Origin of the sequence: Terrihalobacillus insolitus, from assembly GCF_028416575.1 — a bacterium.
Lineage (GTDB): Bacteria > Bacillota > Bacilli > Bacillales > Amphibacillaceae > Terrihalobacillus > Terrihalobacillus insolitus.
Window position 1 is genome coordinate 1 of sequence record NZ_JAMQKB010000017.1, and the last position, 57,671, is coordinate 57,671.

The window sequence follows — 57,671 nt, forward strand, 5'->3', positions numbered from 1 at the left end:
CCAAGAAAACAAATCAGCATAATTAACTACAATAATGTTCCATAAATTTTTAAAATGAACAATTTCATTTAAGGGGGGTGCTTTTTTGCGCCAAAATTCAGCATAACCCCCATTTTCGTATAAAAAGCACTTTTAGGGAGGAACAAAAGTTGGAAAAGCTTTCAGATCTATGGTTACTTTTAAAATATACATTTCTTGGTCTATTTCAAGGCTTTACAGAGCCTATCCCGATTTCATCTAGTGGACATTTAGTGATTGTCAAGAATCTGTTTCAGTTAGAAATGGAAGGACTCTCGTTTGAGGTACTCGTTAATTTTGGGTCTTTAATTGCAGTGCTAATTATTTATCGCCGGGATATTTTGCGGCTCATTCAAAATGGAACGGGCTACCTGTTTACCAAAAACAAACAACAGCGATCTGATTTTAATTTTATTCTATATTTATTAATCGGTACAATTCCAGCTGGGGTAATCGGAATTTTGTTTGAGGACTGGATTTCGACTACCTTTAGCTCGATAAAAATGGTCGGTATAACTTTAATTATTACCGGATTTGCATTGTGGATCATTCGTAACTTAAAAGGACAAAAAAATGACGGTGATCTAACATGGAAGGACGCATTGATTGTAGGTCTTGCGCAATCCGTAGCACTTATACCGGGGATTAGTCGATCAGGGGCAACCATCGTAGCCGCAATGCTGTTAGGTATGAAACAGACAACCGCCCTTCGATTTTCGTTTATGCTCTATATACCTGTTAGCCTTGGATCTATGCTATTGTCAGCTGAGGAATTGATCACCAATCCACAGTTCGAGGCACTATTCATTCCTTATATGTTAGCATTCCTTGCTGCAATTATTGCCTCTTATTTTGCATTGAAATGGTTCATGAATATTATGGCTAAAGGAAATTTAAAATATTTTGCTATTTATTGTTTTGTAGTAGGATTTCTTGCAGTTATTTGGTTGTAACGTTAAGCTTGGAGATTTTCTGTGTACTTGGCAAATCAACAAGCTGAAACATCGGGGAATCAGATGGAGCCTCAATATAGAAGCTCCATCCATAGCTATTTTATTTACCCACCGCTTACTGGTGGAATAAAAGCGACAGTGTCTCCGTCGCGAATCACTGTATCACCCTGCGCGTATTCTTCATTAATTGCAGTCATCGCTTGATCAATTGACAATACATTGTATTCTTCTTTCAACATTTGCTTTAAATCGGAAACGGTTATGGAAGTGAACTGCAATTCTAAGCTGTCTTTCCCTACAGCTTCCTGTAACTGTGCAAACAACAGAACATGGATCATGTTAAGTCCTCCTCTGACGGCTTTCCACCTGGGTATGTTTGTTGTTCCTTTTGATCTCCTATCCACATAGTGCCGTCCTCCCAATGCTCTTTTTTCCAAATTGGTACGATTTCTTTAATCCGTTCGATGGCATACCTGCATGCTTCAAAAGCATCTGCGCGATGGGGAGTGGAGACAGCGATCACGACAGCAATGTCCGTAATGTCTAAATGTCCAATGCGATGAACAATGGCCGTTTTTGCGTCTGGCCATTGTTGCTTAATTTCCGTGCCGATTTGTGTAAGCTTTTTTTCTGCCATCGGAACGTATGCTTGATATTCTAAAAACAGAGTTCGTTTACCCTTGGTGAATTCTCTTACGGTACCAATGAAAGTATCGATCGCTCCAGCTTTAGGGCGAACTACCTTTTCTACTACGCTTTCGATCGAAATAGTGTTTTTTGTAATCCAAAAATCCGATTGTCTCATGCTTCTCCCTTTCTTCCTTCATGTAGGATCCACGGGATATAACGAAGATCATCCTCAATAAAAAAAGTGGGTAAATCTAAGCCTTGTATACCCTGATCATCCCAAGTGATAACTGCCCTTATATTCGTTAAATTATGTAAAAGCTGTTGTAGATCATCCCGTCTGCGTATAAGTATAACTTTAGGAAGTCCAACATTTTTATATCCTTCAACGATCAAATAATCCAATGGAAAGTATTGATAATAATCGATCAGCTGATCCAATGAAAGGCCCGTGTTTTGCTGGATCGTAAGTTGAAACGTTCCATCACCTTCAACGCCGCTCATAATCGACCCAGCTTCCACATGCTGTTGGCTATCTGTTCCTTTTATAACCAATGGCTTACCACCATGTCCATGGTGTTTTAATGTTCCAACTTTTTTGTTTTGCTCGGTTAAAGTACGGACTAGCTTGTTGACAAGGGTTGTTTTGCCACTATTCTTATAACCAACTATTTGAATAATCGAAAAAGGATATCTGTTTTTCATGAAATAAAACCCCTTCGTCCTTCACTTTTCCTTAAAGCCGTTTATCATTTGATGACTTTTGGAACAACCTCTTGACAAAGTAACAATGAAACAGCAAGAACCCTTGCCAGTGTCCGCAAGAGTTCTTCCTGATGTGCATTAATCTGGGATACCAAGTGCGATTTTCGCGTAACGAGACATTCTATCCTTAGACCATGGCGGATTCCATACGATGTTTACATTCACTTCCTTTAACTCTGGAATATCTGCAAGAACCCGTTTTACATCTTGTTCGATATGTCCTGCCAAAGGACATCCCATTGCAGTTAGTGTCATGGTAACGGTACCGACACCATCTTCATCCATATCTACACCATACACTAGTCCAAGATTAACAATATCAATTCCCAGCTCAGGATCAATTACATTTTCAAGAGCACCCATCATATTTTCTTCTAAAGCAGCTTCCATTTACCTATACCTCCTTCAATCCTTATACTTTATTATAGTATAAACATAAAACGATTTAAATTTAAATGATCTAGATTACTTTGGTTGACTTTCTTTCATCATAGTTGCATTGTAAACCATTTAACCGTCTCTAAAATAGCATAGCGACTTACCTTATGATCCCGACCAGGCTCACGTAAAAATCGAATACTTTCTGGGTTTTTATATTCTTGAATGGCTCGCTCGTAAAAGTTATACGCATGATCAAATGGAACGACCGAATCCTTCTCGCCATGCCAAAAGAAAATGGGGCGCTCATATAGCTTTTCGATCTGTCTGGACAGATCTACTTTCTCCAGTGATTGATATAAATGCTCTATTTCTTCCTCTGAAATCGGAAAATGTTCTGTAATGCGTTTCGTATGTTCAATTAGTCCCTTTGCATAATCGGTTATTTTCGGAGATCCCATCAAAATAGCCGTTGCTTTTATCCAAGGATATTGTGTTAATGCAGCAGCAGTCGTAATACCGCCCATGCTCGTACCAGCCAAGCCAAAGCGACCATCCTTTAATAAGTTATTATCTTCTAGGTATTTTTTGATCAGAGCAATTTCCTTTATGTTTTGCTCGACAATTGCAAAAAATTCTAGTTCCCTTTTATCATTTGTAATGTCCCCTTGCCGTTCTCCGTGTAAATAACAGTCAGGCAAGACAACACGATAGCCTTTTTCCGCCAATAAATAGGCTAATGGGAGATTGTGCTCTTTCGCACTTGTGAATCCGTGGTAATATGTAAGTACAGGTAGAGCTTGATCTTTTTTGTCGGAGTGAACTACCTCTAATACAGGGATATGTTCCCAGTTTCTATTGTAAATACCTATCATTATTTATATCCCCTTTATTTTTTGTATATTTTAAGTACTTGTTTAATGATATTATTTCCAGTTAGCACAATGCAAAACATAACTACCATAAATGATACAAATTCTTTACAAGTTGGATTTTCCCTACTACACTATACATACATAACGAGGTGATCTTATTGAAAAAAGAAAGACATTTAATTGCATTAGATTTAGATGGTACTTTATTAACGGACACAAAAGTCATCCCTGATCAAACACTACAAACAATTGCAAAAGCAAAAGAACAGGGACACATCGTGGTAATTGCTACGGGCAGACCACACCGTGCTAGCTCGGAATATTACGACATACTTGGATTAGACACGCCAATGGTCAATTTTAACGGTGCACTAATCCATCACCCATCAGATAACAAATGGGATGTACTACATACACCTCTTCCGATTCGAACGGCAAGAAAAATTATTCAAACATGTTACGAATTAGAGGTGCCAAACATTTTAGCTGAAATAGGAAATCAAGTTTATCTAGATCGATATGACGAGGAGTTAATGAAAGTTTTGCATGTCCATAGACAGAACCAACCAATTACGGTCGGCAGTCTAAAAAACGAACTCAAAACAGACCCAACCTCATTACTCATTTATCCTCATGAAAAGCATGTTGAACAACTCAGGACAACTCTTAGCGATGAACATGCTTCAGTGATTGAACATCGCAAATGGGCTGCACCTTGGAATATTATCGAAATTGTTCGCAAAGGCTTAAATAAAGCAGTAGGTTTAAAAAAAATTGCACATTATTATCATATCCCAGTCGAAAGAATTATTGCATTCGGTGATGAGGATAACGATTTTGAAATGATTGAATATGCAGGTGTTGGCGTTGCGATGGCAAATGCTATTGACGAATTAAAACAAATTGCAAACCACATTACAGTAACCAATGAAGAAAACGGAGTAGCTGTATTTCTTGAAGATTACTTACATTTAAACGTCAAAGTGTAACCAACGAGCATGTAATCGGATGTTAAAATGTAACCAAATAACTGGCAATAATTACGAATCATTAAAAACACTTTTTCAACCCATACTAAGCTTGAACGCACAAAGCGTTCAGGCTTTTTTGCTGGGGGGAATCATAGTGACCAAACGAAGTAAATCAAAACGGTTTACACAGCAAGGTGCAGATTCTGTAAAAAAACACGATGAGCGCTTTCCGTATCGGGAACGATTCACTGACGTAAAACGAAAACGCGAAGAAGCAGACAATCACACTGTGGGAGGTTTTTAACGATGGCAAACAATATGGCAAATAATTTAATGCAACAAGCTAAAAATGCCGTCAACCGTATCACAAACGGTCAAGGTGCTAGAAATGGAGCAGACAAACAAGCGGCTCGAAATGCAATCCAGTCAGCATACACGAATGCTTCTCCAGAAGAACAGCAACAGCTGCAGCAGTTAGAACAGGAACTTGAGCAAAACAACGAATTAAAATAAGTTGTCTTAGCCCCCTCACCTTTCCTTTATGAGGGGGCTTTTTTTACATATGTTACACACTCGACAAAAACCGTAATTATTCCCCAGGAAATATATTGTTTTGCATTTCTATTTTTTCTGATATGATAAATAATAAAGAAAAATTATGAAGATGAATTACTAGGAGGAATCGTTATGAGTGTAAGAACTGAACCTACCCCAAATCCGAACGCTATGAAGTTTACTGCTGATTCACTGATTTTCCAAGGCAATAACAGTGTTTCTGTTATGCCAGGTCAAACAAGCGAACATGAAATATTAAATGAATTGATGCAACTAGATGAAGTAGACAACGTATTTGGTTTTCAAAATTTTATTACAGTAAACAAAGGTTTTGATGCTGAATGGGATATACTTACACCTAAAGTAGAAGCGATTTTAACTGAATTCGGGTTCTAAATGTTTATGTGAGTAAAGTTAAAAAATGAAGAGGTATCCTTAGTATCATAATAATACTATAGGAGACTCTTCATTTCTTTTTTAAGTCGCTACTTTCAGTAGAATAACATTGGACTGTTAAACCGTTCTTCTAAAGCTCCCATTTGGATTATCAATCTGATCTGGGTCAATTACGATGTTGTAGGGGCGTATCACTAAATTACGTTTGCCTTTTATTGTGCCGAAACCGCTGTTTTCTTTTGAATGTGATGACCAGTTATACTGATTATTGTTACCAGTGAAAATACCTGAGTTTTCATCAATCGAATTCACGTTAATGCTGTTAAATCGTATAAATCCTTTAAATCCCATACTTCATACACCTCTGTCTGACCATATCCTAATGGATCCCAGTTATCATCCTACCTGGCCTTGATTTGTAGCATCGAACTCATTATCTGAAATAATCGTATCCGTTGTATCAGGATCCATAACGTAATTCCGTGAATGGATCGTATAATTCCAACCGAACAGCATCCCATTTCCGAAATTATTTTTGGAATGTGCGTTCCAACCAGACTGCACATTCTCGCCTACTGTAATGGTTGCATTTGTATCCTGTGTATTAACATTTACTGAATCAAATAAAATAGAATAGGTCATGCAAATATCCCCTTTCTAAGAGTCACAATGCTTGCCCTTGATTTGTTGGATTATTTTCGTTGTCGTTAATTGCCGTATCTGTAACGTCAGGATCGAAAACATAATTTAATGAGTTCGTTGCCACATTCCAGCCAAACAGCATGCCATATCCAAAATTATTTTTGGAATGTGCGTTCCAACCTGATTGGGTGTTCTGCCCGATAGAAACCGTTGCATTAGTGTCCTGAGCATTTACATTAATGGAACCAAATACAATGGGGACTGCCATAAATCAAGCTCCTTTCTGTTTATATAAACAGCATCCTACTGTTCAGATCGTTAATACTATATAGTAATGTATTCCCCGTATTTATATTTGTGAAGGTCTATTTACGGCTCGGGTTCGTCATCTTGAAAATCCTGCTCAATGTCAACGTCCTGCTCTTCAATTAGTTTGTGAAGCCATTCTGGATATTGACCAGCTTGACTTTGGTGAAAAACTTCTTTAATGTCTTTTTCATCTAATCTAGAAAAGATATCAGAAATATCATTATTGTCTCCAGAAATACTTCCAAAGCCTTGATTTTGTTTTTTATTACTTGTAAAATCCTTCGGGAAATTATTTCCAAAATTCACACACGAGGCCGACTCGATAGTTCCAATTTGAATGGAACCAATAATGAAATTTGGTGACAGGGTTTTCAAAAAGGATCACTTCCTTTTGTTGTTTTGTTGCTTAGACGGCAATAATTTTCCATTAATCTTGACACGTATTGCCTTATTTTTAGAAATGGTTTGATGGGGGGTTTTGTCCCAATTAGACTGAAGTGGAATGATAACTGGTTTTGTTTTTTTATCTTGGGAAGATGTTATTCGGGTATCATCCTCTTTTGATGTGGAAGAACTACTTTGTTGTTTTTGTTTCTTTTGCTTGCTTAAAGACGGAGAAAATGTGTTGCCGACATTCATCATTCCGCTCAATTCTTTAATGTCTATTTTATCTATATGGTAGGTCAAGTCATCTAAATCAAATTGATCTATATTTACATGCTCAATGTCTAGATGATATGTATCCTCTTTTTTTGACTGATTGGATTGACTATTTATAGTCATTTGCTTTTCAATGTTTTTTATAGTCTGGTGGATTTCTTGTAGAATTTTTACTATTTCTTTACTCTCGTTTCCCATGGTCTTTCATCCTTTTTCCAAGTTGGTTGCATTACTTGACAGTAGGAATATATGGTTAGGTTTAAAATGTAATTCATTTTGTCAACCATTAATATAAATTTTTACTTTCTTATCTTGTAAAAAAGGATATGCCGTTTATTCAAGAGTCAAGACCGTTTTCACCCTTATCTTGATGTCGCACAATAGAGGTCTTTCTTTTTACCGTGTTGGAAGTACCGTCGATAGAACCAAACCCTTCGGAAGTCCGGGATGTACTATTCCACTTCGATTGGCGATTGGATCCATAAAACAATCCAGAATTGTTTTGAATCGCTCCTACTTTGATAGAGTTATACCTAATTTTGGACATAGCGATCTATACATCTCCTCATTTTATTGATGAAAATGAACATTTACCTGTTCCTTATATTCTCCACTCTTGTGGACAAACAAAGGAATTTGAATGACTAACAATCCATTATGATAATCAGCCCGTATATGTTCCAGTGCGCAATCTTTTGGCAACGAGATACTTCTACTAAACGAACCACTTGATCGTTCCTTCAGCAAAAATTTGTATTCCGCTGATGCATATTTTTTTAAAATTTTTCCCTCAATGTTAAGCGTATAGCCATGAAGACTTATGGTGAGCTCACTTTGCGATTCAATACCCGGAATTTCGGCAACAACGATAACTTCTTTCTCTCCACGGCAGAGATCAACCCTTGGTCCAATAAATGGTAAAAATTCCGATATCATTTCCCAAAAGTCATCTCCAAGTACTTGCCGAAAATTCTCCATTTCCTCAAAGCTTTTGTCTTGCTTCACACAATCATCCCCTTAGCTCACAGCCTACCTCTATTCATATATATTCTTTCCCATATCTTATATGCAGTTCTACTTGTTTCTTTTACAGTAAGCTGAAAGCATAGGGGAATTAGGTGTAGTCTAAAACCATTTACAAATCAAATTGGACTATCCGTTTTTAATCGTTTTTTCTGAAAAACCCAAAAATCCCTGTTGTTTGCACAATATTTGTGAATGCCTCTGGATCTACGTCTTTAATAATTTTTTCCAAATCATATAGTTCATATCTCGTTATAACTAAAATCATCATGTCTTTATGTTGCTTTGTGTAAGCTCCGCGAGCAGGGATAATTGTAATTCCTCGCACCATTTTATTGTGGATTGCCTGCTGTAATTGATCTGCTTTTGTAGTAATAATCATCGCCGTAACCTTTTCGTGGCGAGTATGAATCGCATCAATCACTCTTGTTGAGACATATAGTGTTAAAAGTGTATATAAGGCATTTTCTGGCTCGTAGAGAACGCCAGCAAAGATTATAATTAAGCTGTTTAAGATGAGAAAGTAATTACCAATCGGTTTGTCTTTCATTCTAGAAAGAACCATTGCCACAATATCTAAACCGCCGGTAGAAGCACCCCACTTTAGCGTGATCCCAACGCCTACACCACCGATCACCCCACCAAACACTGCATTAAGTATAATATCTTTTGACAGCTGTAAAATAGGTAATAGTTCTAGAAAAATAGTCATAAAAATAACGGAAATAAAACTGTAAATGGTAAAGCCTTTTCCAACTTTATACCAACCAAGGATGGCTACTGGAATATTTAAAATAAAGAGAATGATACCAGTACTTATGCCTTGAATATTAAAAAAGTCTTGAAACACGCTAGAAAGCAACTGGGATACCCCAGTAAATCCACTAGCGTATACATTGGCACTTATTAAAAAGAAGTTCAATGATATGGCATTCAAAATAGCACCAAATAGTACGACAATAATACGCTTAGCCTCAAACAAAAACATGGCCTAGAACCTCCTTTACTGTTACGCTAACCTTTTTTTAGTTGAATATGTATCCATCATTACTTAACCATTCCCACACAGACAAAAGGAAAACCTATAATGAGCCCTTCTCAAAAATTGTTTTGACTATATACCATGGTAACGCTAAACTAAAAATAAAATAGTTTTCATACTAATAAAGAAGGTGAATTAAATGTCTGTGAAGATTATAACCGATTCCGCTTCTGACTTATCAGAAAACCACTATACAACATATGATATCGATATGGTTTCCTTAACGGTTCAGTTAGACGGGAGGAATTACGAGGATGCCCGAACCATATTCGCCAAGACAGTCTATGATGCAATGCGAAATGGAAAAGTGCCTAAAACATCTCAAGTATCCCCACAAACATTTACGAACACATTTGAAAAATATGCAAAAGTCAACCAGCCTTGTATCTACATCGCCTTTTCATCCGAGCTTTCAGGTACCTATCAATCCGCAAAAATAGCGGAGCAGGAACTAAAGGAGACTTATCCAAATTGGGAATTGCATATTTTAGATACTCATTGCGCCTCTGTTGGACAAGGACTGGTTGCGCTTCGTGCTGCTGAATTGGCTCAACAAGGCGAATCTTTTCAAACTATTTTAGATGTCGCTACCTACCATGCCAATCACATGGAGCATATCTTCACAGTTGATGATTTAGAGTATTTGTACCGAGGGGGGCGCGTTAGTAAAACAGCTGCTTTTGTCGGATCCTTATTAAAAATAAAACCTTTGCTCCATGTTGAAGAAGGTAAGCTCGTTCCACTCGAAAAAATTCGAGGCTCAAAAAGAGTGTTAAAAAGAATGGTTGAGTTAATGGATGAGCGCGGAATCGATTTAACCAATCAAACAATCGGAATTAGCCATGGTGATGATATTGAAACAGCTAACCAACTAGCTGAAATAGTTAAAGGCAAATATGGAACAAACCGAATTGAGATTGAAATGGTTGGTTCTTCAATCGGTGCACACGCTGGCCCAGGAACGCTCGCATTATTTTTCTTGAACGATATTTATAAATGACCTTGTCGTTATGAATTCCCCAACAAAATAGTAATCATATAGCTCCTAGTGTGTTCATATTTATTAGTAATACACCATTGATATGCGGCTATTATCATTATTAGGGGGAATAAAATGATACTATTAAACGACCTGATCCTTTCGTATGAACAAGACCGAAATCAGCATCCAGATTCACCAGATGCACTACTCGATTACTGTCAGCAAAAGTATATTTACGGAGAAATTGAAGTGGGAAACTACCGGAAAATTTATCAATACTTACACAGCCAAGGCGCCACTTCTTCTCATGAAATAACATAATCATAACTGTCGCATCTCGTAAATAGCGGAGTAAACACCCGTCAAAAAAAGAAAACAAATCGGAAATAGGAGCTTAATAACACACGAAAACATAAAGATCAAATCGTTTTCGTGTGTTATTTGTTCTACTGTTGCAGATTATTTGGTGTTTTCCAACTGTACTGTACTGCCTTTTCTACGCACTAGTTGTTATTCTTTTTAGCTTTCCGTTCCAACGCGATGATGAATAGAACAAAGCCTCCAAACACAACTCCAATAAAGGAAACAACGAGCCAGTTGATTCCAGTATCCTCTTCCACAATGAATATGTCAGCCGTTTCCCTGTCTAAGGCAATTTTATAACTTCCATCCTTTTGTTTTCTAACGATGTTATCCTGAATGAGACCGGTTAGCTGCATCCCGTCTGGCACTTCATCAATCGCAATTGTTTTTGTCGAAACATCATTATTTATAGCAACGTATACAGTTTGATCCTCGTATGTTCGCTTTATCAATGTCATTGCTCCATTGTCATCAACAAACGTTAAATCGCCTTTGGTAAGAGCAGGAAATTTTATTCGAATCGAAGCAAGTTGCTCTATATATGTCTTGAGATCTTCATCACCGCCTCCAACTCGAGAAGTTTGATGATCGGGCACATCTTTCCCATTGTCCATTGGAATTTCTGACCCTTGATAAACGACAGGGATACCAGGTGTTGTGTATAAATAGGTTAATCCAAGCTTCCATCTTGTAATAGGATTTTGTTTATTAAGTATCACTTTTCGAGTAAATCGAGTCGTTTCTTGACTATCTAAGAAAATAACGCGTGATGTTACGTCTTTATATGTTGCTTCTTTGTTAAGAAAGCGTTGATACAGTTGTTTTGGACTTTCACCAAACGTGCTAAATACATCTGTTGATGCTTCAACAAAAGATGGATCAACAAAGCTATCTGTGCCTTGATCTAAATACGTATTTATCGTATCATCAGAAACATCCCCATTCATGTCACCAACAAGAATAAAATCGGATTTCTCTTTGCTTAGATTAGAACTGAGTGAGGACAAAAATGTTGGTGGGACGTCTTCTAGCATTTTAAGTCTATAGCCATCAATATTTGTGTTTTCAAGCCAAAAAAGAGCCGTTTTTAGAATTTCCTGCTGCACATCTTTATTTTTTAAATCTAGTAATGATACCTCATTTAACCATGGTTGATTCGGGAATTGATAATTGTTTGGTTTATACCATTCTTTTTTATTTTGATCTTTTGTCCATGGGTGTGTGGTTGCAGTGAACTGAATTGGGAAATCAATGATTACCTTCATGTTCCGATCATGCGCTTCTTTTACTAATTCCTTCATGTCATCCATCGTTCCAAAGCTCGGTTCCATTTTTCTAAAATCAGTAATCCAATAGCCGTGATACCCCTTTTTTGCATTTTTCATAATGGGACTTAAATTAATTGTAGTAAATCCATAACCCTTTATGTAATCAAGATTATCTATAATTCTTTGGATGTCACCACCACGAAAAGCCTTTGGATCGTCAATATCAACTACCTGATCGTTAGACGAGGTACCGTTTACAAAGCGGTCAACGAGAACGTAATAAACAACTTCTTCTTCCCATGCTCCTTTTTGTGCATCCTCAGCACTAATCTGTACAGCATTTATGAAAAAAAGCGGTAGGATAAGAGTGTATATTAGTACTTTATTCATGCATGTCCCTCCTATATTTGTACTATAATTGCGTCGTTTCAATTCGCATATTATTTGTTCATTTTTTCAACACCTCTTCTAGATTAGCCTTAACAAAAGATAGAGTCAATCTTATCCATTCGTTAGTTGTGACCAAATAGGTACAATCTAATCGTTCGCTTACCACACAAAAAGTCGCATGCGAATTCAACATCTCACATGCGATCCTACTATTAGTAGTGGTATTTGGTGACTTTTTGAACATCCTCTTATAACTATCTTTCTATCTTAACATCATACTTACGTAACCAATGATCTATTTGACCGAGGTGTGCAAGTAATTGAGGACCTGTCATCAACTGACCGTACCAGGGCTCCTTTATGCCTTTCCCTTCACTTTCTACCAATTTTTTTATCTGTTCAGGATCGAACAGTTCAAACAACCGAGCTTTCGGATCGTTTAAAATTTCTTCCATCCAACCTACAACAGCTTTTGTATAGGCAGGATGATGCGTCTTTGGGTATGGACTTTTCTTTCGATAAAGAATTTCATCTGGAAGTAGCCCTTCTAATGCTTTTCTCAGAATTCCCTTTTCCCGATCTTGGTATGTTTTCATATCCCATGGAATGTTCCACACATATTCAACTAGTCGGTGATCACTAAATGGTACACGTGCTTCAAAGCTCGCTCCCATACTCATACGGTCTTTTCTGTCAAGCAAATTCGGCATAAACCACTGCATATTCAAGTAAAACATTTTTCTGCGTTGGGATTCAATCTCATTATCCCCTTCATACAGTGGCGTTTCATCAATTGTTTCTTGGTAGCGCCGGAGCATATAATGTCTTAAATCCAATTTTTGTTTCCATTCCTCATTTAATAAGGAATGTCGAGTTTCGGAAGATCGAATCCAAGGAAATCCTTCTCGGGTCAAATCTTCTTCCCGGTAAAACCATGGATACCCTCCAAATATTTCATCTGCACACTCACCAGATAAGGCTACAGTTACTTCTTGTTTTGTTTGCCGACAAAACCATAGTAAAGAGGAATCAACGTCAGCCATACCAGGCAAATCTCGATACTCGACGGCTTCCGTCAACATTTCTTTTAAGGTGTCATTATCCATGACAAACCTATGGTGTTCTGTCCCATGTGCTTCCACCATACTCCCAATAAAGTCTTCATCACTATTTGGCTGAAACGTGCTCTTTTCAAAAAATACATCGTTTTCTTCGTAATTAATGGAGAAGGTTTGAAGCTTTCGATTTGGGTCATTTTCTTTTAGGTAGTTGGACGCAATGGCAGTGATTGCACTCGAATCTACCCCACCCGATAAAAAAGTTCCAAGCGGTACATCAGATACGAGCTGTCTCTCTACAGCATCCGTAAACAAATATCGAATTTTTTGTGCTGTTTCTTCTATGTCTTCTGTGTGTAGGGTGCTATCTACGTTCCAATACCTTTTTGTCCGTAGTCCATTTTTATCAAAAATCCCTACATGTGCTGCACGTAATTCGTTGATTCCCTTAAAAACACCATGACCTGGAGTTCGAGATGGTCCTAACGCAAGGATTTCACTTAATCCTTCATGGTCAATGATTGGTTCTATTTCATCATGTGAGAGTAATGCTTTTATTTCTGAACCGAACATGAGACTGGATCCTTGTTCGGTGTAAAAAAGTGGCTTGACACCTAGTCGGTCTCTTGCGATAAAAAGTTGTTCCTTCTCAGAATCCCAAATGGCGAACGCAAAAATGCCATTTAATAGATCAACACATTCCTCTTTCCATTCTATATAACTTTTTAACAGTACTTCTGTGTCTGAATGTGATCGAAATGTCCAACCTCTGTGAACTAATTCTTTACGTATGTCTTCGGTATTGTATAACTCGCCATTATAACAAAGAACATATTCATATCCATTTTGTGTATATTTCATTGGTTGCTTACCGCCTTCTGGATCAACGACAATTAACCGCTGATGCCCAAAGGCGGCATGTGTTGAAACCCACTCGTTGTATTCATCAGGTCCTCGGTGTTTAATGGCCTGTGCCATTTTTCTTATAGGTGTTATGTCTTTGGATAAATCACGCTGAAAGTCAACCCAACCTGTAATACCACACATTCGTCATAACCCCTTTCTTTTGCATTATTTATCTTTATGCGAGATAAGAGGATAATGTGAACCTATATGTGTGGAAGTTAGGCTACTTCTGTGAAATACTATTTTCTCCGTCAATTAAGGCAGCAGTCCTAATGGTAATCGACCAAAACCTAACAATAAAGTAATAGCAAAAGCAATCCCTAGCTGAATCCATGCACTTTTCGCTGATTTGCCTTTACCAGTCTTAATAGCTACCATTTCTATGGCTGCAATCACCCATAGACCAGCGAGTGCTTTCGTAATAGCTTCTGGCAGCATCGTGGATCCTTGAAAGTACATAGCTATCAGCTGACCACCAGTGTATAAAATAAACAAGTAGTCGAGACGCAATATCATGTGAACAATTTTACCTGGTTTTTCTTTTCCTTGTTTATAAAACGATAGAACAAGGAATAACAAAATAAATGCTAATACCCATGATGTAATATGTAAGTTTGTCATTTGTTTGCCTCCTTTATGATGAATCAAGCTTATCATACCATGTTTTACATCGTATTTCATATGAACGATTTATGAACACTTATGATGAGCATCCTTATTATTGAAAGAAAAATTTGATAAAAACTGTTATACTTTAGGTAAGCTCATAATATATTTTTTTGAAATGGAGGGATAGTATGCCACAAACAAGTCAAGCAATTATTGACCAAACTCAGGAATATGGTGCGAAAAACTACCACCCTCTTCCAATTGTTGTTGCAAAGGCTGAGGGTGTTTGGGTTGAAGATCCAGAAGGCAATCGATACATGGATATGCTTAGTGCTTATTCAGCAGTAAACCAGGGTCATCGCCACCCAAAAATTATTCAGGCATTAAAGGATCAAGCAGATCGAGTTACCTTAACATCAAGAGCATTTCACAATGATCAACTGGGGCCGTGGTACGAAAAAATATGTAAGCTAACGAATAAGGAAATGGCTCTTCCGATGAACACTGGTGCAGAAGCCGTTGAAACTGCTATAAAAGCAGCACGACGCTGGGCATATGATGTGAAAGGTGTAGCAGAAAACAAAGCCGAAATTATCGCATGTGTTGGGAACTTCCACGGAAGGACGATGACTGCAGTTTCTCTTTCATCCGAAGAAGAATACAAACGAGGCTTCGGTCCAATGCTTCCAGGGATCAAAATTATACCATACGGCGATGCACAAGCATTAAAAGAAGCAATCACGGAAAATACTGCTGCATTTTTAGTCGAGCCGATTCAAGGTGAGGCTGGTATTGTTATCCCTCCAGAAGGCTTCCTAACAGAAGCTTATCAGGTGTGTAATGATAACCAAGTATTGTTTATTGCCGATGAAATCCAAGCTGGTCTAGGTCGAAGCGGAAAAATGTTTGCTTGTGACTGGGAGAATGTGACTCCAGACGTCCTCATACTTGGAAAAGCATTAGGTGGCGGGGTTTTCCCTATCTCCTGTGTCGTAGCAAACAAAGACATTTTAGGGGTGTTTAACCCAGGCTCCCACGGGTCAACGTTCGGCGGGAATCCGCTAGCATGTGCAGTATCTGTCGCATCACTTGAAGTATTAGAAGAGGAAAATTTAACAGATCGATCACTTCGGTTAGGCACTCAGATGATGAATGAGCTACGCAAAATTGAAAACCCTGTGATCAAAGAGGTAAGGGGAAAAGGCTTATTCGTAGGAGTCGAATTGCATGAAAAAGCACGCCCTTATTGTGAAAAGTTGAAAGAGAAAGGATTATTATGTAAGGAAACACACGAAAATGTAATCCGTTTTGCTCCACCGCTCGTCATTGACGAAGACGATCTAGAATGGGCTATTGGAAAAATCAGGAAAGTACTTGAAGCATAATGCAGAAAATGAGTCAGGCACCCTTTGTTGGTAAAACCTGACTCATTTTTTCATGTTGAGGCATGAGAATCTTCCTGTTGTTTTATGACCTTTTGCCACGGTTGCTTACGATCGTACGTAAGGCTTCTCCACACCCATTCCAGTGGCCCAAACTGGTGCCCCTTCAACCACCAACGACTCCAAATTACTTGCATGCTATAAAAGAAAAGAACAAAAATGACGCCTTTCATCGGTGGTATCGAACCATATAGCCCAAATCCAATCGAATAAAATAAGCCAAATGAAACGATTGATTGCAATACATAATTAGATAATGACATTCTACCAACATACGTAAGAGGCTTTAACAACCGCTTAAAGCGTTCTTTATGGAAAAGTAGCGTAATCGTTACGATATAAAAAAGTGCGGACGCTGATCCTCCAATATTATCCTGCGCATATGCAAACCACCTTGGATTATCAAATACATATGGCCCCATTTTCATCACAACAAACACGAGTAACAGCACAACCCAAGATCCTTTAAGGAACTGCCAATGGTCTTGTACTTGGTGCAACCATCTCTTGCGTGCTACGTACATACCAAATAGAAAAAGCGGTAATAAGCTTGCTGTCAAAAACACATATCCAGACCCACCATTTACATAGATCCAATCCGAATAATTTTGACTCCAAATATCGAGTAATGAGCCCGATCCATAGTTGTTGAATGCCTCCTCTATCCGATTTCTATCTTGGAAATTACCTAATCGTTCACGAATCGAATATAAATTCCACGTGATCAATCCAGTCGATATAAAAAGTAAGTTGATTCCCCACAGCACCAAAGTCTTGTCCTTCCGTCTAAGAAACAGCAATAATAGTAAACCGATCAACCCATAAGACAACAAGATATCGCCGTGCCATAGAATAAAAGCGTGAATCAAACCAAATCCAATTAAGATCACCAATCTCCTAGATAATAAACGAGGTGCATGTAAACCTCTCTCTGTTAATCTTTCAACAAAAATTTGTGTGCCAAAGCCAAACAGAAATGAAAAAAGTGTATAAAAACTCGCCTGAAAAAAGATATCAATTAGACTTTGAATAAGGTGATCTAGTGTGGAAGACCAATACACATCTTCTCCACCGTACAAAAAAAACGGCGCATTAAAAGCAGGTACATTTACCATGAAAATTCCTAAAATTGCAAACCCCCGCGCTGCATCGATCCATTCTAATCTTTGATGTTCGAACACCGGTGTTCCCGTTTCGTTCATTTAACGTCCTACCTTTCTTTTATACGCAATGATCCTCTTTCATTATTATAACAAATGAAATGAACATCCCATTTAAAACTTTCATAAACTACTACAAAAGGAGGATGGATTATGCCTGCAGTAGTTGGAGCTGTAAAAGTGCTCACTTTATCCACTTCCAGTATTTTCAACATTGGAGATGTGTATGCGATGCATCCATATAGTCAAGCAAAGACATTTGCTGGTGGCGGATCCTTTAATACTGGAGATGACATCCAAATACAGCTTGATAAATCATCCATACAAGTAAGTGATAAAGATACTATAGATCAAGTGATTGAATAGAAATATGGAATTTTTTAAAAAATAAATTGTTCGCTTTATCCTCATGGGAGTGTTTCAAATGAATTTAACGGTACATCGGTCCATTTGCATCTCTTTTTTTAAGGTTGGAAGTGTCACCAATTCATCTGTATTACAAATTGGGAGTGCAGGAAATATACAAGCACAATCAGATATATACAATACTGGAGGCTTTTCAGAAGCGGCAGAGCCGGCGGAACCTGAAGTAACCGAAGAGCCCCTCGTTCCTCTCGCCCGACCGTCATAACACAGACAAAGATTTAGGTGCATAAGGTATTGTAAGTGCGTGTTCAAAAAGTCAACAAATCAGAAGCAAGCAGGTCGAGGCGGCGCAGTTTTGAGTAGCGCAGCGTATGCTTTTAATACGTGAGCAACGGAAAAACAAGCAAACGAAGAGATGCGCCGCTTATCATTTGGTGACTTTTTGAACTTCCTCTGTAAGGAAAATGCCTAGGAGAGGAGTCATTCAGTTGAGTTACATGAACCAATGGTCCGATTACCTTGCGCAAATGAATCGTTATCTTCAGCAGCAAGACGAACGAATAAAGGCATTAGAAGAACGCGTTCGTACCATTGAAAAAGATAGAAAAACAGCAAATCAAACAACAATTGAAAAAATAGAATACAATTTTGATCAATTGAAAATCGAACGATTGGACGGTAGCCTTCATATCGGAATTTCGCCCGAGGATTTATCAAAGGTTGAGGACATGTCGTTAGGTCAGCAATCTGCCTTGTCTCCATATCCTATTTCACAATCACCATCTCAGTCACCCTATTCAGAAGTAGACAGTTTTTTATCAAATGAGGCACCAAGTCTGATAGAACAAGAAATGCGCACACAGAAAAAGCCCAATGACCCACAGTTTATCCAGACGATAATAGAGGACATTCGAAAACAGCTGCCTACACGGATTGCTCACTATGAACGACTTGCCAAAGAGAAGGGGATGAGTGAAACAGAGTTGTACCACTATGTTACAGAACAAGTAAAAGGGGAAATACGCGATTCCCTACAAGCATTTTTTAATCAAGAACAGCAAAAAGGAGAGAAGGAACAATGATAAAACATGAAGTCCATAACTGGGATGTGAACGTGGGAGATATACGCATTCTTGGGGTTTCCACTTCTTCCGTTTTTCTAATTGGAGATAGTGAAGAGATAAAATTAACGTCATTTTTTGATACGCCACCTGAATCTTATATTTTTGGATCAGTCGTGCCTCTTTCACGTCATGCAAAGGAGTAAGTTGACGATGCATAAACGGACTGCAAACGTTAATCGTATAAAAGTGATCGCTGCATCGAACAGTGCAATTGTTGGCATTGGTGATGTAACATACAGTTCTCCCGTTTCAAACATTATTGCCGTTCAAAAGGAAGGTAATGTGTTCATAAATGAAGAAAACAAATATGATTTTAACAAGTACCCCGTTTTCAGCCGTTCCCCCGCGGAGCATCATGATCATCCGATCCGCGTGCAGGAGGATACAACGCATCATGTACCAGCTATAGGTGTCAACAAGGTCGATGTATATGGAGTAGCATCCTCTTCTATTTTTCAGGTAGGTTCTTTAGGTCATATCGATGCTGAGGCTAGATTAAAGCACATTCGCATCCTTAAGGATGAACAAAAATAATGCTTGACGATATACTATTTGTATAGTGCATGTTCAAAAAGTGGACAATAAGAGGATGTTCAATAAGGGATCTTCGACATTCAAATATAGAAAGATGCACTTTATTTGATTTTCTCCTAAGACCCTTATCTTTTTGTACCAAATTACAACAAAGAAGGTGTGTAATATGCCATCAGTAGTTGGCCCGATTAAAATAAATAGTGTCGGTGGTGGGGTCGTAAACTTTGGTGATAGCTTTTATTTATCGCCAAAAAGTGCTTCCAAGACTAGTTCTGGCTCTGGTGCCTTTAACACTGGCGATTTCATTTGTACGAATAATGGTTTGAATTCCACAAACGTATCCGATCCCGATGTAGCTGACCAAAATACTACAGCAAACGCATAATGGAAAAGGTGCCCTGAAAAACGTTCAGGGCACCTTTCTTGCACAATTTGTATCGTTACAATTCTATCAATAATCCACCATCAAAAAAATATAAATATTTTCCCACTACTGGTTCTTTCCAAATTTCTTCTACTGCTGTAGCGTAGAGATCAAGCTGTGTCTCGTAACGTTTTTTTAGTGTAACTTCTTTGTCCTCATCGGAGCCTTTCGATGGAACGGTATCTGTTTTATAATCGAGAATAATCCAACCACCTTCATGACGAATCGCACAATCAATGACACCTTGAATCAGTACTCGTTCATCTGTGTCGTCGTCCCACTCGGCATATACTTCATTTGCAGGAAGTGTTAAGCTAAACGGCACTTCTCGATAAATAGTTACAGCTTGAATCAATTGTTCACCAATATTTGTTTGGAAAAATTGTTTAATAGCACCAACATCAACTGTATCTGCTTCTTCTTGTGTGATTATTTCTTTTGTTACAATGCCTTGAACGTGTTCTTCTAGCTCAATTGTCGTTAATTTCTTCGTCAATGGTAAGTGCTGCATGACAGCATGCATGGCACTTCCTTTTTCAGCAGCAGTTAGACGTTTCTCCTTTTGCATGAAACGAGGGCGATTTCCAATTGGTGCTTTATACGTTTCGAGCAATTGATCACCACTATATTCGTCCTTCCACTCTCGCTGTCGTTTTAATTCTGTGACAGATTGTTTCGCTCGATAGGTAGAAGCATTCGGATGTGGATATTGATATGCCAGTTTTTTCTCGACAGCTTCATCAAGAGAAGGATCCAAATCGAGTAACGGCTCCCAATTCCGAATGGCTTTTTCTAGGTTGCTTTTATTTGAACCTAAAGGGGATTCTTGCCTAGTAAGCGCACTACCATGCATCAATCGAACATCCCAAGAAGAAACATCGTTTTGAATCTCCTCTGGCACTCGAACACTTACCTTTATTTCATCACGCAACACTTCATTTTGGTGATGACGGATTAAAGCAGGGCCAATCCAATCTAAATAGCTTTTCGATTCTAATCGGTAATGGGCAGGAAGTACCCACTCTGGATGGTCGATTAACTGCTGCCACTTCTCCTGTTTTTTCTCAAAGGACGCAACATTCCCAACCATCACTAATTTTTCTTTAGCACGGGTTAACGCAACATATAGGACGCGCATTTCTTCGGCTAGTAGTTCTCGCTGTTTTTCTTTTTTTAACGCATGAAAAGCAAGAGTTGGGTACATGATCCGCTTTATTGGATCAATATATTTACTTCCAAAACCAAGATCTTTATGAAGCAAGTATTTTTGTTTTATGTCCTGTTGATTAAACTGCTTATCCATTGCACCTAAAATGACGACTGGGAACTCTAATCCCTTACTTTTATGAATCGTCATCATCCGGACGACATCCTCTTGTTCACCAAGTGCCCGTGCCGCGCCAAGATCATCACCTCGTTCTTCCATCCGCTCAATAAATCGTAAAAAGCGGAACAATCCGCGAAATGACGTCGATTCATAGCTTCGAGCCCGATCATAAAGTGCTCTTAAATTTGCCTGACGCTGACGCCCGCCTGGAATCCCTCCAACGAAATCGTAATAGCCTGTCTCTCGATAGATTTGCCAAATTAATTCAGACAATGCACCCTGCCTCGCCCTTGATCGCCACTCGTTTAGTTGATTCAGAAATGAAACGATTCGTGCTATTTTTGGATGACTAGATTGCGCTACAAATGCTTTCAGTGCATCATGATAAGGGGCACGTCTTTTGGCTAAACGAATTTGCGCAAGATCCTCTTCGTTGAGACCCACTATTGGTGATCGCAGAATCGCTGCAAGTGGGATATCCTGTTTCGGATTGTCAATCACCTTCAGCAAACTCAACATCACTTTGATTTCAATTGCTTCTAAATATCCTGTAGACAGTTCGGCATATACAGGGATGCCTTCTTGTTTTAATTCATCCACAATCGTTGGCGCCCAGGTCATGGAACGCAACAGGATCACGATATCTCGATAACGGACATCTCGCTGTACTCCCGTTGCCTTATCGATTACCTGCATAGGGGAAGCCTTATAACCAATCCACTTTTTGATCATACGCGCATAGGTGCGCGCTTCCAATTGAGCTTTTTCTAAATCCTGAAAATCTTCATCCTCTTTGGCATCATCTTGCTCTTCTTCCTTACTTTCTCTGTCGATAATAACAAGTTCAACGTCCGTATCACTATTTGTCAGTTCATCATACATTTTATTTGCATAAATGAGCTCAGCGTCTTCATCATAGTTCATCTCGCCAACTTCTTCATTTAACAGCTGTCTGAAAATATAGTTGGTAGCAGCTAACACCTGCGTTCTACTGCGAAAATTACGAGCAAGGTCGATCCGTTTTCCTGGATGATCCGCCACAGCAAATTCCTTGTATTTGTTTAAAAATAACGTCGGTTCTGCATGTCGAAAACGATAAATACTTTGCTTCACATCCCCAACCATAAACATGTTTCCTGCCCCGTCTTTATTTGAAATCAAGGACAATAACGTTTCCTGTACAAGGTTTGTGTCCTGATACTCGTCCACCAAAACCTCGGTGAACTTTTTCCTGAATTCGGTAGAAACATAGGAGGGAACAATTTGTGATGAATCAGACGACGGATCTACTAAAACCTGTAAACAAAAATGCTCCAAATCAGAAAAATCAACAATCGCCTTTTCTTTTTTAGCTTGTGCATATTTTTCTTTAAATTCCTTTACTAGCACAATCAATTGTTCTACTGTTGGGTACAGTGTCCGCATATCATCAAGATAAGAAGATAGTCTTCTTGAAAACCAATCTTCCGCCAAATCATTCCAGCGCTTTTTGTAGCTATTTCTAAGGCCTTTCAACTTGTCTTTCTTTTCTTCTGAACAATCCACTTTTTTCCGCGACAGTGCCTGGAACTTACTTTCTAAAAAGAGTTTTTGCAAGTCATCCCAAGACAGTTGGAGGCAGCGTTTTGCTTCTGTGATCAAATGTAAATCTGCGTCGATTGCATCCGCATAATGGTAGGGGCCATCGCTCTCTCTCGTTAGATCGAGGGCACTTATTGCTTCAGCCTCCATCGCGTTTAGCTGACTTTGTACTTCTCTTTTTAGAATGGTTAACCATTCTAAATCCGCTTCTTCCACTTGTTCTGGAATATCATACATTGTTGCCATATTGGTGAGCCACTGTCCAGGCCAAGGTTTTTGCATCGCAAATTCATACAGCTTCATCACTAGTTCTTCGACTTCCAAATCACTTCGATCATTCGAAAAACGATCCACGACTGAGAAGAAAGCCGTTTGTTCTTCCCCAACCTTACCATACCAATGTTCAAATAGCTCCTCCATCACTTCTTGTCGAATCATGTCTGCTTCCATATCATCTGCAATTCGAAAACCAGGATCTAAGTCAAGCATATACGCATGGCGCCGAACGACTTCCATGCAAAAGGCGTGCAAGGTCGAAATGGAAGCACGTTGTAATAAAGATAACTGTTTTTTCAAATGGGTTGAGGTGGGGTTTTTTTCCAATGCAGCCTCGATGGCTTGCCCAATTCGGTGTCGCATTTCTTGGGCTGCAGCATTAGTGAACGTTACGACCAATAAGGAGTCAATATCAACCGGATTATTTTTGTCTAATAGTTTCTGAATAATCCGTTCAACTAACACAGCCGTTTTTCCAGATCCAGCTGCGGCTGCAACTAATATGTCCCTGCCGTTTGTATGAATAGCTTCTTCTTGTTCTTTTGTCCAGCTTACCATTAGGAGTCCCCCCTTCGAACGATTGCTTCAATGACTTCCTCGTCCTTCAAATCCTTTAAGCGACGAAAGTTATTTTCTACTAATGATGCATCGAATTGACAAACCGAGTGAAATGAACAATACGCACAGGCTGTTTGCTGTTTTTGTTGGTATGGATTCAAATGGACATTGCCACTTGTCATATCCATGCCTGCCCCGACCATAAGTTCACGAATATACCCTTGCAGCTGTTGAAAAGTCTCTCTTTGTGCAGTATTGGATCCCTTGCGAAGCTCCCCGTTTTTCTTTAGGCCTGCAGGTATGATTTTACTTGTACCACTGTCTAGGCTTGTATCCATCATGCGAATAACCTGCTCATTTTCAACAAGTAACCCTTGCATCTTAAATTTTTTAAAAAGCTCCTGTTCGATTTCCATATCCGTTAACTTCTTGCTTTTTGATAAGATCGGATTATGAACATGAAAATATAGTACACCAGCAGGGGTTGCCTTTTCGCCTAACCATTTTTCTGATTGAGACAGTACGACATCTAAATAGGCCAACATTTGCAATGCTAATCCGTAATAAACTTCGGACAAATTTAAACCCTTTGAGCTAGACTTATAGTCGATGATTCGTAGAAATAATTGTTCTTGATCAATCGCACGGTCAACCCGATCAATACGTCCCCGTAATTGGAGTTCATAGCCATTTGGCAGACTAAGCTTAATCGGTGCCAATTCCTGATTCGGACCAAAACTTAGCTCCAATCCAACGGTTGAAAATTGACTTTGCCTTGCTTGCTCACTTAGTACATATGCAGCTCTAGCAATTACTTCCTGCAACTTTTGTTGAATGTATTGATACCGGTTTGAACTATGCAAAATTTGATGTTGCAAAATTGGCCCAAGACTTTCTACCGCTCTATTAGCATATTGCTTTGCCTGATCTTGGTTCATTTGGGAATAATCTTTCCCCTCTGCTTGCAACCATTCTGTAATTTTCTTCAATGCCTCATGAAAAAGTTGCCCAATGTCTGGGGCATCGAGTTTATATGTTCGGCGTTCTTCCAGCCCAAGACTATAACGAGCAAAGTGTTGATATGAGCAGCGGTGATACATTTCAAGACGGGATACACTTGCTTTCACTTCTTTTGGATACAATTGCTCCGTTGTCTCTTTCGAAAGATATGTTGGTTCATTTTTATAAAATAAGCTTTGTAGAATCGTGTAGGTTGTACTAGATTTGGCATGGTGTTGGATATACCAATTTAATACATTATTCCAAATTGGATCGACCGGATATCCCCTGGCATTTCTTGCTAGCTGTGATGTCAGCGCTGATCTTGTTTTAATAGGCGTTGAAATAAAGCGATCTGCTTCCTTCATTTCATCTGCGTCCTGCAAGAGTAATAGATCTTGGCACGCAGGAAATAGATCTTGTATTCGTTTGATCAGCTGGGATGGGGATTTTGATTTTCCTTCTTCATCACTTAAAGGATAGCTGACCCAAAGGCGATCCTGCGCTGCTGTGAAGGCTAAATAAACATAAAACCAATCATCTAACAGCTGCCGCTTACTACCGTCTGCAAGTTTGATTCCATGTTCGGCTAGTAGTTCTCTTTCTTCTTCTGTGATCATCCCATCGCCAGCAGGCTTCTTCGGCCACACACCATCATTTACACCCAAGAGAAATGCACATTTAATTCCGCCGATCCTTGATCTGTCAATCGTTCCTGTTACAACGTGATCCATGCTAGGAGGAACATGGGCAAATTTCAGTGATTCAAACCCCGACTCTAATGTTGATCGAAAAATGGGTAACGTCATCTCCTCATCGCCTACCATTTCCACGATCTCGTCCATCAATTGAATCACTGCATTCCATACTTGCTCTTGTTCACGTCCGTGTTCGATCCGACCCTGGGAATCCAAGTCATTTCGAATCTTTTCTAGTTGTTTGGGAACTCCAAGAGATTCAAGCCATTCATAGATAGCTTGACACTTTTCTGCAATCGTCTTTGCTTTACTCATCTGTTGCTCGAAAGGTTGAAATGCACGGACAACCTGATAACGGTAGCGATTCATTTTTCGTTGCATGTCCTTCTCTTCATCTGTTTGAGAAGCTTGATCAAATCCTCGAAATCGTTGAAAAATCCATTGTTTATCTCCACACCAGCGGTCTTTTGAACGTATACCGTATTCAAGCACATAGTTTTCTAGCTCATCGATTGCTTCCACGTCAAGTGGATATTTGTTATCTGTAATGGGGATAAAGCCTGTTTTCAGCATTCTAAAAACCGCATCATAGCGCCAATTCCCCTCGATAACATCAAGCCCTGATCGAATCAGTTCTAATAGAGGATGATTCATCATCGTTCTTTTTTCGTCGATAAAGACTGGTATCCCATAGTCTTGAAATACCGTTTTGATCAAATCATGGTATAGTTCGGTTTGTCGAATCAAAACGGCTATATCTTTAAATCGGTATTGTTCTTCTCTAACAAGTCTTAAAATTTCCTGAGCCGCACCTTCGACCTCTGCACGGGGATGAACCGCCTGTGCTAATTGGATCGGTACAGCACCTTCAAAGGTGGGTGATGGTCGGACGTCAAAGTAGTTTTCTAGATGTGCAAAATATGGTCTTTCATCAAAACGACCTGATTCTTGATCGAGATGGACCATTTCATCGATCGTAATTTGGCATTCTTTTGCACTTGAAGTTAATTGTTGATACGTCTCTTTCGTTTGACAAAACAAATCCAACTCCGATATAGGTGCACCAGTCGGATCATCGACTGTTAAGGTGACCGTTACTTGCCTTACTTTCTTTAATAATGCCTCAACCACTTCAAGCTCTTGTGGGGTAAAGCGATGGAATCCGTCAAGATAGATTTCTGAGTCAGAAAGAAAATCAGCTGTTTCGATTTTATCAGCCAACAATCGAAGCTGATCCTCGCTGTCAATATATGTATCCTTCAAGGCATCCATCAGCTTCTCGTAAATAAAGTTCAAATCCTCTAGTTTATGCTGAAGCGCAACTTCTCCAGGATGTTTATGTGTAAAACGATCCATCTGTGCGATTTCCATTTGGAGCATTTCGGGTGTAATCCGGTAACGCTTAAACTCTGTAATCATACCTTCTAATTGCTCAATAAAGCCTTGTTTTTCCATTGCTTTTTGAAAAACATTCCAATCCTGCTTCTTTTCTTCTGCTATTTTTCTTAGCATCATTTGAATACCTGTTGAGCTAATAAACTTCCTTGTGCTACCACCAGTTTCTTGAAGTACTCGCCATGCTAATCTAGAAAAGCTAAACACCTGTGCACGGATACTTCCGTTGATTTTTTTTCTTTTTAGCAAGGAGTATTCCTGTTGAAATGTCATCTGATCTGGAACGATGTAATAAATAGGCGCTCCATTCGGATTGTTATGCAGTTTGTCTTCAATCTCAGCTAGACATCGATCACTTTTTCCTGCGCCTGCTTGTCCAAACAAAAATCGTAATCCCATTTCCGATCCTCCTCTATTGAGGGACGTGAGATTAGGTTACTCGTCCCAGGGAAGGGACAGCGAACCCTATCCGCTGTCCCACTCTACTTCTATTTTATCATGTTTTTATCCTTCATCCTTCTAAAAAAATTAAAAGTAGCACTACTCTTTTGAATAGTGCTACATGGTTTTATTTCTTTATAAACATTTGTGTCCAGTAATTTCCATCTTTTGCAAAGCCAATGCCTATATGAGTAACATCCTTGTTTAAAATGTTTTTACGGTGACCTGGACTATTCATCCAGCCATTAACAACTTCTTTCGGTGTCTTTTGACCTTGCGCAAGATTTTCTGCTGCTGTAGTGTACTGTATTCCAAAGTCTTGCATCATATTAAATGGTGATCCATAAGTTGGTGACGTATGGGAAAAATAATTGTTTGTCGCCATATCCTCTGCTTTCGTTTGGGCTACATTGGTTAACTCTTTATCGGACTTTAGCGGCTGTAATCCTTTTTGTTCTCGTTCTTGATTGGTAAGTGTTACAACTTTTGATTGAAATTCACTTAATGAATTACTGTTCTGACCATTATCTGTTTGTTGATTAGGTTCTGTTTGTTGTTGATTTGATTCTGTTTGTCGATTAGGTTCTGTTTGGGTTCCTTGATCGCGATCGGCTGTTCCGTTATTTTGCCATTGATTTGTGTTTGGGTTTTGAAAAAAGTTTTGTCCCTGTCTTGGATTCATTTGATTATCATACTGATTCCAGCGGTCGTTACCTTGTTGATTATTTGGTCCAAAGTCGACCTGTTGTGGAGTTTGATTGTCATTATTTGGCTCTGCTTGATCTAAATTGTTACCATTATTGTTGCATCCAATTAATACTAGCAAACAAAAGGTAACAACTGATATTATACGCAATTAAATCTCCTCCATTTAGAAATATAATCGTTTATAATATCTACTTTATGTGAAAAATTATGCACATGGGGTTAGGTTCCCATATCCTATTATTCAAATGTTAAACCAAGTTCAGAAACAGGCCAATATCGAATGCCTACCTTTCCAACTACATTCTCAATCGGAACAAAACCAAAATATCTGCTATCGAGGCTTTCCCTACGATTATCCCCCAAAACAAACAACTTGCCTTTTGGCACTTCGGTTAGTCCTGTAGCATCTTTTAAAGTAAAATCCTTTGTTAACGGTGTTTCAACCTGTTTTTTAAAAGGCTCTAAATAGGCTTCTTTCACTTTATTTCCATTGATAAATAATTGGTCGTTTTTATAAGATAATTGATCTCCAGGTAATCCAATCACTCTTTTTACATAATCTTCCTTTTCATTTGCACGGAACACGATCACGTCAAATCGATTTATGTCTTGTATATCATATAAGAATTTATTAACCATTAATAAATTGCCATCATGAAGTGTAGGCTCCATTGATTTTCCTTCGACTACATAGCTTGCAAACAAATAGGAACGAAAAAGCACGGCCAATATAATTGCAAATAAAACAGTACGGATCACTCTCCAAAAACCTCGTAACATAGCGTTTCCTCCATCAATCCCTTTTTGAAAATTCTCTTATATCCATTTTACCCTTGGAAACCTTTTTTAACCATGTTTTTGTTCGACAATAGCCTGTGCTTTCGCCTTTTTGTGCAGTCTTTTTTCGATAAACTTCCCAACGATCCAAAAAAGCAATATACCCGCCCCTACTACAATCGTTCTCATTGGATTTTTCGCAAATGACATTATGCTCGCACCGACATAGGAGATGGTAAAAATCATCACCGATTTCCCGAGTAAAACAGCTAATATAAATTGATAGATGTTTATTTTCGATAATCCTGCGACAACATTTATGATCCCCGAGGGTGAAAACGGGAAGCACATAAGAAGAAATAAAGGACCAAATCCGTGTTTGTCAAACCAAGTCGTCACTTTTGTTACCTGTTTATTCCGCCTGATAAAGCGAAACAGGCGTTTATTTCCAAGCTTTTTAACCATTAAAAATACGACAATTGCTCCTCCACTCGCACCAATCCATGATAATATAAAACCCTCAAATAAGCCATATGCGGCAGAGTTTGCCATTACAAACACAACAAGCGGCAAAAATGGCAATAACGCTTCAATGAAAGGCAAGGCAACACCTGGTATGGGACCGTAACTTTCATACGTATCCAAAAGCCTCTGTAGAAATTCATCAAATGTATTGTTTTCGACCATCTGCTTTATGTCAGATAGATCAATATTAAATAAGAACATATGTATAAAATCCTCTCACCATCAGCTGATTGTTTTGAACCACACTTTATTAGTTTTCCTATTTTAATTGTAATGTAAACACAAAAATTTGCCTATACATGTTTGTCATTTATCTGACCATTCTTAAATGGATGATGGAGGATTCAGGGCAAAACAAGCTATTACAGTTCATTTTTATGTTTATGCGGATTCACCGATGATATGTGGACTCTTATTCGTTATATGCGGACTGATTATGAATGAATCAACTCATTTGATCACATCCACTTTTAGTCCCCTTTTTCCTCTTCAATTATTTGGTTTAAGTCCTGTTGATTAGCTTCACCAAGCTGATTAAGCAGATCACTGACATTGTAGTTAATACCTAGTGATTCGATTTCAATTACCGTATCTTCCCCAACCTTTTTTATAAAAAAATCTTCCGTTTGGATTGCGTTGAATAATAGTTGTATCACATTACCGTCGATTAACTCTGATCCACTCCCGGCCAAGTTTGCACCTTTATCCATAACTTCCTTCGGTGAAAAACCAAAGAAGAGCACCAACACCAGACCAACCATTACAAGAATCGATGCCAATCGAAATAAGGACTTCACAATTGAAATGACAATCATTATCATAATGATCGTAGCTACTAGTCCTAATATCGGATACGAAGACAAACTACTTAATAGAGATGATTCCATTATATTTCTCCTTTCTAAATGAAAAAGGCTCCATATCCATTATTTTCTTACAAAAACATTCTTTTTAAACATTTATTTGAAATTAAACTCTTCATTAGTGTCATTGAGAGGTAAAAAAAAGACAAATCCGCCTTGGATTCATCTTCTATGTACATAAAGGTCTACCACTTTTCATTTTTAATATTTTTGTTATGAGAGCAATTTGGAAATTGTTTTCTGTCTTTTACTCCACTAGAATCTGCACAACTTAAAAAGGTTCAGCAACTCTATCGGCTTGATTTTTCCATAAGTACTTTATTCGCTTGTCCAGAAGATAACGAAATTGCGCTGTGCGCTGCACTTGATTCAATATTGATCCGTAAGATACGCTGACAATAATACTTTTTCCATTTTTAAAATAAATGTGCGTGGCGTTCTGAGATTCTCGCTCAATGTTATCAATATGTGAGTGCGAGATCCAGGAACAGTTGGGGCTCTGTGGTGAAGATGTGGGAAAGAAATACATCCCACTTGTGGGGTCAATGGAGATCGGAGCTTTATGCGTAATCCCGCAGACGTCCTTTGTTCCTTCCTGCCTACCTTTTAAGCTGCTACCAAAAAACTTACAAGCAAGATCGATTACCTTGCTAGGGGTTTGATGGATGATAAAGCTGTCATTGTCTTCCATCAGTCTAGCGGTTGGATGGCCATTTCTAGTTTCTTCTGCAATAATTGCAATCGTTAATGGTGTAACTTCGTATTTAATTTTCGCTTCATTTAGCATGTTATATGAACGTCCCTTCCATTGTTGTTAAATGAAAAAGTGAAAGACCTATATATAATTTAACAGATTATAGAAGAAATAGGAACAATTATTTTATTTATTTTTCAAAAAATTCGACAAATCACCTCATTTTTAGCAAATTTGTCATTTCGAGTGTAAACTTTTTTCCTTTTCCTTCAATATGCCTTAATGAAGATCACACTTTTTGATTATGTTAAGAACACTATTTTAATTTCCGTTCACAATGTTTCACCTTTTTGCAGACGATCATCTCTTTCTGTTTGGAAAATTGTTTTGGGATCGACACCAAAGTCTGGATTCAGTAAGGTGTATGTCTCAAGTTCTCCAAGAAGCTCATTTTCACGTTTCATTATTGGATTTCCTCCTTTTTAATTCTTAGTATGTACATTTATTCCAAAGTTAACCAAGAAAAAATGACCTCAATGGAACAGGTCATTTTTTTCGTTGATCTAACTCCTGTCTAACTTGTAAAATCCTGTTCTGAATCATTGGATGGCTGTAGCGGATCCACTCTATCCAAATGGATGGACTAATATCACTTTTTGATTGTAATGCCATTTTTTTGTATGCACTAATTCCGGGCTCTAATTCCTTTGTGTTCTCAATTGCATAGGTGTCTGCAGATCGTTCCATTTGTCTTGAAACATACAAAGAGATTGGCTGCGTTAGCATTAAAAGAATAGATAAGATTAGTAATAACGTTGGAATTGCGCGTAGGTCATGTTTACTGCGGAATGTTTTTGTGTGCACTCGTCTACCCCAAATTCTCTCGTAAATAACTGCTGTCAAGAAAAACAAAACGAAGCTAAGAATTATATAACCCGCAACACCAAAGTAGACATGTTTTTTTACGTAATGACCTATTTCATGGGCCAAGATAAACAAAATTTCCTCATCTGTCATTCCTTTAATCGTTGTATCCCAAAGTACGATACGTGCACTTCCCATAATTCCAGCTACATAAGCATTATAGGTCGAGGTTTTCGCACTCATATTCACCTGTAAAAGTGTAGCATCCTCTATGCCCACCTCTTCTGTTAATGTTTCAATTTTGTCCCTTAATGCACTTTCCTCAAGTGGCTCAAAATCTTCATATAAAGGGTCGATCCATATTGGCTGAATATAAGCAACAAAAATAGCAATTGGCAGTGCGATTAACCAGAGTATCAACCACCAGGCTTTGGCAAACTTTTTGATCACGACTCGAGTAATGATTAATCCAACAGTAAATACCAACCACATCAAGAGGAAATCAAGACCTAACTCATACGTCCAATCTCCAATAGGTTGATTACTAATTCCTTCCTGACGTGTAATCCAAAACCACACCAAATCGAATGGCAATTTTACCAATGTATATGTAAGGAGAAGTAGACCAGAGTATATGGAAGTTTGAATCCAAACCCTCTTTACGTTTGACTCTACGAAATTCGCCAAAAAAATGTGGCCGTTTTTTTTAATTACACTATATAAAAACAGGATTTCAAGCGGAAAAGTAGAGAAAAACATTGCATGTCCGAAAACGGCATAGTTCGATTTACTAAACGTTTCAAGTGGGTAAAAGAATAAAAAATAGCTCCAGATGATGGCAAGGTAAATGGTATACAGTCCAAAAATCTTTTTCATTACTTCCTCCTTGATTCGTAATCTGCTTTTTTTGGTATATTTTAATGAACCAGCGCGTGTTCATAAGTCGTCAAATTAGTTTTGTTGAATTATCGCACAACCCCTATGGCAACTGTAGCATGATCTATTCCATATTTCCAAATTTACAAAGAAAAAACCCCTGTCACCATAGTATGACAAGGGAGCTTTCTTATTACTAGAGGTTGTTCAAAAAGTCACCAAATGATAAGCTGCGCATCTCTTCGTTGGCTTGTTTTTCCAGTGCTCATGTAGGTTATGTCTACACTGCGCTCCTCAAAACTACGCCGCCTTGACCTGCTTGCTTCTAATTTGCCGACTTTTTGAACACGCATTACTAGTCTATTTATTAACCTTTTCCCGTAAGTTTCTCCGTAATATTTTGCCTGTTGTATTTTTTGGCAATTCTTCTAGAAATTCTATTTTCTGTGGTACCTTATACTTAGCCAGACGTTCTTGACAAAAAGCTTTCAAGTCTTGTTCGGTTAAGGCATTGTTTTTTGTTACGATATAACCAGCAACTGCTTCCCCGGTATCGGCATCTGGTAAACCAACGACTGCTACCTCTGATATATCAGGGTGACTGTAAAGTACCTCCTCCACCTCACGCGGATAGACGTTATAGCCCCCAACAAGGATCATATCCTTTTTTCGATCGACAATATAAAAATAGCCATCATCATCCATTCGTGCCATGTCTCCTGTATAAAGCCAACCGTTCTTTAACGTAACAGCTGTTTCTTCTGGCATTTTATAATACCCAGTCATGACGTTTGGTCCTTTAACAACGAGCTCTCCAACCTCACCTACTGGAAGCTCTTCACCAAGTTCATCGACCACTTTATTCTCTACATTCATGATACTAGTTCCAATAGAACCTGGTTTTCTCGGCCGATCCAGTGGATTGAAGCATGTTACAGGAGACGCTTCGGATAAGCCATACCCCTCGGAAACGGTTACATTAAATTTTTGTTCAAATTTTTCAAGTAGAGCTACAGGCATTGCTGCTCCACCAGAAATACATAGACGAATTGTTTCTAGGTCTTTCACGTGTTCTCCTGGTGTTTGAAGCAAGTAATTATACATTGTTGGAACACCCGCAAATACAGTAGCTTGCTGTTTGCGAGCAATCTCGAAAACGGCTTGTGGTGAAAATTTGGACACAATTAGGATCGTTCCACCGTTCATTAATGGTGCATTTAATGAAACCGTTAAACAGAAAACATGAAACATCGGGAGGGCTGCAATGACACGATCTCCTTCGTTAATATTTAAATAATCGGCTGTATCCTTTGCATTGGAATACAAATTTTTATTTGTTAGCATAGCACCTTTTGGTTTGCCAGTTGTACCTGAAGTATACAAAATGACGGCTACATCATGATCATTTAATTGTAATCGATCCTTTTCCAACTCCCCGTCTTGAACTAGCTGTGAAAACGATTGCATTTTGTCGGATATTGAACTACCAGTTAAGTCATTAGCGCCAGTTTCTACGATGATGTAGTGCTCAATGGATGGAATTGTGTCCACAAATCCTTCAAAGCTTTTAACAAACAAATCCATCGTAATGACGCCCTTGACATCCCCATCTTTTAGAATGTAGCCAATTTCATCTGGTGTGTAGATAGGGTTGATCGGAATGACAGTCACCCCAATTCTTATTGCCCCATATAGTCCAATGATAAAGTGTGGACTGTTACCAGTAACCAATGCAAGATGGTCCCCCTTTTCATAACCAAGCTTTTTAAGGCTTGAGGCAAATTTGGTTACGGCTCCTTCCAATTCCTGATACGTCGTTTCAGCATTATGAAATACATATGCAACCTTATTCGGCTTTTCTTTCGCAATCACTGACAGCTGATCAGCTAAATTCATTCTCCATCCCCTCCCTTTATGAATGAATAGTCATTCATTTACCGTGCAACTATAATTATAGATTATTAGGAAACGTTAGGCAAGTATAGGAACAGTTCTGCTGCTATCAAAACAAGGGATTACAATGTGTCTGCATTGCGGTATGCTCCATTAGACACCTTCTTTTAAGAGGCTTCAAAAAATCACCAAATGATAAACGCCGCCTCGACCTGCTTGGCGATGCACAGAACGTGCTAGTGTCGACGTTACCACAGGACGTGGCGACATTAGTAGACCTTCTCAATTACCGACTTTTTGAACACGCATTTTAATAAATCAAATCGATAAATTCTTCCTTTGATATATTGCCAAGATAGTGCTTAATATCAATGTCAGCTAATGCTTCTTCCACTACTTTCCGTTCATGCCGAACACCAATTAACTTCTCTTCTATATCACGCACTTCTCCGACACCAAAGAAATCACCAAATATTTTGCAGTTCTCGATGGTGCCATTTTTAACATCCAAACGAACGTCTACTAAGCCTGCATCAAATTTATGCGACTGCTGAATGTTGAATTTCGGGGATTTCCCATAATTCCAGTCCCAATTTTGATAACGCTCTTTGGATAATTGGTGGATATTTTTCCAGTCCTGATCGGTGAGCTTATAGGTCGGCACGTCTTTTACATCCTCTACATCAAAAATGTAGCGCAAAAGCAGGTTTTTAAATTGATCCATTAAGATTTTTTCTTCCAGAAATTCCGAAATATTTGCGACACGACTTCGGATCGATTTGATGCCTTTAGACTTAATTTTTTCAGCCTTTACATTTAAAGCTGATACGACATTTTCTATTTCAGAATCAAGCATAAGTGTACCGTGACTGAACATTACACCACGAGTAGAAAACTGGGCATTCCCTGAAATTTTCCGGCCATCAACCACAATATCATTTCTGCCCTTGAGCTCAGCATTTACGCCTAATTTATGCAATGCATCTGTCACTGGCTTTGTGAACTTCGCGAAGTTATGGAAGCTATCCCCATCATCCTTCGTAATAAAACTAAAGTTCAAATTACCAAGATCGTGGTAGACTGCACCACCCCCAGACAAACGTCGAACAACATTAATTCCATTCTCATCGACATAGTTTGTATTAATTTCTTCAATGGTATTTTGGTTTCTTCCAATTATAATGGACGGTTCGTTCACATAGAATAACAAATACGTATCATCTTTTCCAAAGTTTTTTAGCACATATTCTTCAATTGCTAAATTTATACTAGCGTTTGTAATTCCTTCATTATCGATAAATTTCATAAATGTCACTCTCCTCCTTTATCTTATTTTTATTGTAGTTAAATTAAATGGAATAAACAACAAAAGGGCTTGTTATGTACTCCAAACAAACCCTTCGTATGCAAGCTGGACGGACCCGCTGTAAAACGCTTTTGCTTCGTTAATTAATTGTTTATGTTCACCAAAGTGTGGTAAGTGACTAAGCAATAGCTGTTGTACATTTGCTTTTGCAGCAATGGTTGCACCCTCTCTACTGTTCATGTGACCTGCCTTTGTTCCATCTTGGCTTTCATAAAAATTGCAGTCTGTAATCAGTAAGTCCGTATCTTGGCTAAATGGAATCCATTCCTCCTGATAACTTGTGTCAGCAGTGTAAACAATGGTTTGATCTCCATCTGTAATACGCATACCATAGCAAGGAACAGGATGAATCGTTTTTAAAAAGCTAAATTGAAATGGCCCTAGTTCTAACGGATTGCTAGGATCATATGAAATCCCTTTTGTAAATTGGTGTGACAAACTTTGGAATTGTTGTTCATCATCACGATGGCCATATATTGGTAAAATTCTCTCTGTTTGATGTAATGTATTTTGTACGAGCAATAAATACTGAAGCACCCCAACATCGGCTACATGATCATTGTGGTAATGGGACAAAATAACAGCATCAAGATCCATCACATTCTTATATAATTGTAAACGTGACAGAGCCCCGCTTCCACAATCGATTAAACAACTAAACCCATCTTTCTCCAATAAATAGCTTGATGTAGCAGCTTCCGCCTCGGGGTATGCACCCCAGTAACCGATTACTGTTAATTTCATTTCCAACCACCTCTTCCAGTATTTTTTAATTGTTATAAAACAGTATATTGATTTTTTATTATTGTTATACTACAATAGATATAACAAAACATCATGGAGGGGATATCTTTTGCAAAACGTTCTTGAGTTCTTTCGTAACTTGCCTCGTAAAAAGTGTCAACAATGTGGAAATGATATTCATGAAAAAGCGGATTGCTATGGAAACGTATGCGACAGCTGCGATCATCCTGCCAGATAAACTTAGCATGAACCAACTGTTGAAATAAAATCGAGTAAAAAACGAGAAATTCTAATTGCCGAATAAGGGTCTCTGAGTCCGCTAAACCTTGCAAAACCACGGATTTTTGCCAAATAAGGGCCTCTCAGTCCGCTAAACTCGTCAATACCACGATTTTTTGCTAAATAAGGGCCTCTCAGTCCGCTAAAAGTTCGATGCGGACTGAGAGACCCTTATTTTCGGAAAATAGCCTGTTTTTCTTAGTTTAGCGGACTCACAGGACGCTATTTGCTCGGAATGGGCTATTTATGGCTGGATTTTAAGCAATTAACGGCCTCTCAGTCCGCTAAACCTGTCAAAACCACGGATTTTTGCCGAATAACGGCATCTCAGTCCGCTAAAAAATTCAATGCGGACTGAGAGGCCCTTATTTTCGGAAAACAGCCTGATTTCCACGGTTAAGCGGACTCACATACCGTTATTTGCTCTAAATAGGCTAATGGTGGCTGGATTCTAGGCAATTAACGGCCTCTCAGTCCGCTAAACCTGTCAAAACCACGGATTTTTGCCGAATAACGGCCTCTCAGTCCGCTCCAGCTCCTACTTCATTTGTTCAAATAACGGATTACCTTCTCGACCGTCTCCACACCTTGATCAATGCAATCTGGTATACCGATGCCTTCATAGGAGCTTCCTGCTATAAATACACCTGGCAAATGCTTATCTATATCGGTTTGCACTTGGGCTAGACGCTGTTTATGCCCGACGGAATATTGTGGCATTGCATTTTTCCAGCGAGACACAATGGAAAATTCTGGTTCTTGGGTAATGTTCATTATTTTATTTAGATCATGCAGTACAATTGCAACGATGTCCTCATCAGACAAATCAACGACACCTTCGTCTCCAGGACGGCCAACATAACAGCGGAGTAATACTTTTCCCTCAGGAGTCGTTGATGGCCATTTCTTATGTGTCCACGTACATGCAGTGATCCGGTAATCACTGTTTCTGGAAACAACAAAGCCTGTACCATCGATGTCCTTTTTTATCGCCGAAGCGTCAAAAGCCATCGCGACCGTTGCAACAGAGGTTGCAGCCATTTCTTTAAGTGGTTCCATAAATGTGTATTGACTTAACATTCTTTGTGCAGCAAAGTGTGGGGTTGCTAATACAACAGCATCTGCTTTGTGCACCTTGCCTTCTCCTAAAAGCAAATGGTATCCTTGATCTTTTTTTTCAATATGATCAACAGAAGTTCCTTTCATTACAGTGTCGTCACCAAGCTGGGCTTCCACCGCTGCGACTAATGACTCCAGACCATTTTCAAGCGATAAAAACATGCCAGTCTTTTTCGCTTTTTGTTTTTTGAGTTTCGGCATTGTACGCTGCAGGCCTCTCACAACACTGCCATGCTCTTGCTCCAGCTTATAAAAATTCGGAAAAGTTGCCATTAGACTCAAGTCATCGATATCGCTCGCATAAATGCCAGACAATAATGGCTCAATTAAATTTTCAACCAGTTCATCTCCAAGTCTCCGTCGAAAAAAGCCACCAACAGACTGATCTGCCACTGGCTTGCTTTTAGGTAAAACAAAGTCCAATCCAGCACGCAATTTGCCTTTTGGAGAAAAAATAGTAGACAATAAAAATGGGCGTACTTGAGTTGGAACCCCCATAAAGGAACCTTTTGGCATCTTATGCAGATTGTCACCTACTAAAATATAAGATTGTCCCGTACCATTTCTTATGAATTCCCCTTCTAATCCAACCTCTTTTGCTAGTTTGGCTGCGGATTCTTTTCGAGCTAAAAAGGAGTCGGGACCACGTTCGATCGTGAATCCGTTTTTACTTTCCGTTTTTATTTTTCCACCTAAACGGTCACTCTCTTCTATTAAGTTCACTTGATAAGGGAGTTGTTTTTCTGTGATTTCTTTTTTAAGGTAAAAAGCAGCAGCTAATCCAGTGATGCCACCACCGATCACTGCGATTTGTTTATGCTCAGTCATTTTTATCAAGACTTTCCCATTTTTTCACTACTACTTCGGCTAACGTGTCAATAAATGCTGGGGCCACATTGGGCATTTCCGGACGATAATAAGTTGCTCCAAGTTCGTCACAAATCACCTTGCACTCATAATCATTGTCATATAACACTTCCAAATGGTCAGCCACAAAACCAACTGGCGCATAAACAAAGGTACGATAACCTTTTTCGTTATACAAATCTCTCGTTAAATCCTGTACATCTGGACCTAACCATGGATCTGGAGTGTTTCCCTCGCTTTGCCAGCCTAACTCATAGTTTTTAATACCTGTAGCTTCAGAAATGAGTTCTGCTGTTCGCTTTAGTTGATCTGGATATGGATCACCGTTTTGCAAGATTTTTTCTGGCAAACTATGGGCAGAAACGATTAATACGGCGCTTTCCTTTTCGCCCGTACTCATTTTTGCATATTCTTTGTTAATTGCTTGTGCCCAATAGTCGATAAACCCAGGCTCGTCGTACCAGCTTTCAACTGACATAATAGTAGGCTTACCATGCTTATCTGCTTCTGCTTGAGCCCGTCCAATATATGATTTAACACTAAAGGTGGAGTAGTGTGGAGCAAGTACGATCGAAACAGCTTCCTCGATTCCATCTCTCGCCATTTGCTCTACCGCTTCTTCGATAAAAGGCTCTATATGCTTCAAACCGATGTAATGAATAAACTCCACTTCATCCTGAACCTCGTTTAAACGTGCTTCAAGCGCCTCTGCCTGTTGCTTGGTGATTTTAGCAAGTGGAGATATGCCGCCAATTGCTTTATATCTCTCCGTCAAATCTTTCAGCATTTCTGGAGTCGGTTTTCTGCCATGTCGAATGTCTGTATAATAACGTTCAATATCTTCTTCCTTGTATGGTGTTCCGTACGCCATCACAAGGATTCCTACTTTTTTCTTTGCCACAATTAACACCTCTTACATCTTTTTCATTTCATTTTTTTGAATAAGTATGAATAATCTCTGTAAGTTTTTTTAAGGTTTCTGGTTTTATCTCTGGTGTCACACCATGACCGAGATTGAACACATGATTTTGTTGTTCTGTTCCCTCATCCAATATTGCTTTTGTGCGTTGTTCGATTATATCCCAGTCAGCTAAAAGTATAGCTGGATCTAAGTTGCCCTGTAACGTTTTGGTGATCCCCAATTCACGTGCCTCTTTTATGGACATACGCCAATCCAGACCTAAAACGTCAACGGGTAAGTCGTTCCATTCCAACACCAAATGGCGTGCTCCAACCCCAAATAGGATAAGTGGTACGCCTTCATCTTTAAGCTCGGTAAAAATTCGCGTCATTACTGGTTTAATATACTTTCGGTAATCTGGCGCATTTAGAGCACCAACCCATGAATCAAAAATCTGAATCGCCTTAGCACCAGCATTTATTTGTGCTTTCACATAAGTGATCACCATATCTGCCAGCTTATCCATTAACGCAAACCAAGTAGCCTCATCATTGTACATCATCGCTTTTGTCTTATGGTAGTTTTTTGAAGGTCCCCCTTCCACCATGTAGCTTGCTATCGTAAATGGAGCCCCGCTGAATCCAATTAAAGGGACATCTAGTTGTTCTTCTGTTAACAACCGAATCGTGTCGAGCACATAGGGCACGTCCGACTCTGGATTGATCTTCCCTAATTTTTCAACGTCCTGTGCATTTTTTATTGGGTTATGAATGACAGGACCAATTCCTTTTTGAATTTCCACATCCACACCAATTGCTGGTAATGGCGACATAATATCTTTATAAAGAATAGCGGCATCTACACCGTATTGTTCTACAGGTAACCGTGTCACATAGGCACATAGTTCAGGTTGATGGGTAATCTCAAACAGGGAGTATTTTTCTTTTAGCTCGCGATATTCCTTTTGAGACCGACCGGCCTGACGCATATACCACACAGGTGTGTAATCCGTTTTTTCACCTTTGAAAGCTTTTAATATCGTTTCGTTTATTTTTCTAGCCATTTTTATTCACCTTTATTCGTGTAATACGTATTATCCATTTTATTATCCATTTATCACTATAACGATTTATTTCCTTTATGTATAGCAATTAAAACCAACTGTCACGATATTGTAGGAATTTAGTCGGATCCTGTCGTTTCTTCGCTCTTCATTTTGAAATAAATCTTGCAAAAAATGTAAAGCATATAAGGGACTACGAATAAAAAGGAGAAAAATACATGAAAGCGGTAACCTTCCAAGGAATAAAGGATGTAAAAGTAAAAGAAGTCGCAAATGCAAAAATTGAAAATCCAGATGACATTCTTGTTCGTGTAACAAGCACGGCTATCTGTGGATCTGATTTACACCTCGTTCATGGGATGGTTCCCAATTTTCCTGAGGACTATATTATTGGTCATGAACCGATGGGGATTGTGGAAGAGATTGGTTCAGAGGTAACACGCGTAAAGAAAGGGGATCGCGTCATTGTTCCTTTTACAATTGCATGTGGTGAATGCTATTATTGTCAACATCAATTAGAAAGCCAATGTGATCAATCCAATCCCAATGGTGAAGCAGGTGCATACTTCGGTTATTCAGGTACATTTGGTGGTTACCCTGGCGGACAGGCCGAATTGCTCCGCGTCCCATACGGAAATTTTACCCCTTTTGTCGTTCCCGAAAATTGTGAACTAGAGGATGAGAAGCTACTTTTTTTATCCGACATTGTCCCTACAGCCTATTGGGGGATTGAGCAAGCGGAGGTCAAAAAAGGGGATACAGTTGTCGTGTTAGGCTGTGGTCCAGTTGGATTGCTTGCACAGAAATTTGCATGGATGAAAGGTGCAGAACGTGTCATCGCTGTCGACTATGTGCAATACAGATTAGAGCATGCTAGAAAGACAAATAGAGTGGAAACGTTTGATTTTTCCATTGAAAAAGATCTAGGCTCGATAATCAAAGAAATCACTGGTGGTGGTGCGGATGCGGTAATAGATTGTGTAGGTATGGACGGTAAAAAAAATGCAGCCGAATTAGTCGAAACTGCACTCAAGCTGCAAGGAGGCTCGATGGGTGCGATTCAGCTAGCGAGTCAAGCGGTCCGAAAAGGTGGAATAGTAAGTATCGTTGGTGTTTATGGGACAAGATACAACGCCTTTCCGTTAGGGGATTTTTTCGCACGGAACATTACACTGAAAATGGGGCAAGCACCAATTATTCATTTTATTCCAGACCTTTACAATAAAATTGTCAAAGAAGAATTTGACCCGACAGATATCATTACACACCGTTTACCTTTGGAGCAGGCCCAGCATGGCTATGATATTTTTGATGAAAAACACGATGATTGCATTAAAGTGGTGTTGAAACCATAATATAGGGAGAATATATTTTGCTCGAGAGGGGTTATGACGATGAACGTACACATTACCTCAGGTACACTAGACTTTATGATGAAAATGAAAGAAAAGTACTCTGACACAGCGATCTTACTTATGCAAAATCAAGAACGTGCACTTGCCTATTATGAAAGTAATGAGAATTCCTTATTTCAAACAGCTCGATCATATGAAATCGTAGAAGAAAAAGGGGAACTTCAGCAAAATGGCTATGTTGTTATGAACAATATCCCAATTACAGACGAAGGTCGCCCCCTTTTTGAAGATCAATTCAAAAAACGGGCTGGGTCTGTTGAGCAGACTCCTGGTTTTCAAGCACTCCGTGTTTTACGTCCTATACGCGGAAATACATACGGCGTGTTGGTTCAGTGGAAAGATGAAGAAAGCTACAACAACTGGAGGAACTCAGACCATTTTAAACAATCACATCAAACCTCAAAAGAAGGGAAACAACACCCACCCTATTTTGCAGGTCCATCGTATGCGGAACACTATTATATGGTAACACCTGATTGAAGCTTGGATCTGCTTCCGCTGTAACGCTGGAGGCAGATTCATTAATAATGTGTTCAAAACTCCCATGGCTTATCAGCCACGACAATGAATGAAAACAGGATTAAATTCGCTCGTTTTCGTATAAAAGGGCGACAATTTAGAAGGTCGACCTAAGATCGGCACATCCTGTGTCAAACACTGGATTAGTCCGTCGTTGGCAAGTAGATGTGCCAATTATCATTCGGATTGATCACCCTTTAACACATTTTCATTAAAAAAGGTTTTAAATGTAGCCTTTGGTTGCTCCCCACTTATGCGTGCTACTTCTTCACCGTTTTCGTAACGAACAATGGTTGGTGTCCCCTCGATCCCGTATGTTTCCCATCCGTCTTCGAATTCTAATAGATTAAACTTTTTCATGTCCACCCCTAACTCTTGTGTCAGTGGAACAATGATTGGTGTTGTTCGTTGACAATAGATACAGGTCGGACTATAAAAGTACACTGTAACATCTTCATTATTTTCCAGTTTCTTTTTTAATTCATCAGGCAAAATCTGATTTTGGTAAAGTTCATTATCTAATTGATCAATTGTTGCTTGATTAAGATTCGGTTTGTTGTATGGATTCCCTTCCGATTCCTTCTTATTTTGATAATTAATAACAAAGGCGAGTGCTCCAAATAAAAGAATAAGAATACCAGTGAAAATAATCATATTTCTTTTCATTTTTTTAAACTCCTTTTTTGTATGAGTAAAATGATATGTGCTGTGAAAATCACGATAAAAGCTACCAGTGCCAAAAATGGGATGGTAATAAAGCCGAAATAATTTATGTATTCAACTGTACAAGGTATAACACCGCACGATTCACCTACTTCACCTAAAATGGGAAGCTTTTGAATCAGATAATGATAAGATGAAAAACCGATCCCTATTCCACTTATAATCAAACCTGGAAACGCATAGTCGATTTCTTTCTTTGCGAGTGCATACCCATATATGACGACAAGTGGATACATTAAAATTCGTTGATACCAACATAGCTCACAAGGGATAAAACGCATAATTTCTGAGAAAAAGAGACTACCCATTGTTGCAACTAAGGACTGAGCCCATATTATAAATAGAGTTGTTTCATTTGTTTTTGTTTGCTTGGCCATTCTGAGAACCACTCCTTCCATCTTTATGGCATACCAAGTGAAAATCAGCAATTAGTATGATTTTCAGATGATTCCACCTACTGCTTTTACTCAGTTCACCTGAATGACGGGAAATCACTCTATTTCGAGCCTAAGTTGTGAATACATGATCCCTGTGATTAAACTAGTCACTGAATAACTTATTTTTATGTGCATAAACTGCTGCTTGTGTTCTGTCGTGCACATTCAATTTGGATAATATATTACTTACATGTGTTTTAACCGTCTTAATCCCAATGAATAACTTCTCACCAATTTCCTGATTTGTCATCCCTTCCCCAATACACATTAACACTTCAAGTTCTCTGTCTGTCAAGTCATGATGTGGCTGCATTTCACTTGTGCGAAATCGGTTCATCATTTTTCCAGCAACCTTTGCCTCAATAACAGTTTCACCCTTGTGCGCTTTTTTGATCGCCTCTGCAATCTCAGCTGCTGAAGAGGTTTTTAGGATATAACTAAAAGCACCTGCTTCAAGGGCAGGAAAAACCTGTTCATCGTCATAGTAGCTTGTTAATATAATAATTTTGCACGTAGGCAGAAATTCCATAATTTCTTTCGTTGCTTCAATCCCGTTACCATTCTCCATAATAAGATCCATTAATACGACATCAGGCTTCGTTTTTTTTGCTAGCTCTACCCCTTGATTTCCACTCGAAGCATCACCGACAATATCTAAGTCTGGCTCTGTTTTTAAATAAGCAAGAACACCTTTACGCACTACTTCATGGTCATCCACAACGGCGACACGTATCACTTTTCCCACTCCCTCTCAACTTATAACGGAATTCGAATATTGATGTACGTACCTTCTCCTTGTTTTGAACGTACAGCAAAAATACCGCCAATCTCTTCTGTTCTCTCTTTCATCGTTTTTAAGCCGTAAGATGTTTTTTTTGCCTGATCTGTTTCTAAGGCAAATCCGATTCCATTGTCACTAATATGTAAAAATACTTCATTCTTTTTTTTCGTCAATTCGAGGGTAACAACAGTAGCATTCGCGTGCCGTAAAATATTCGAAAGCGCTTCTTGAATAATGCGAAATAAATGCTCTTCTGTTGCTTCGGAAAGATCCAGTAATTCGTCAATCATCAACCGAAATTCGATTTGACATTTTTGTTTTAATTCGTCGATCAATTGATAAATTCCTTTATCAAGAGGTTCCCCTGACAGATGAACTGGTCTTAAGTGCAGAAGCAATGCTCGCATTTCAACTTGCGCCTTTAAGGCGGTATTCGACATTTCCTCCATTTGTTCCTTTGCTTGATCAGGTGATTTATCAAAAATCCGAAGTGTTGCCTGTGACATCATTGCTAATGCAAAGAGTTGTTGACTAACAGCGTCATGGAGATCCCTTGCTAATCGCTGACGTTCCTCAATTGTAGCTGCCTTGTGTGCGGTTTTGGCAAAGTCAGCCTTCTCATCAGCCATTCTCTGTAACGACTTCACTTGGTTTTGGAGCTTTTCAGCAAGTTCGTTTAACTCATTACCAATACGAGCGATCTCATCATCTTCATTAAAATAATCTCTAGAAGTATAATTCCCCCTTGAAAGTTGTGTAATGAACACGGATAAATAATCCATACGATCCTTTATATCCGTACTAGATTTAAATCCAACATAAAAAGAAATGATTACGGATAAAAACACATATAACAGTACGAATACTAAGATATTTGAAGCATTAAGCCATGTTGGTTCAATTAAAACGAATATCGACAAAAGAATAGCTAAGAGGGTAACTGCCGTTAGAAATACTCCATACAAATGCGATCGAATATATGTGTAACGAATACTGTTTAGCCGTTTTAACATAGAATCGAGTCCCTCCTATACCTTGTCTACTTTGATCGAACCAGCCTTTAACCGCAAAAAAATGTTCAGTTTTCTAGTTGCATCTGCAAACCCAGGAGTTTCATATGTTAAATGACGATTGATTCCATCTACATCTTGTCCAAATACATGGATGTCACCAGCCTTGACCTGTGCTTCTAGTGTGAACTCTATGTTTTCCGGTATCAGAATTCTTATATCTCCAGCCCAACCTTGAATCGAAATGGGAATTTCTTTATCTGGAATAAATGCTTTAGTAAAATCAATATGATAATCGCCAATCGCATTCCACAGATCCATTGGTTCTACTGTCCAGTTCGGTTGGTTAAATGTATGATCACCAATTACAAATCGCTGTTTTTTAGCGCTTCCTTTGGTGTCTTTGATTGGGCGAGCTGAGTCAAAAACAAATTGAAACTTGCGCTTTCTATTTTTTTTATTAGCAGATTTAAAAATGCTAAAGCCAATATATACAAGCAATAATGGCCACAGCTTGTAGACATCAAAAAACGTAAATGAAAGGACATTAAAACGATCCAGCAATAGCAAAAGACCAAAAACGAGTAAAAAAGTACCTGAGGCAAAACCACCATGTCCTTTGAAGAAATCAATGATCCATTTTATTCCCAAAAGCACAAAAAAGGTAGGATAAACAAAACCCCACGCCTGATCCATATTCCAAGAAACAATGTTTAAGTTATTGAAAACAAGAAAGACACCAAAAAGGATGACAAAAATCGCGAAAATGTTACGTAAAAAATGATTTCTCATGATACTTCACCCCTTTTCTATTAAAAATATGTATATTAAAGCATCTCCGTTATCTTAGCACATAACAAGAATATAATGGAGACATTATTTTTAGTTTGAGAATTGCTTTCATAGCAAACCCTACCTAGATCATTATAATCAAAAATCAAGGACTAACGAACGATCGACAGAATGGTTTTATCTCGGTCTCTAGACGGAGATGAAACCATTCTAACGTTTAGAAAAAAACAAAATGGGAAATGTATATAGAGGGTGTTCAAAAAGTCACCATGATAAGCGGCACATCTGCTTGAACTCGCACATATAAAGAAAAAATTGGTATCAGAAAGGGTGAAAATAATGGCGCAAAATGTTCGAAACATCAATGAAAATACAAACTTAGAACGTTTAATTGATGGATTAAATGAGGATTTAGCAAACGAATATACAGCAACGATTATGTACACCTATAACGCATCCGCAGTAACAGGGCTATACCGAACCATGCTAAAGCCGTTTTTTGAAAATGAAATTAACGATGAAATAGGACACGCACTTTATTTGTCAGACAAAATAAAAACGTTAGGTGGTACACCAACAACAACACCAAAAGAAGTAAAACAGCTAAATAATGTAAAAGATATGCTAAAAGAAGCAAAAAAAGCGGAAGAAGATACGATTCAACGATATGAGCAGCGTAAAAGGCAGGCAGAGGAACTTGGATATACGGAGCTTGTTGTGAAGCTTGACGATATGATTGCCGATGAAGCAGGTCATCGTGATGAAATAGGACGACTCTTGCAAGATTCTCAGTTACATTAAAAACAAAGTCCCCCTTCTGTTTAAGCAGAAGGGTTTTCTTATGACCAAATAATCGATAAGATAGACAAAAAGGGAGGCATGCAATTTGTGGAATGAACTATTAGACACGATTGATCAACTTTACGAAGAAATGGTGAAAACTCGTCGTTATTTACATCAATATCCAGAACCATCGTTTTATGAAACGAAAACAGCCCAATATATCGCCAATACATACGATGAATTAGGGATCCCATACGAAAAAAACGTTGGCGGAAATGGTGTAGTTGCAACATTACAAGGTGGAAAACCTGGTAAAAAAATCGCTTTACGCGCGGATTTTGATGCATTACCTATCCAAGATCAAAAAGACGTTCCCTATAAATCAAAAATAGACGGTGTTATGCATGCATGTGGGCACGACGGACATACGGCCGCTCTACTTGGAATAGCAAAGGCTGCTAAAAAATTTCAAGATCAAATTCCAGGTACGATCGTATTTCTCCACCAGCATGCTGAAGAATTAGCCCCAGGTGGTGCGAAACCAATCATCGAAACAGGGATACTAGATGATGTAGAGGCCGTGTTCGGCACACATTTGTGGACACCTGCTCCATACGGCGTGATTCAATCCAGTAGCAAGGAATTTATGGCTGGTGCAGATCGATTTGAAATTAAGGTTCAAGGTCAAGGTGGACATGGTGGACTGCCACATCAAACGAAGGATGCAATTGTTATTGCTTCACAACTCATTACGAACCTACAACAGATTGTAAGTAGACGCCTTGATCCGCTTGGAACTGCAGTATTAAGCATCGGGACATTTGAAGCAGGGGATGCATTCAACATTATTGCAGATTCGGCGATGCTAACTGGAACCGTTCGTACATTTGACACCGATATACAGGATCAAATCATCGACGAAATGGAAAAAATCATAAAAGGGACGTGCGCTTCCTACGGTGCCTTCTACGAATTTTCTTATGAAAAAGGCTACCCACCTGTGGTCAATCACCCAGAAGATGTGGAATTGGTGTTCCGTGCAGCTCGTGATACATCAGGAGTAGAAAAAGTAGAGGAAATTGCTCCAGTCATGCCAGGAGAAGATTTCGCTTATTACATCCAAAATAAACCTGGAGCTTACTTTTTCACAGGAGCACAAAAAGAAGGGCATAACTATCCTCACCATCATCCTAAATTTGATTTTGATGAAAGAGCCATGGCCCTTGGCGCTAAAACGCTTATTCAAACCTATCGTTATTATCAAGAATCCTAATGCATTTACTTGATGCTACTGAAAGTTTCCTAACCCATTACAAGAGGATGTTCAAAAAGTCACCAAATGATAAGCGGCGACTTTTTGAACACGCATTACAAAGGCAAAAACCAAGGGGCCTCGTCTCCCTCTACATCACAAAAAATTAATTTAATCTTCTATCCTTTTTAAATCAAAATATAAATGAGAATGATATTTGCATCTGGAATTGAAGGGGGCATTGCAGTAATGGCAAGAAGACATACTGTTTAAATATTCTTTTATCGTCAATTCTGTTCCACAAGCACCACATAAAATAGCTTTATTTTCAAACTCCTCTTTTTCCCATACTTCAGCAAGATGATCAACATCCTCATCGTGACACTTGCAGCATGCATAGTAGGTATTGCAGCACTTAAATTTTATAGCTACTATATCGACATCTAAATGATAGTGTTCACAACGTGTTTGTTTATCTTTTAGTACCCCTTTTACATCTAAGCCATGGATCATCAAAATTTTCGCCACCTTCTACAGTCGTAATGTTTTCAGGATAATTAGCTAAGCAAGCGGATGCGGTAAGCATTGAGTGCCGTCTCCCCCAATTGTTCAAGCAACTTGGCGTTTGCAAAAAACCCAACTACTGCACCGAATCCTGGGATCATTTGCAGAACCTTCACAAAATCTAATGTATCCCGATATTCTAGTTGAAGGGTCTTCCAGTCCTGCTCTCCCCACTTACTTTTTTCCTTTTCCCATGCCTTTATCTTTCCAACTACCTCTCTTCTTTTCGTGTCGCTGGAAAATGCGAGCAAGAAAACGTAAAGCAGAAAAACGCGTTCCTCATACGTTTTTACATTCAACCCATATATCTGTGCTGTATCAAACAAAAATTTCATTTTGATACTAAGCAGTAATGGGAAATCTGCCATACTTAGCCAAAACCCACCTGCACCAGTTCCAGCACCTTCCATCGCTGCTGTATTTTTATACTTTTTTAATCGATCCATAATCCGTCTTTCCCGTTCTTGCAGCGTCCATGTCTCTTCTACCTTAATGGGATAAATATAGGTAGAAGTAGTTAAAGCTGTCTGAATCATTCCTTTAATACTGTCGGTAACAATTCGATGCGCTTTTTCTGGAATTTTATCGTTGATTTTCGTTTGAACTTTTTTCGATTTTCGTTGGATGATAGATGACTTTTTTTGTAATGATCGCTCAAATCGTAATGCTTCTTCTAAAACAGTTTCTTCATACGTTCGGTTGTACATAAGCGATCTCCTTTAAATAAGGCTTTTTTTGACGTAACCGTGAATAAACAAATAACTAAACAAAGCACCTGCTAACCAGACAATCACAAGTCCTGTAAAAAGTTTCATCAATAAAAAGAGCAATCCAAATAGAAAAGTTTGAACAAGCATTAACTGGAACAACCATTTTATTAACGCTGCTTGTCTGCTTTTTATATGGATGGGATACAAGTCCAGCCAGGCAACCGTTCGATGGTGCTGCCACAATGTCATAAGCTGAAAGCCTGTCAAATAAAGAAATAGGATACTAAATGCGACTTTCACCCAAAGACTTGGTACAAAATAAATAGCTAGTCCGCCAATTATAATCAAACGAGTGTACATCCCTAAATAATCGCCACTTCGAATGACCGTGATCCTGTATAAATATTCATACGTACGATCTTGTTGAAACGGAATATTTTTCGTAATAAGGGCAACGAGCCAATGCCGCTTTTTTACCTGATTTTTCATATGCGGAACATCCGTAAACATGTTTGCAATCCGGTAAAACGTCCGCATTCTAGAACGGTCTTTTTCAACCAATAAATCCCAAGCAATGGCGTTGTGTTTCTGAGCGAGAATATACGCATAAAGTACATTCACGAAAAGCAAAATTGTCGTAATTCCTGCCAATACAATCTCGCTAGAAACATAAAAGACAAAAATCAAGGCACTAAGAATAAATCGACCGATATGATCAACAAGACGTGACCTCGGATCCCTTATCCGTAACATCCACCAATTCGCTAGTAAATTCCAGACCTTTAATACGAGCAAAACAACAAGCATTAATAAATAATCCTTGCCAGATCTTTCAGGAAAAGACGTGAAATAAAGTGGCCCAAGTGCAGCTGCGACCAAAAATATTAAATACAATTGAATGAGAAAGCTATAGATTAGCGTACTTCTAAAATAAGGTGCCATCCGGTTCTCTGCAGGTAACAAAAACACAAGATCAGGCTCCTTAAGTAACGTACGAACAGGGCTGTAGCTTGTAATGAAGCCTAATACAATCCCAACAATACTTGCTGTAGGAAAATTGGTTGGAATTTGAGCCAGCCATTGTTGGTAATAATAGGCCAGGGCTGAAACAAAGAACATCATCGCAATCGCAATATGACCATTAAAAATATACCGTAAATATCTGCTTGTCTCTTTTACATGACTAGAAAAACGTTCTTTAAAAAAACGTTGTGTATTAAACATGGCTATCTTCTTCCTTTGTCAGTTGAACATATAAATCGTCGAGTGAAGCACCTAGCATATTAAATTCTTTCCTCAACTCAGATAATGTACCATGAGCCCGTACTTTGCCATCGTGCAAAATAATAAATCGGTCACAATAACGCTCAGCTGTAGCCAGGATATGGGTAGACATTAGTACCCCAGAACCTTTATCCTTCATATCATTCATAAGTTGAAGGTACGATTGGATTCCTAATGGGTCGAGACCAACAAACGGTTCATCGACAATAAATAATGGCGGCTCTATTAAAAAAGCACACATAATCATTACTTTTTGTCGCATTCCCTTTGAAAAGTGAACAGGAAACCACTTTAATTTTTTTTCTAGACGAAATTCTTTTAGAAGTGGAGGTAGTCTCTTTTCAAATGTTTTCTCTGGTAAGTTGTAAGCCATCGCTGTTAAACGAAGGTGTTCATACAAGGTTAGTTCCTCATATAAAAGCGGCATTTCTGGAATATAGGTGAACTTGCTTCGATACGTTTCAGGTGACTCTGTAAACGTGTACCCTTCAATCGCAACCTTCCCTTTTTTTGCTTGCATCAATCCGATTATATGTTTAATTGTCGTACTTTTTCCCGCTCCATTTAATCCAATTAACCCGACAATTTCATTCGGGAACACATCAAATGAAACATCATTAAGTACATTTTTTTGTGTATATCCGCCTGTTAAATGTTCTATATGTAATAATGGTTCCATTTTAATTATATCTCCCTTCAAATTTTCACCATGTTACGTCACTCTTCAAATTTTACCATTCCGATTATACTTTGCCAAAATATATTGTGTATACAACTGCCTTTTTATGAACATATTAAGTAACGAAGGAGAAAGATGAAGCACAAATCAACGACAAAACAAATTGTGGTAATCCACGAAATGAGGTGTCGGTGAAAGATAATCATCTGTCAAGATAAACCTTTTCCATTACGGAACAACTACTTCAGCCAAATGGGGTGTTGACGAAAGGTTTCTTAGCTTGAAGACTTAGTTAACTCATTTTTGATTAACATTCTTTGACAAGTTTGAAAGATGACATCGATCTCCTTCAATGCGGGCAGATCCAAAACAGTAAAGTCATCCCCATGATTTGAACTGTTACGGATCCTGCCCGCTTCCTTTATTTTAAAGGTTACGCAATCTTTACATCCCTTTTAATCCTTTATACAATAGACAAAAGAAGATAAGGAGTGATTGAACTTGAATCAAAGCGATTGTATTTTTTGTAAAATCATAAAGGGAGATATTCCGTCATCAAAAGTGTACGAAGACAACGATGTGTATGCATTTCTTGATATTAGCCAAGTAACAAAAGGACATACTCTAGTCATCCCAAAGCAACACACAAAAAACATTTACGAAACACCTGCTGACGTCGCCGAAAAATTGTTTCAACGTATACCTAAACTATCCAACGCAATAAAAAAAGCATACAACCCGATAGGATTAAACATTCTAAATAACAATGGTGAAGCGGCTGGACAATCGGTATTTCACCTACATATCCATTTAATACCTCGTTACGGTGAAGGTGATGGTTTTGGAGCTGTATGGAAAACACACAATGATGACTATTCCAATCAAGATCTCAAGCAAATAGCTTCTGACATTAGCAGTAACGTATCAAACTAATGTTAGTATATGCTCGGGAATTTGTATCACATGATACGCTTTTTTCTTTTTGTCTATTTGTTATAATATAGGTATCGTAATATATAGTTCTATCCATTGGTGGAAAAGAATAAAAATCCTTAAACTTCACAAAAGGGGTGCCTGTTAAATGACGAACGGAAAATCTTTACTAATCGGTTTTTTAGTAGGAGGAGCTGTCAGTGCTACTGTAACATTACTTAATGCTCCTTCATCCGGCAAAGACCTTCGCAACCAAGTAAAAAAGCGAGGAGAGAACGCAAAAACTACTTGGACTGATTTAAAAAATGAAGGAGTACAATTAAAGGATCAAATTACACAGACATCAAAAGAAGGTGTATCCTTAATAAAGGATCTTTCTCTTGATATGAAGACATCGCTAGAAACTTGGAAAAGAACCATTGAACCACATCAAAAAAACATTGAAAAATATCTCGCACAAATTGAAGATAGCCTCAAGGAATTAGAAGAAAAGGCAAGAAAATAGGGTGCGCGCAATAAGGGCTGTCCTAGACCAGTCTCGAATCGTTAAAAAAAAGCCTGTGATTTCAAAAAGAAATCACAGGCTTTTAAATATAGGTTTTACGGATTATTCCAATCCAGCAACCCACTCATCCACTTTGTCTTGATTGTCTTCCACCCAAGCTGCAGCTGCATCTTCTGCACTTGTTCCGTTCTGGATCGCTAACATTACTTCTTCCATGTCCGCCGCTTCCCAGTTAAATTGATCGAGAATTTGGTAGGCAGCTGGACTATCATCTTCTAATCCTTTACGTACCATTGTTTTAATTTCTTCTTCTCCACCAAAAGAACCCTCTGGATCTTCTAGATACTTCAGATCATACTTCGCAAATTTCCAGTGTGGTGTCCAACCAGTAACAACGATTGGTTCTTCATTATCAATTGCTTGACCAAGAGCTGTTGCCATTGCACCACTTGAAGAAGTCTGTACTTCCCAACCATCTAAACCGTAGTCCTCGATAGATTGTTCAGCTGCTTTTACTACACCTGCCCCAGCTTCAATTCCAGTAATTTTATTGTCTAATTCATCAGAGAAGTTTGTGAGGTCACCAATTGTTGTTGCATCCATATATTCTGGAACAACTAAACCTATTTTAGCACCTTTAAGGTTCGTCCCTAAATCGACAAGGTCTGCTTTATATTGTTCATACAAATCCCCATGTGTCCCCGGTAGCCATGCTGCTACCATACCATCTGCTTCACCTTGAGCAACAGATTGCCACATTAAAGCATTGTCGATAGGTGTAATGGTCACATCATATCCTTGATCACGAAGTACATTCGCAATAACGTTCGTTGAAGCTACTTCAGAATCCCATTCAACATATACGAGTTCTAATTCCTTGTCTCCAAGTGTAACACCTTCTGATTCTCCTTGATCTTCACTTTCCGATCCATTTCCCCCATCACCTTCACCAGTTTCAGGGCTTTCTTCTTGTCCGCCACCACAAGCTGCTAGCAATAGTGTCAGCAACAATGCAGTTGCTAAACCTAGATACTTCCATTTAAGTTTAAACATAACTTAATATCTCCCCTTTTTATCATTTTTTTATATAGAAACTTTTCAAGAAGAAAAGTTACCATTCACTATTTTCCTTTTTGTGTGTTTAGATTTTGAGTAAATCGGTCAATGATAATAGCTAGAATAACAATACCAATCCCAGCAACAAAACCTGTACCTACCTGTGCACGTTGCAAGGAAGATAGTACCTCTCTTCCTAAACCAGGGGCACCGATCATGGACGCGATCACGACCATGGATAAAGAAAGCATCACCGTTTGGTTAACCCCTGCCATAATCGTGCTTTTCGCCATCGGTAATTCTACCTTGAAAAGCTTCTGTGAACCCGTGCTACCAAAAGCCTCAGAAGCTTCCACCAATTCCGTTGCAACCTGCCTAATTCCCAAGTTCGTTAAACGAACCGTCGGAGGGGTGGCAAAGATCAATGACGCAAAAATACCAGGAACCATCCCAATACTAAAGAAGGCTACGGCAGGAATTAAGTATACAAAAGCTGGCATCGTCTGCATAAAGTCCAAAATTGGCGTAATAATGGACTCTGCTGTTTTGCTCTTCGACATTAAAATACCTATTGGCACACCAATGACTACTGATAATACACTAGAAATTGCCACAAGCGCAAAGGTAAGCATTAACTCCTCCCAAAGTCCTTGGTTATAGATGAGCCATAGACCTATAATGGAGAATACTGCTAAACCATATTTTTTTCCACTTACAAAAAAAGCGAATATAGCAACGATTAAAATAACAATGACAGGCGGAATGGAAGCTAACTTATCTCCGAACCATTCCATAAAATCACCAAATTGATTTTTTATCGGGTCAAACAGAAATGAAAATGTATCTGTAATCCAAACGGTTAGACTTTTTATTATTTCAGCTATTGGCAACTTATCAATAAAATCAAGCATTTTCAACATTCACCTCACCTTCACCAGCAAGTGCAGCAATAACAGCTCCACGGACAATGATTCCTAATATTTTCCCATCTTCTACGACCGCAACTGGAACTGGTGAATCATGAATAATCTCAAAAATTTCGTGCATAGAAGTATCCTTTGATACAGTAGGCACATCTGTTTTTAAAATTTGATTAATGTCTCGAATCTCATTTTTTCTAGCTTCGGATGCATCATCAGCGGTGACATACCCTTTTAAGTTTCTTTTCCCATCTGTTACGTAAATACTTGAGAGACCTTCCTCTCGCATTCGCTCAAGCGCAACTCTAGGGCCGTGTTTCTCGAAGTTTACTGTTTCAGGACGTTTCATAATGTGCTCTGCTGTCAATACCTTCGAGCGATCAACATCTTCAACAAACTTCTCTACATAATCATTCGCTGGGTTCACTAAAATTTCTTCAGGCGTTCCAATTTGGACGATAGATCCATCTTTCATCAGAGCAATACGATCCCCAATCCGTAGTGCTTCATCTAAGTCGTGCGTAATAAACAAAATCGTCTTCTTCATACTTTCCTGAAGATCAAGAAGCTCATCCTGCATGTCCTTGCGAATTAAAGGATCTAAAGCAGAAAATGCTTCATCCATCAAAAGAACTTCTGGGTCATTCGCTAACGCACGAGCTAACCCAACACGCTGCTGCATTCCTCCAGATAGTTGACCAGGATATTGGTTAATATAGTTTCCTAATCCAACCATTTCCAGAGCCTCTGTTGCTTTTTGCTGCCTTTTTTCCTTATCCACATTTTGAACTTCTAAACCAAATTCCGCATTTTCTAATACCGTTCGATGTGGGAACAATGCAAACCGTTGGAACACCATACTTAGTTTTTCACGACGTACTTTACGAAGACCCTGTTTATCCATTCTAGCAAGATCTTCACCGTCAATGAAAACACTTCCTTCTGTTGGTTCAATCAATCGGTTTACTAAACGAACAAGAGTAGACTTTCCACTCCCAGACAAACCCATTAAAACAAAAATCTCTCCTGCTTCCACCTCAAAGGAAGCTCGATTAACTCCAACTGTACTACCAGTTTGTTTCAATATTTCATCTTTGGACTTTCCTTCATCCAAAAGCTTTAAGGCTTGTTTTGTATTTTTCCCAAACACTTTAGATAAGCCTTCTACTTTAATAACTGGCACTATTTTCACCTCACCATATAAATAGACTTTTTGAACACACACTTTAACATAATCGTTTTATCGTTTAACAGCAACCAAACTAAGTAAGTAAAGTAAACAAAACACACAATTCTACCTATAATATCTTCTAGATTTTCTTTAAACAACAAAATTCATGTTAACAGTGCATTCCATTTGAATAACTTCTATTAGTGCGTATGCATATTACTTTATTACTATATCTTGTTAACCATATAAATTTCAAACGATAAAAACCATTGATTTTGTACGTATTTTTCATACAGTTTATTCTGTACAAAGTTACACACTCTATTTCTTTTAATTTCTTCATTTTGCTCCCAAATCCGTGTACCAATGCAATTTTTATTTTAATTACGATTGGTGTAACCTTTTAGTATCGTCTATTTTATAGTATTGGTTTTAGGGGAGGATCTTATGTCAAAAAACCAACTGGAAAATTTAAATTATTTAATTGTGACAGAATTTGCAAAAACCCTCGAATTGTTTGACCTAAGTTCATCTGAGGCTCGGCTATTTGCTGTGCTTTATATTGAAAACAGACCAATGAAATTAGATGAAATGGGAGAAAAAGTAGGAAAAAGCAAAACTTCGGTTAGTAACGGGGTTCGAAGCCTACTAGATCTAAACCTCGTCGAACGTGTCTGGAAAAAAGGGGAACGAAAGGATCTATATCAAGCGGATGAAGACCTTTATCGGAAATTCATGTCCAATTACATACACAAATGGCTCGACGCTACAAATCGTCAAAAAGACTCCCTTGAACAAATTGAAGAGCAATTAAGAAAAGAATCACTACAGGTAAATAATCCATCTTTAAATGAATATGTAGATGATTTAAATGATCGATTAATTGGAATGATCGAATTTCATAAGTTAATACAATCCACGTTCAAAGATATAAAACATTCAGCCACATCATTAAATAAAAATAATTGAAGGGTACATCGTTTGTTTAAACACGCATTTTTAGGGAAGGACATGCTCCTTCTCTTTTTGTGCTATTTGAAATCACAGCTCTACAAAAATGAAACAACAAATGTTAATGCATTTTTTTGTTTTCTCCACGCAAATGCCCATTCTACAATTACATCTCTTGCATAGTATCCATAGTATGACACAGAATCCAATCAGCTTTACCGCTTTGTACAGATATCTGAAATTAACAGCCCGAATACAAGAAATCCATCCTGTTTATTTTTTTCTTTCAGGGCTATTGATTTTTATAACGAAACGTACTATTATTCTGTGAGGGAAGAACACCCTAATTACGATTATAACGGAAATCATTGCTAAGGGGGAATTAGGGATGAATTGCTGGAAAACGGTGAATGTTAGTAGAGAATTCGGTCTAAACCGTATCTACATGATATCTTTTTTGTTAGGACTTTTGTCTTTTGTATTTCTTTATTTGCCATTATCTATGATCCATCAATCTAGTAATCAACAAGAA

Annotated in this window: 67 protein-coding genes (1 of these 67 running past the window's edge); 23 read left to right on the forward strand and 44 right to left on the reverse strand. The window is 38.5% G+C overall.

Annotated features, from left to right (window positions below; all coding sequences use genetic code 11):
- The first annotated feature begins 149 nt into the window (after positions 1–149).
- The gene (locus NC797_RS13740) at positions 150–971 is read left to right on the forward strand and encodes an undecaprenyl-diphosphate phosphatase (RefSeq protein ID WP_272437375.1); all 822 of its coding nucleotides are present in this window, start codon (positions 150–152) and stop codon (positions 969–971) included.
- 104 nt (positions 972–1,075) lie between these two features.
- Here the strand turns inward: NC797_RS13740 and moaD are convergent, their stop codons facing one another.
- The 5 genes from moaD to NC797_RS13765 all read right to left on the reverse strand — a co-directional run bounded on the left by moaD (position 1,076) and on the right by NC797_RS13765 (position 3,616).
- Complete coding sequence (gene moaD / locus NC797_RS13745) at positions 1,076–1,309, reverse strand: molybdopterin converting factor subunit 1 (protein WP_272437376.1); 234 nt, start codon at positions 1,307–1,309, stop codon at positions 1,076–1,078.
- Positions 1,306–1,776: a molybdenum cofactor biosynthesis protein MoaE gene (locus NC797_RS13750; protein WP_272437377.1), complete on the reverse strand. Its 471-nt coding sequence runs from the start codon at positions 1,774–1,776 to the stop codon at positions 1,306–1,308. Before NC797_RS13750 ends, moaD begins: the two co-directional genes overlap by 4 nt.
- Positions 1,773–2,303, reverse strand: coding sequence for a molybdopterin-guanine dinucleotide biosynthesis protein B (gene mobB / locus NC797_RS13755; RefSeq protein ID WP_272437378.1), 531 nt, complete (start codon positions 2,301–2,303; stop codon positions 1,773–1,775). Before mobB ends, NC797_RS13750 begins: the two co-directional genes overlap by 4 nt.
- 138 nt (positions 2,304–2,441) lie before the next feature.
- Positions 2,442–2,753, reverse strand: a complete 312-nt coding sequence (locus tag NC797_RS13760) for a metal-sulfur cluster assembly factor (RefSeq protein WP_272437380.1) — start codon at positions 2,751–2,753, stop codon at positions 2,442–2,444.
- 98 nt (positions 2,754–2,851) lie between these two features.
- Complete coding sequence (locus NC797_RS13765; protein ID WP_272437381.1) at positions 2,852–3,616, reverse strand: prolyl oligopeptidase family serine peptidase; 765 nt, start codon at positions 3,614–3,616, stop codon at positions 2,852–2,854.
- Between the two features lie 158 nt (positions 3,617–3,774).
- Here NC797_RS13765 and NC797_RS13770 point away from each other — a divergent pair, with 158 nt between their 5' ends.
- From NC797_RS13770 to NC797_RS13785, 4 genes are all read left to right on the forward strand, one after another.
- Positions 3,775–4,605 carry a Cof-type HAD-IIB family hydrolase gene (locus NC797_RS13770; RefSeq protein WP_272437382.1) on the forward strand — a complete coding sequence of 277 codons (831 nt, stop codon included), beginning with the start codon at positions 3,775–3,777 and terminating at the stop codon, positions 4,603–4,605.
- Between the two features lie 136 nt (positions 4,606–4,741).
- On the forward strand, positions 4,742–4,891 hold the full coding sequence (locus tag NC797_RS13775) for a hypothetical protein (RefSeq protein ID WP_272437383.1): 150 nt from the start codon (positions 4,742–4,744) through the stop codon (positions 4,889–4,891).
- Between the two features lie 2 nt (positions 4,892–4,893).
- The gene (locus NC797_RS13780; RefSeq protein ID WP_272437384.1) at positions 4,894–5,100 is read left to right on the forward strand and encodes a DUF3813 family protein; all 207 of its coding nucleotides are present in this window, start codon (positions 4,894–4,896) and stop codon (positions 5,098–5,100) included.
- 174 nt (positions 5,101–5,274) lie between these two features.
- Positions 5,275–5,538: a NifU N-terminal domain-containing protein gene (locus NC797_RS13785; RefSeq protein WP_272437385.1), complete on the forward strand. Its 264-nt coding sequence runs from the start codon at positions 5,275–5,277 to the stop codon at positions 5,536–5,538.
- Positions 5,539–5,655: 117 nt separating this feature from the next.
- Here the strand turns inward: NC797_RS13785 and NC797_RS13790 are convergent, their stop codons facing one another.
- The 8 genes from NC797_RS13790 to NC797_RS13825 all read right to left on the reverse strand — a co-directional run bounded on the left by NC797_RS13790 (position 5,656) and on the right by NC797_RS13825 (position 9,160).
- Complete coding sequence (locus NC797_RS13790) at positions 5,656–5,889, reverse strand: hypothetical protein (RefSeq protein ID WP_272437386.1); 234 nt, start codon at positions 5,887–5,889, stop codon at positions 5,656–5,658.
- A 45-nt stretch (positions 5,890–5,934) separates the two neighbouring features.
- Positions 5,935–6,180 (reverse strand): hypothetical protein, encoded by a 246-nt coding sequence (locus NC797_RS13795; protein ID WP_272437387.1) that lies wholly within the window; start codon positions 6,178–6,180, stop codon positions 5,935–5,937.
- A 22-nt stretch (positions 6,181–6,202) separates the two neighbouring features.
- Positions 6,203–6,448 carry a hypothetical protein gene (locus tag NC797_RS13800; RefSeq protein WP_272437388.1) on the reverse strand — a complete coding sequence of 82 codons (246 nt, stop codon included), beginning with the start codon at positions 6,446–6,448 and terminating at the stop codon, positions 6,203–6,205.
- A gap of 101 nt (positions 6,449–6,549) precedes the next feature.
- A complete protein-coding gene (locus NC797_RS13805; RefSeq protein WP_272437389.1) occupies positions 6,550–6,864 on the reverse strand; it encodes a hypothetical protein in 315 nt (104 codons plus the stop codon).
- A gap of 6 nt (positions 6,865–6,870) precedes the next feature.
- The gene (locus tag NC797_RS13810; protein ID WP_272437390.1) at positions 6,871–7,347 is read right to left on the reverse strand and encodes a hypothetical protein; all 477 of its coding nucleotides are present in this window, start codon (positions 7,345–7,347) and stop codon (positions 6,871–6,873) included.
- 139 nt (positions 7,348–7,486) lie between these two features.
- Complete coding sequence (locus NC797_RS13815) at positions 7,487–7,696, reverse strand: hypothetical protein (RefSeq protein WP_272437391.1); 210 nt, start codon at positions 7,694–7,696, stop codon at positions 7,487–7,489.
- Between the two features lie 23 nt (positions 7,697–7,719).
- Positions 7,720–8,154, reverse strand: a complete 435-nt coding sequence (locus NC797_RS13820; RefSeq protein ID WP_272437392.1) for an Hsp20/alpha crystallin family protein — start codon at positions 8,152–8,154, stop codon at positions 7,720–7,722.
- A 157-nt stretch (positions 8,155–8,311) separates the two neighbouring features.
- Positions 8,312–9,160: a YitT family protein gene (locus NC797_RS13825; RefSeq protein ID WP_272437393.1), complete on the reverse strand. Its 849-nt coding sequence runs from the start codon at positions 9,158–9,160 to the stop codon at positions 8,312–8,314.
- Positions 9,161–9,353: 193 nt separating this feature from the next.
- Between NC797_RS13825 and NC797_RS13830 the strand changes: the two genes are divergently transcribed.
- The gene (locus NC797_RS13830; protein ID WP_272437394.1) at positions 9,354–10,214 is read left to right on the forward strand and encodes a DegV family protein; all 861 of its coding nucleotides are present in this window, start codon (positions 9,354–9,356) and stop codon (positions 10,212–10,214) included.
- Positions 10,215–10,328: 114 nt separating this feature from the next.
- Positions 10,329–10,517: a YppF family protein gene (gene yppF / locus NC797_RS13835; protein WP_272437395.1), complete on the forward strand. Its 189-nt coding sequence runs from the start codon at positions 10,329–10,331 to the stop codon at positions 10,515–10,517.
- Between the two features lie 182 nt (positions 10,518–10,699).
- Here yppF and NC797_RS13840 read toward each other — a convergent pair whose 3' ends face one another.
- The 3 genes from NC797_RS13840 to NC797_RS13850 all read right to left on the reverse strand — a co-directional run bounded on the left by NC797_RS13840 (position 10,700) and on the right by NC797_RS13850 (position 14,802).
- Complete coding sequence (locus NC797_RS13840) at positions 10,700–12,217, reverse strand: alpha-amylase family glycosyl hydrolase (protein ID WP_272437396.1); 1,518 nt, start codon at positions 12,215–12,217, stop codon at positions 10,700–10,702.
- 254 nt (positions 12,218–12,471) lie between these two features.
- On the reverse strand, positions 12,472–14,322 hold the full coding sequence (gene asnB, locus NC797_RS13845) for an asparagine synthase (glutamine-hydrolyzing) (protein WP_272437397.1): 1,851 nt from the start codon (positions 14,320–14,322) through the stop codon (positions 12,472–12,474).
- Positions 14,323–14,436: 114 nt separating this feature from the next.
- Positions 14,437–14,802, reverse strand: coding sequence for a YisL family protein (locus NC797_RS13850; RefSeq protein WP_272437398.1), 366 nt, complete (start codon positions 14,800–14,802; stop codon positions 14,437–14,439).
- Positions 14,803–14,978: 176 nt separating this feature from the next.
- Between NC797_RS13850 and NC797_RS13855 the strand changes: the two genes are divergently transcribed.
- Positions 14,979–16,175, forward strand: a complete 1,197-nt coding sequence (locus tag NC797_RS13855) for an ornithine--oxo-acid transaminase (RefSeq protein ID WP_272437399.1) — start codon at positions 14,979–14,981, stop codon at positions 16,173–16,175.
- Positions 16,176–16,225: 50 nt separating this feature from the next.
- Here the strand turns inward: NC797_RS13855 and NC797_RS13860 are convergent, their stop codons facing one another.
- Entirely contained in the window at positions 16,226–17,434 is a 1,209-nt protein-coding gene (locus tag NC797_RS13860; RefSeq protein ID WP_272437400.1) for a DUF418 domain-containing protein, read from the reverse strand.
- A 111-nt stretch (positions 17,435–17,545) separates the two neighbouring features.
- Between NC797_RS13860 and NC797_RS13865 the strand changes: the two genes are divergently transcribed.
- The 6 genes from NC797_RS13865 to NC797_RS13890 all read left to right on the forward strand — a co-directional run bounded on the left by NC797_RS13865 (position 17,546) and on the right by NC797_RS13890 (position 19,801).
- A complete protein-coding gene (locus NC797_RS13865; protein WP_272437401.1) occupies positions 17,546–17,758 on the forward strand; it encodes a spore germination protein in 213 nt (70 codons plus the stop codon).
- 58 nt (positions 17,759–17,816) lie between these two features.
- Entirely contained in the window at positions 17,817–18,023 is a 207-nt protein-coding gene (locus NC797_RS13870; RefSeq protein WP_272437402.1) for a spore germination protein GerPB, read from the forward strand.
- Positions 18,024–18,255: 232 nt separating this feature from the next.
- A complete protein-coding gene (gerPC, locus tag NC797_RS13875; protein ID WP_272437443.1) occupies positions 18,256–18,840 on the forward strand; it encodes a spore germination protein GerPC in 585 nt (194 codons plus the stop codon).
- Positions 18,837–19,025 carry a spore gernimation protein GerPD gene (locus NC797_RS13880; protein WP_272437403.1) on the forward strand — a complete coding sequence of 63 codons (189 nt, stop codon included), beginning with the start codon at positions 18,837–18,839 and terminating at the stop codon, positions 19,023–19,025. Before gerPC ends, NC797_RS13880 begins: the two co-directional genes overlap by 4 nt.
- Before the next feature lie 7 nt (positions 19,026–19,032).
- Complete coding sequence (locus tag NC797_RS13885; protein ID WP_272437404.1) at positions 19,033–19,416, forward strand: spore germination protein GerPE; 384 nt, start codon at positions 19,033–19,035, stop codon at positions 19,414–19,416.
- 166 nt (positions 19,417–19,582) lie between these two features.
- Complete coding sequence (locus NC797_RS13890) at positions 19,583–19,801, forward strand: spore germination protein (protein ID WP_272437405.1); 219 nt, start codon at positions 19,583–19,585, stop codon at positions 19,799–19,801.
- Positions 19,802–19,856: 55 nt separating this feature from the next.
- On the opposite strand, the gene addA is transcribed toward NC797_RS13890, so the two are convergent.
- The 12 genes from addA to NC797_RS13950 all read right to left on the reverse strand — a co-directional run bounded on the left by addA (position 19,857) and on the right by NC797_RS13950 (position 36,425).
- Entirely contained in the window at positions 19,857–23,582 is a 3,726-nt protein-coding gene (gene addA / locus NC797_RS13895) for a helicase-exonuclease AddAB subunit AddA (protein WP_272437406.1), read from the reverse strand.
- On the reverse strand, positions 23,582–27,073 hold the full coding sequence (gene addB / locus NC797_RS13900; protein ID WP_272437407.1) for a helicase-exonuclease AddAB subunit AddB: 3,492 nt from the start codon (positions 27,071–27,073) through the stop codon (positions 23,582–23,584). Before addB ends, addA begins: the two co-directional genes overlap by 1 nt.
- 169 nt (positions 27,074–27,242) lie before the next feature.
- Entirely contained in the window at positions 27,243–27,971 is a 729-nt protein-coding gene (locus NC797_RS13905; protein WP_272437408.1) for a CAP domain-containing protein, read from the reverse strand.
- Positions 27,972–28,060: 89 nt separating this feature from the next.
- The gene (gene lepB, locus NC797_RS13910) at positions 28,061–28,603 is read right to left on the reverse strand and encodes a signal peptidase I (protein WP_272437409.1); all 543 of its coding nucleotides are present in this window, start codon (positions 28,601–28,603) and stop codon (positions 28,061–28,063) included.
- A gap of 66 nt (positions 28,604–28,669) precedes the next feature.
- Entirely contained in the window at positions 28,670–29,326 is a 657-nt protein-coding gene (locus NC797_RS13915; protein WP_272437410.1) for a TVP38/TMEM64 family protein, read from the reverse strand.
- Positions 29,327–29,595: 269 nt separating this feature from the next.
- Positions 29,596–30,012: a hypothetical protein gene (locus NC797_RS13920; RefSeq protein WP_272437411.1), complete on the reverse strand. Its 417-nt coding sequence runs from the start codon at positions 30,010–30,012 to the stop codon at positions 29,596–29,598.
- Positions 30,013–30,259: 247 nt separating this feature from the next.
- Positions 30,260–30,775: a competence protein ComK gene (locus NC797_RS13925; RefSeq protein ID WP_272437412.1), complete on the reverse strand. Its 516-nt coding sequence runs from the start codon at positions 30,773–30,775 to the stop codon at positions 30,260–30,262.
- 239 nt (positions 30,776–31,014) lie between these two features.
- Positions 31,015–31,146, reverse strand: a complete 132-nt coding sequence (locus NC797_RS13930) for a hypothetical protein (protein WP_272437413.1) — start codon at positions 31,144–31,146, stop codon at positions 31,015–31,017.
- Positions 31,147–31,228: 82 nt separating this feature from the next.
- Positions 31,229–32,422 carry a M48 family metallopeptidase gene (locus NC797_RS13935; RefSeq protein ID WP_272437414.1) on the reverse strand — a complete coding sequence of 398 codons (1,194 nt, stop codon included), beginning with the start codon at positions 32,420–32,422 and terminating at the stop codon, positions 31,229–31,231.
- 360 nt (positions 32,423–32,782) lie between these two features.
- Positions 32,783–34,318, reverse strand: coding sequence for a fatty acid--CoA ligase family protein (locus NC797_RS13940; RefSeq protein WP_272437416.1), 1,536 nt, complete (start codon positions 34,316–34,318; stop codon positions 32,783–32,785).
- Positions 34,319–34,625: 307 nt separating this feature from the next.
- Positions 34,626–35,621: a lipoate--protein ligase gene (locus tag NC797_RS13945; protein WP_272437417.1), complete on the reverse strand. Its 996-nt coding sequence runs from the start codon at positions 35,619–35,621 to the stop codon at positions 34,626–34,628.
- A gap of 72 nt (positions 35,622–35,693) precedes the next feature.
- A complete protein-coding gene (locus NC797_RS13950; protein WP_272437418.1) occupies positions 35,694–36,425 on the reverse strand; it encodes an MBL fold metallo-hydrolase in 732 nt (243 codons plus the stop codon).
- 109 nt (positions 36,426–36,534) lie between these two features.
- Between NC797_RS13950 and yhfH the strand changes: the two genes are divergently transcribed.
- Positions 36,535–36,663, forward strand: coding sequence for a protein YhfH (gene yhfH / locus NC797_RS13955; protein ID WP_272437419.1), 129 nt, complete (start codon positions 36,535–36,537; stop codon positions 36,661–36,663).
- A 584-nt stretch (positions 36,664–37,247) separates the two neighbouring features.
- Here the strand turns inward: yhfH and hemY are convergent.
- Genes hemY through hemE form a run of 3 tightly spaced genes read right to left on the reverse strand, consistent with a single transcriptional unit; the run spans position 37,248 to position 40,654 of the window.
- Entirely contained in the window at positions 37,248–38,651 is a 1,404-nt protein-coding gene (hemY, locus tag NC797_RS13960) for a protoporphyrinogen oxidase (RefSeq protein ID WP_272437420.1), read from the reverse strand.
- Complete coding sequence (gene hemH, locus NC797_RS13965) at positions 38,644–39,591, reverse strand: ferrochelatase (protein WP_272437421.1); 948 nt, start codon at positions 39,589–39,591, stop codon at positions 38,644–38,646. The genes hemY and hemH overlap by 8 nt, the downstream gene beginning before the upstream one ends.
- A gap of 28 nt (positions 39,592–39,619) precedes the next feature.
- Positions 39,620–40,654 (reverse strand): uroporphyrinogen decarboxylase, encoded by a 1,035-nt coding sequence (hemE, locus tag NC797_RS13970; RefSeq protein ID WP_272437422.1) that lies wholly within the window; start codon positions 40,652–40,654, stop codon positions 39,620–39,622.
- Between the two features lie 218 nt (positions 40,655–40,872).
- Between hemE and NC797_RS13975 the strand changes: the two genes are divergently transcribed.
- On the forward strand, positions 40,873–42,009 hold the full coding sequence (locus NC797_RS13975) for a zinc-dependent alcohol dehydrogenase (protein WP_272437423.1): 1,137 nt from the start codon (positions 40,873–40,875) through the stop codon (positions 42,007–42,009).
- A gap of 39 nt (positions 42,010–42,048) precedes the next feature.
- Positions 42,049–42,549: an antibiotic biosynthesis monooxygenase family protein gene (locus tag NC797_RS13980; protein ID WP_272437424.1), complete on the forward strand. Its 501-nt coding sequence runs from the start codon at positions 42,049–42,051 to the stop codon at positions 42,547–42,549.
- A 216-nt stretch (positions 42,550–42,765) separates the two neighbouring features.
- Here the strand turns inward: NC797_RS13980 and NC797_RS13985 are convergent, their stop codons facing one another.
- From NC797_RS13985 to liaF, 5 genes are all read right to left on the reverse strand, one after another.
- On the reverse strand, positions 42,766–43,254 hold the full coding sequence (locus NC797_RS13985; RefSeq protein WP_272437425.1) for a thioredoxin family protein: 489 nt from the start codon (positions 43,252–43,254) through the stop codon (positions 42,766–42,768).
- The gene (locus NC797_RS13990) at positions 43,251–43,688 is read right to left on the reverse strand and encodes a disulfide oxidoreductase (RefSeq protein ID WP_272437426.1); all 438 of its coding nucleotides are present in this window, start codon (positions 43,686–43,688) and stop codon (positions 43,251–43,253) included. The genes NC797_RS13985 and NC797_RS13990 overlap by 4 nt, the downstream gene beginning before the upstream one ends.
- A 163-nt stretch (positions 43,689–43,851) precedes the next feature.
- Positions 43,852–44,484, reverse strand: a complete 633-nt coding sequence (locus NC797_RS13995) for a response regulator transcription factor (protein ID WP_272437427.1) — start codon at positions 44,482–44,484, stop codon at positions 43,852–43,854.
- Between the two features lie 20 nt (positions 44,485–44,504).
- Positions 44,505–45,542 (reverse strand): sensor histidine kinase, encoded by a 1,038-nt coding sequence (locus NC797_RS14000; protein ID WP_272437428.1) that lies wholly within the window; start codon positions 45,540–45,542, stop codon positions 44,505–44,507.
- 15 nt (positions 45,543–45,557) lie between these two features.
- On the reverse strand, positions 45,558–46,331 hold the full coding sequence (gene liaF / locus NC797_RS14005) for a cell wall-active antibiotics response protein LiaF (RefSeq protein WP_272437429.1): 774 nt from the start codon (positions 46,329–46,331) through the stop codon (positions 45,558–45,560).
- A 339-nt stretch (positions 46,332–46,670) separates the two neighbouring features.
- Here liaF and NC797_RS14010 point away from each other — a divergent pair, with 339 nt between their 5' ends.
- On the forward strand, positions 46,671–47,132 hold the full coding sequence (locus NC797_RS14010; protein WP_272437430.1) for a ferritin-like domain-containing protein: 462 nt from the start codon (positions 46,671–46,673) through the stop codon (positions 47,130–47,132).
- A gap of 85 nt (positions 47,133–47,217) precedes the next feature.
- Entirely contained in the window at positions 47,218–48,387 is a 1,170-nt protein-coding gene (locus tag NC797_RS14015; protein WP_272437431.1) for a M20 family metallopeptidase, read from the forward strand.
- A gap of 150 nt (positions 48,388–48,537) precedes the next feature.
- On the opposite strand, the gene NC797_RS14020 is transcribed toward NC797_RS14015, so the two are convergent.
- Genes NC797_RS14020 through NC797_RS14035 form a run of 4 tightly spaced genes read right to left on the reverse strand, consistent with a single transcriptional unit; the run spans position 48,538 to position 51,603 of the window.
- Positions 48,538–48,879, reverse strand: a complete 342-nt coding sequence (locus NC797_RS14020) for a CHY zinc finger protein (protein ID WP_272437432.1) — start codon at positions 48,877–48,879, stop codon at positions 48,538–48,540.
- Positions 48,880–48,923: 44 nt separating this feature from the next.
- On the reverse strand, positions 48,924–49,637 hold the full coding sequence (locus tag NC797_RS14025) for an EcsC family protein (RefSeq protein WP_272437433.1): 714 nt from the start codon (positions 49,635–49,637) through the stop codon (positions 48,924–48,926).
- Positions 49,638–49,649: 12 nt separating this feature from the next.
- Complete coding sequence (locus NC797_RS14030) at positions 49,650–50,864, reverse strand: ABC transporter permease (protein ID WP_272437434.1); 1,215 nt, start codon at positions 50,862–50,864, stop codon at positions 49,650–49,652.
- Positions 50,857–51,603, reverse strand: a complete 747-nt coding sequence (locus tag NC797_RS14035) for an ABC transporter ATP-binding protein (RefSeq protein ID WP_272437435.1) — start codon at positions 51,601–51,603, stop codon at positions 50,857–50,859. Before NC797_RS14035 ends, NC797_RS14030 begins: the two co-directional genes overlap by 8 nt.
- 501 nt (positions 51,604–52,104) lie before the next feature.
- On the opposite strand from NC797_RS14035, the gene NC797_RS14040 reads away from it, so the two are divergent.
- Positions 52,105–52,536, forward strand: a complete 432-nt coding sequence (locus NC797_RS14040) for an HIT family protein (protein WP_272437436.1) — start codon at positions 52,105–52,107, stop codon at positions 52,534–52,536.
- 148 nt (positions 52,537–52,684) lie between these two features.
- The gene (locus NC797_RS14045; protein WP_272437437.1) at positions 52,685–53,041 is read left to right on the forward strand and encodes a YtxH domain-containing protein; all 357 of its coding nucleotides are present in this window, start codon (positions 52,685–52,687) and stop codon (positions 53,039–53,041) included.
- Between the two features lie 102 nt (positions 53,042–53,143).
- Here NC797_RS14045 and NC797_RS14050 read toward each other — a convergent pair whose 3' ends face one another.
- The 3 genes from NC797_RS14050 to NC797_RS14060 form a co-directional block, all read right to left on the reverse strand.
- On the reverse strand, positions 53,144–54,094 hold the full coding sequence (locus tag NC797_RS14050) for a glycine betaine ABC transporter substrate-binding protein (RefSeq protein WP_272437438.1): 951 nt from the start codon (positions 54,092–54,094) through the stop codon (positions 53,144–53,146).
- 68 nt (positions 54,095–54,162) lie between these two features.
- Positions 54,163–55,008 carry an ABC transporter permease gene (locus tag NC797_RS14055; RefSeq protein WP_417168715.1) on the reverse strand — a complete coding sequence of 282 codons (846 nt, stop codon included), beginning with the start codon at positions 55,006–55,008 and terminating at the stop codon, positions 54,163–54,165.
- The gene (locus tag NC797_RS14060) at positions 55,001–56,200 is read right to left on the reverse strand and encodes a quaternary amine ABC transporter ATP-binding protein (RefSeq protein WP_272437440.1); all 1,200 of its coding nucleotides are present in this window, start codon (positions 56,198–56,200) and stop codon (positions 55,001–55,003) included. Before NC797_RS14060 ends, NC797_RS14055 begins: the two co-directional genes overlap by 8 nt.
- A gap of 435 nt (positions 56,201–56,635) precedes the next feature.
- Between NC797_RS14060 and NC797_RS14065 the strand changes: the two genes are divergently transcribed.
- Together NC797_RS14065 and NC797_RS14070 are read left to right on the forward strand one after the other, a co-directional pair.
- Positions 56,636–57,157: a GbsR/MarR family transcriptional regulator gene (locus NC797_RS14065; protein WP_272437441.1), complete on the forward strand. Its 522-nt coding sequence runs from the start codon at positions 56,636–56,638 to the stop codon at positions 57,155–57,157.
- A gap of 370 nt (positions 57,158–57,527) precedes the next feature.
- Positions 57,528–57,671, forward strand: partial view of a DUF3267 domain-containing protein gene (locus NC797_RS14070; RefSeq protein ID WP_272437442.1) — the beginning only. The gene runs 393 nt beyond the window's last position; the window shows 144 of its 537 coding nt (coding positions 1–144); the start codon lies at positions 57,528–57,530; its stop codon lies beyond the right edge, outside the window.

Coding starts and splice junctions, on each gene's coding strand:
- NC797_RS13800 (WP_272437388.1), bottom strand. CDS start 6,448: ATGGCAGTCCCCATTGTATTTGGTTCCATTAATGTAAATGCTCAGGAC.
- NC797_RS13830 (WP_272437394.1), top strand. CDS start 9,354: ATGTCTGTGAAGATTATAACCGATTCCGCTTCTGACTTATCAGAAAAC.
- gerPC (WP_272437443.1), top strand. CDS start 18,256: ATGAACCAATGGTCCGATTACCTTGCGCAAATGAATCGTTATCTTCAG.
- NC797_RS14065 (WP_272437441.1), top strand. CDS start 56,636: ATGTCAAAAAACCAACTGGAAAATTTAAATTATTTAATTGTGACAGAA.
- NC797_RS13780 (WP_272437384.1), top strand. CDS start 4,894: ATGGCAAACAATATGGCAAATAATTTAATGCAACAAGCTAAAAATGCC.
- NC797_RS14000 (WP_272437428.1), bottom strand. CDS start 45,542: ATGTTAAAACGGCTAAACAGTATTCGTTACACATATATTCGATCGCAT.
- NC797_RS13950 (WP_272437418.1), bottom strand. CDS start 36,425: ATGAAATTAACAGTAATCGGTTACTGGGGTGCATACCCCGAGGCGGAA.
- NC797_RS13855 (WP_272437399.1), top strand. CDS start 14,979: ATGCCACAAACAAGTCAAGCAATTATTGACCAAACTCAGGAATATGGT.
- NC797_RS13920 (WP_272437411.1), bottom strand. CDS start 30,012: ATGGAATCATCTCTATTAAGTAGTTTGTCTTCGTATCCGATATTAGGA.
- lepB (WP_272437409.1), bottom strand. CDS start 28,603: ATGTTACGAGGTTTTTGGAGAGTGATCCGTACTGTTTTATTTGCAATT.
- NC797_RS13925 (WP_272437412.1), bottom strand. CDS start 30,775: ATGCTAAATGAAGCGAAAATTAAATACGAAGTTACACCATTAACGATT.
- mobB (WP_272437378.1), bottom strand. CDS start 2,303: ATGAAAAACAGATATCCTTTTTCGATTATTCAAATAGTTGGTTATAAG.
- NC797_RS13865 (WP_272437401.1), top strand. CDS start 17,546: ATGCCTGCAGTAGTTGGAGCTGTAAAAGTGCTCACTTTATCCACTTCC.
- NC797_RS13860 (WP_272437400.1), bottom strand. CDS start 17,434: ATGAACGAAACGGGAACACCGGTGTTCGAACATCAAAGATTAGAATGG.
- NC797_RS13810 (WP_272437390.1), bottom strand. CDS start 7,347: ATGGGAAACGAGAGTAAAGAAATAGTAAAAATTCTACAAGAAATCCAC.
- addB (WP_272437407.1), bottom strand. CDS start 27,073: ATGGGATTACGATTTTTGTTTGGACAAGCAGGCGCAGGAAAAAGTGAT.
- NC797_RS13930 (WP_272437413.1), bottom strand. CDS start 31,146: ATGAAACGTGAAAATGAGCTTCTTGGAGAACTTGAGACATACACCTTA.
- NC797_RS13915 (WP_272437410.1), bottom strand. CDS start 29,326: ATGTTCTTATTTAATATTGATCTATCTGACATAAAGCAGATGGTCGAA.
- NC797_RS13880 (WP_272437403.1), top strand. CDS start 18,837: ATGATAAAACATGAAGTCCATAACTGGGATGTGAACGTGGGAGATATA.
- moaD (WP_272437376.1), bottom strand. CDS start 1,309: ATGATCCATGTTCTGTTGTTTGCACAGTTACAGGAAGCTGTAGGGAAA.
- NC797_RS13890 (WP_272437405.1), top strand. CDS start 19,583: ATGCCATCAGTAGTTGGCCCGATTAAAATAAATAGTGTCGGTGGTGGG.
- yppF (WP_272437395.1), top strand. CDS start 10,329: ATGATACTATTAAACGACCTGATCCTTTCGTATGAACAAGACCGAAAT.
- NC797_RS13870 (WP_272437402.1), top strand. CDS start 17,817: ATGAATTTAACGGTACATCGGTCCATTTGCATCTCTTTTTTTAAGGTT.
- NC797_RS13850 (WP_272437398.1), bottom strand. CDS start 14,802: ATGACAAACTTACATATTACATCATGGGTATTAGCATTTATTTTGTTA.
- NC797_RS13840 (WP_272437396.1), bottom strand. CDS start 12,217: ATGAATAAAGTACTAATATACACTCTTATCCTACCGCTTTTTTTCATA.
- NC797_RS13785 (WP_272437385.1), top strand. CDS start 5,275: ATGAGTGTAAGAACTGAACCTACCCCAAATCCGAACGCTATGAAGTTT.
- NC797_RS13985 (WP_272437425.1), bottom strand. CDS start 43,254: ATGAAAAGAAATATGATTATTTTCACTGGTATTCTTATTCTTTTATTT.
- NC797_RS13935 (WP_272437414.1), bottom strand. CDS start 32,422: ATGAAAAAGATTTTTGGACTGTATACCATTTACCTTGCCATCATCTGG.
- addA (WP_272437406.1), bottom strand. CDS start 23,582: ATGGTAAGCTGGACAAAAGAACAAGAAGAAGCTATTCATACAAACGGC.
- NC797_RS13760 (WP_272437380.1), bottom strand. CDS start 2,753: ATGGAAGCTGCTTTAGAAGAAAATATGATGGGTGCTCTTGAAAATGTA.
- NC797_RS13945 (WP_272437417.1), bottom strand. CDS start 35,621: ATGAAATTTATCGATAATGAAGGAATTACAAACGCTAGTATAAATTTA.
- hemE (WP_272437422.1), bottom strand. CDS start 40,654: ATGGCTAGAAAAATAAACGAAACGATATTAAAAGCTTTCAAAGGTGAA.
- hemY (WP_272437420.1), bottom strand. CDS start 38,651: ATGACTGAGCATAAACAAATCGCAGTGATCGGTGGTGGCATCACTGGA.
- NC797_RS13795 (WP_272437387.1), bottom strand. CDS start 6,180: ATGACCTATTCTATTTTATTTGATTCAGTAAATGTTAATACACAGGAT.
- liaF (WP_272437429.1), bottom strand. CDS start 46,331: ATGAGAAATCATTTTTTACGTAACATTTTCGCGATTTTTGTCATCCTT.
- NC797_RS14020 (WP_272437432.1), bottom strand. CDS start 48,879: ATGATCCATGGCTTAGATGTAAAAGGGGTACTAAAAGATAAACAAACA.
- NC797_RS14025 (WP_272437433.1), bottom strand. CDS start 49,637: ATGTACAACCGAACGTATGAAGAAACTGTTTTAGAAGAAGCATTACGA.
- NC797_RS14030 (WP_272437434.1), bottom strand. CDS start 50,864: ATGTTTAATACACAACGTTTTTTTAAAGAACGTTTTTCTAGTCATGTA.
- NC797_RS14035 (WP_272437435.1), bottom strand. CDS start 51,603: ATGGAACCATTATTACATATAGAACATTTAACAGGCGGATATACACAA.
- NC797_RS13825 (WP_272437393.1), bottom strand. CDS start 9,160: ATGTTTTTGTTTGAGGCTAAGCGTATTATTGTCGTACTATTTGGTGCT.
- NC797_RS13990 (WP_272437426.1), bottom strand. CDS start 43,688: ATGGCCAAGCAAACAAAAACAAATGAAACAACTCTATTTATAATATGG.
- NC797_RS14010 (WP_272437430.1), top strand. CDS start 46,671: ATGGCGCAAAATGTTCGAAACATCAATGAAAATACAAACTTAGAACGT.
- NC797_RS13940 (WP_272437416.1), bottom strand. CDS start 34,318: ATGAATTTAGCTGATCAGCTGTCAGTGATTGCGAAAGAAAAGCCGAAT.
- NC797_RS14045 (WP_272437437.1), top strand. CDS start 52,685: ATGACGAACGGAAAATCTTTACTAATCGGTTTTTTAGTAGGAGGAGCT.
- NC797_RS13975 (WP_272437423.1), top strand. CDS start 40,873: ATGAAAGCGGTAACCTTCCAAGGAATAAAGGATGTAAAAGTAAAAGAA.
- asnB (WP_272437397.1), bottom strand. CDS start 14,322: ATGTGTGGTATTACAGGTTGGGTTGACTTTCAGCGTGATTTATCCAAA.
- NC797_RS13790 (WP_272437386.1), bottom strand. CDS start 5,889: ATGGGATTTAAAGGATTTATACGATTTAACAGCATTAACGTGAATTCG.
- NC797_RS13765 (WP_272437381.1), bottom strand. CDS start 3,616: ATGATAGGTATTTACAATAGAAACTGGGAACATATCCCTGTATTAGAG.
- NC797_RS13750 (WP_272437377.1), bottom strand. CDS start 1,776: ATGAGACAATCGGATTTTTGGATTACAAAAAACACTATTTCGATCGAA.
- NC797_RS13980 (WP_272437424.1), top strand. CDS start 42,049: ATGAACGTACACATTACCTCAGGTACACTAGACTTTATGATGAAAATG.
- NC797_RS14050 (WP_272437438.1), bottom strand. CDS start 54,094: ATGTTTAAACTTAAATGGAAGTATCTAGGTTTAGCAACTGCATTGTTG.
- NC797_RS14055 (WP_417168715.1), bottom strand. CDS start 55,008: ATGCTTGATTTTATTGATAAGTTGCCAATAGCTGAAATAATAAAAAGT.
- NC797_RS13885 (WP_272437404.1), top strand. CDS start 19,033: ATGCATAAACGGACTGCAAACGTTAATCGTATAAAAGTGATCGCTGCA.
- NC797_RS13815 (WP_272437391.1), bottom strand. CDS start 7,696: ATGTCCAAAATTAGGTATAACTCTATCAAAGTAGGAGCGATTCAAAAC.